The 57,671-nt window shown below is 41.4% G+C and carries 46 protein-coding genes (1 of these 46 running past the window's edge); 29 read left to right on the forward strand and 17 right to left on the reverse strand.

The genetic code is table 11. From position 1 onward, the window contains the following. Positions 1-32 precede the first annotated feature (32 nt). Complete coding sequence (glnE, locus tag CWC17_RS09840) at positions 33-2,873, reverse strand: bifunctional [glutamate--ammonia ligase]-adenylyl-L-tyrosine phosphorylase/[glutamate--ammonia-ligase] adenylyltransferase (RefSeq protein WP_138612736.1); 2,841 nt, start codon at positions 2,871-2,873, stop codon at positions 33-35. Between the two features lie 78 nt (positions 2,874-2,951). Here glnE and CWC17_RS09845 point away from each other — a divergent pair, with 78 nt between their 5' ends. From CWC17_RS09845 to ruvX, 6 genes are all read left to right on the forward strand, one after another. Beyond that, complete coding sequence (locus tag CWC17_RS09845) at positions 2,952-3,845, forward strand: DUF350 domain-containing protein (RefSeq protein WP_138612737.1); 894 nt, start codon at positions 2,952-2,954, stop codon at positions 3,843-3,845. Between the two features lie 81 nt (positions 3,846-3,926). Then, the gene (locus CWC17_RS09850) at positions 3,927-4,397 is read left to right on the forward strand and encodes a hypothetical protein (protein WP_055016825.1); all 471 of its coding nucleotides are present in this window, start codon (positions 3,927-3,929) and stop codon (positions 4,395-4,397) included. Between the two features lie 72 nt (positions 4,398-4,469). Continuing rightward, complete coding sequence (gene rsmE, locus CWC17_RS09855; protein WP_138612738.1) at positions 4,470-5,204, forward strand: 16S rRNA (uracil(1498)-N(3))-methyltransferase; 735 nt, start codon at positions 4,470-4,472, stop codon at positions 5,202-5,204. A 75-nt stretch (positions 5,205-5,279) separates the two neighbouring features. Beyond that, on the forward strand, positions 5,280-6,230 hold the full coding sequence (gene gshB, locus CWC17_RS09860) for a glutathione synthase (protein WP_138542113.1): 951 nt from the start codon (positions 5,280-5,282) through the stop codon (positions 6,228-6,230). Between the two features lie 124 nt (positions 6,231-6,354). Then, positions 6,355-6,912, forward strand: coding sequence for a YqgE/AlgH family protein (locus tag CWC17_RS09865; RefSeq protein ID WP_138612739.1), 558 nt, complete (start codon positions 6,355-6,357; stop codon positions 6,910-6,912). A gap of 9 nt (positions 6,913-6,921) precedes the next feature. Beyond that, positions 6,922-7,371, forward strand: a complete 450-nt coding sequence (gene ruvX / locus CWC17_RS09870; protein ID WP_055016821.1) for a Holliday junction resolvase RuvX — start codon at positions 6,922-6,924, stop codon at positions 7,369-7,371. Between the two features lie 59 nt (positions 7,372-7,430). On the opposite strand, the gene CWC17_RS09875 is transcribed toward ruvX, so the two are convergent. Together CWC17_RS09875 and CWC17_RS09880 are read right to left on the reverse strand one after the other, a co-directional pair. Beyond that, positions 7,431-8,564 carry a PilT/PilU family type 4a pilus ATPase gene (locus CWC17_RS09875; protein WP_055016820.1) on the reverse strand — a complete coding sequence of 378 codons (1,134 nt, stop codon included), beginning with the start codon at positions 8,562-8,564 and terminating at the stop codon, positions 7,431-7,433. Between the two features lie 9 nt (positions 8,565-8,573). Beyond that, positions 8,574-9,614 (reverse strand): type IV pilus twitching motility protein PilT, encoded by a 1,041-nt coding sequence (locus CWC17_RS09880; RefSeq protein ID WP_004586840.1) that lies wholly within the window; start codon positions 9,612-9,614, stop codon positions 8,574-8,576. 2 nt (positions 9,615-9,616) lie between these two features. Between CWC17_RS09880 and CWC17_RS09885 the strand changes: the two genes are divergently transcribed. From CWC17_RS09885 to CWC17_RS09920, 8 genes are all read left to right on the forward strand, one after another. Further along, entirely contained in the window at positions 9,617-10,330 is a 714-nt protein-coding gene (locus CWC17_RS09885; RefSeq protein WP_138612740.1) for a YggS family pyridoxal phosphate-dependent enzyme, read from the forward strand. A gap of 17 nt (positions 10,331-10,347) precedes the next feature. Further along, complete coding sequence (proC, locus tag CWC17_RS09890) at positions 10,348-11,169, forward strand: pyrroline-5-carboxylate reductase (protein ID WP_138612741.1); 822 nt, start codon at positions 10,348-10,350, stop codon at positions 11,167-11,169. 26 nt (positions 11,170-11,195) lie between these two features. After that, positions 11,196-11,729, forward strand: coding sequence for a YggT family protein (locus tag CWC17_RS09895; RefSeq protein WP_055016817.1), 534 nt, complete (start codon positions 11,196-11,198; stop codon positions 11,727-11,729). Positions 11,730-11,786: 57 nt separating this feature from the next. Continuing rightward, entirely contained in the window at positions 11,787-12,230 is a 444-nt protein-coding gene (locus CWC17_RS09900) for a DUF4426 domain-containing protein (protein ID WP_138612742.1), read from the forward strand. A 4-nt stretch (positions 12,231-12,234) separates the two neighbouring features. After that, positions 12,235-12,834, forward strand: coding sequence for an XTP/dITP diphosphatase (locus CWC17_RS09905; protein ID WP_138612743.1), 600 nt, complete (start codon positions 12,235-12,237; stop codon positions 12,832-12,834). Continuing rightward, positions 12,831-13,967 carry a radical SAM family heme chaperone HemW gene (gene hemW / locus CWC17_RS09910; protein ID WP_055018851.1) on the forward strand — a complete coding sequence of 379 codons (1,137 nt, stop codon included), beginning with the start codon at positions 12,831-12,833 and terminating at the stop codon, positions 13,965-13,967. The genes CWC17_RS09905 and hemW overlap by 4 nt, the downstream gene beginning before the upstream one ends. A gap of 87 nt (positions 13,968-14,054) precedes the next feature. Next, positions 14,055-15,887, forward strand: a complete 1,833-nt coding sequence (locus CWC17_RS09915; RefSeq protein ID WP_138542120.1) for a DUF885 domain-containing protein — start codon at positions 14,055-14,057, stop codon at positions 15,885-15,887. Positions 15,888-15,970: 83 nt separating this feature from the next. Beyond that, the gene (locus tag CWC17_RS09920) at positions 15,971-16,639 is read left to right on the forward strand and encodes a hypothetical protein (RefSeq protein WP_138612744.1); all 669 of its coding nucleotides are present in this window, start codon (positions 15,971-15,973) and stop codon (positions 16,637-16,639) included. Here the strand turns inward: CWC17_RS09920 and CWC17_RS09925 are convergent. After that, complete coding sequence (locus tag CWC17_RS09925; RefSeq protein WP_138612745.1) at positions 16,636-17,352, reverse strand: SIMPL domain-containing protein; 717 nt, start codon at positions 17,350-17,352, stop codon at positions 16,636-16,638. The genes CWC17_RS09920 and CWC17_RS09925 overlap by 4 nt on opposite strands. A 114-nt stretch (positions 17,353-17,466) precedes the next feature. Between CWC17_RS09925 and CWC17_RS09930 the strand changes: the two genes are divergently transcribed. Both CWC17_RS09930 and CWC17_RS09935 read left to right on the forward strand, forming a co-directional pair. Beyond that, the gene (locus tag CWC17_RS09930; RefSeq protein ID WP_138612746.1) at positions 17,467-20,139 is read left to right on the forward strand and encodes a bifunctional acetate--CoA ligase family protein/GNAT family N-acetyltransferase; all 2,673 of its coding nucleotides are present in this window, start codon (positions 17,467-17,469) and stop codon (positions 20,137-20,139) included. Further along, positions 20,136-21,083 carry an ion transporter gene (locus tag CWC17_RS09935; protein ID WP_138612747.1) on the forward strand — a complete coding sequence of 316 codons (948 nt, stop codon included), beginning with the start codon at positions 20,136-20,138 and terminating at the stop codon, positions 21,081-21,083. Before CWC17_RS09930 ends, CWC17_RS09935 begins: the two co-directional genes overlap by 4 nt. A gap of 11 nt (positions 21,084-21,094) precedes the next feature. Here CWC17_RS09935 and CWC17_RS09940 read toward each other — a convergent pair whose 3' ends face one another. Genes CWC17_RS09940 through CWC17_RS09950 form a run of 3 tightly spaced genes read right to left on the reverse strand, consistent with a single transcriptional unit; the run spans position 21,095 to position 26,224 of the window. Further along, positions 21,095-25,597 carry an EAL domain-containing protein gene (locus tag CWC17_RS09940; RefSeq protein ID WP_138612748.1) on the reverse strand — a complete coding sequence of 1,501 codons (4,503 nt, stop codon included), beginning with the start codon at positions 25,595-25,597 and terminating at the stop codon, positions 21,095-21,097. Positions 25,598-25,617: 20 nt separating this feature from the next. Continuing rightward, complete coding sequence (locus tag CWC17_RS09945; RefSeq protein ID WP_138542125.1) at positions 25,618-26,019, reverse strand: GNAT family N-acetyltransferase; 402 nt, start codon at positions 26,017-26,019, stop codon at positions 25,618-25,620. A gap of 1 nt (position 26,020) precedes the next feature. Continuing rightward, positions 26,021-26,224, reverse strand: a complete 204-nt coding sequence (locus tag CWC17_RS09950) for a DUF3283 family protein (RefSeq protein ID WP_055016422.1) — start codon at positions 26,222-26,224, stop codon at positions 26,021-26,023. Between the two features lie 157 nt (positions 26,225-26,381). On the opposite strand from CWC17_RS09950, the gene CWC17_RS09955 reads away from it, so the two are divergent. Further along, positions 26,382-27,080, forward strand: a complete 699-nt coding sequence (locus tag CWC17_RS09955) for a substrate-binding periplasmic protein (protein WP_138612749.1) — start codon at positions 26,382-26,384, stop codon at positions 27,078-27,080. 15 nt (positions 27,081-27,095) lie between these two features. On the opposite strand, the gene CWC17_RS09960 is transcribed toward CWC17_RS09955, so the two are convergent. Both CWC17_RS09960 and CWC17_RS09965 read right to left on the reverse strand, forming a co-directional pair. Then, positions 27,096-27,341 (reverse strand): DUF1289 domain-containing protein, encoded by a 246-nt coding sequence (locus CWC17_RS09960; protein ID WP_055016420.1) that lies wholly within the window; start codon positions 27,339-27,341, stop codon positions 27,096-27,098. Between the two features lie 102 nt (positions 27,342-27,443). After that, on the reverse strand, positions 27,444-28,583 hold the full coding sequence (locus tag CWC17_RS09965) for a 1-acyl-sn-glycerol-3-phosphate acyltransferase (RefSeq protein ID WP_138612750.1): 1,140 nt from the start codon (positions 28,581-28,583) through the stop codon (positions 27,444-27,446). A gap of 429 nt (positions 28,584-29,012) precedes the next feature. On the opposite strand from CWC17_RS09965, the gene CWC17_RS09970 reads away from it, so the two are divergent. Next, complete coding sequence (locus tag CWC17_RS09970; protein WP_055016419.1) at positions 29,013-29,957, forward strand: D-2-hydroxyacid dehydrogenase; 945 nt, start codon at positions 29,013-29,015, stop codon at positions 29,955-29,957. Positions 29,958-30,172: 215 nt separating this feature from the next. Beyond that, a complete protein-coding gene (locus tag CWC17_RS09975; protein WP_055016418.1) occupies positions 30,173-30,553 on the forward strand; it encodes a DUF3192 domain-containing protein in 381 nt (126 codons plus the stop codon). Between the two features lie 90 nt (positions 30,554-30,643). Here the strand turns inward: CWC17_RS09975 and CWC17_RS09980 are convergent, their stop codons facing one another. The 3 genes from CWC17_RS09980 to CWC17_RS09990 form a co-directional block, all read right to left on the reverse strand. Then, a complete protein-coding gene (locus CWC17_RS09980; RefSeq protein WP_138612751.1) occupies positions 30,644-31,549 on the reverse strand; it encodes a diguanylate cyclase in 906 nt (301 codons plus the stop codon). Further along, positions 31,533-35,324, reverse strand: coding sequence for a PAS domain-containing hybrid sensor histidine kinase/response regulator (locus tag CWC17_RS09985; RefSeq protein ID WP_138612752.1), 3,792 nt, complete (start codon positions 35,322-35,324; stop codon positions 31,533-31,535). Before CWC17_RS09985 ends, CWC17_RS09980 begins: the two co-directional genes overlap by 17 nt. 66 nt (positions 35,325-35,390) lie before the next feature. Then, positions 35,391-36,788 (reverse strand): PhoH family protein, encoded by a 1,398-nt coding sequence (locus tag CWC17_RS09990; RefSeq protein ID WP_138612753.1) that lies wholly within the window; start codon positions 36,786-36,788, stop codon positions 35,391-35,393. A 306-nt stretch (positions 36,789-37,094) separates the two neighbouring features. Between CWC17_RS09990 and rapA the strand changes: the two genes are divergently transcribed. From rapA to CWC17_RS10015, 3 genes are all read left to right on the forward strand, one after another. Further along, positions 37,095-39,989, forward strand: a complete 2,895-nt coding sequence (gene rapA, locus CWC17_RS09995) for an RNA polymerase-associated protein RapA (RefSeq protein WP_138612754.1) — start codon at positions 37,095-37,097, stop codon at positions 39,987-39,989. Positions 39,990-40,747: 758 nt separating this feature from the next. Continuing rightward, the gene (gene rluA / locus CWC17_RS10010; protein ID WP_138612755.1) at positions 40,748-41,401 is read left to right on the forward strand and encodes a bifunctional tRNA pseudouridine(32) synthase/23S rRNA pseudouridine(746) synthase RluA; all 654 of its coding nucleotides are present in this window, start codon (positions 40,748-40,750) and stop codon (positions 41,399-41,401) included. An 81-nt stretch (positions 41,402-41,482) separates the two neighbouring features. Then, positions 41,483-42,433: a DUF3530 family protein gene (locus CWC17_RS10015; RefSeq protein ID WP_249935915.1), complete on the forward strand. Its 951-nt coding sequence runs from the start codon at positions 41,483-41,485 to the stop codon at positions 42,431-42,433. Here CWC17_RS10015 and djlA read toward each other — a convergent pair. Genes djlA through CWC17_RS10030 form a run of 3 tightly spaced genes read right to left on the reverse strand, consistent with a single transcriptional unit; the run spans position 42,416 to position 44,954 of the window. After that, the gene (gene djlA, locus CWC17_RS10020; protein ID WP_138612756.1) at positions 42,416-43,276 is read right to left on the reverse strand and encodes a co-chaperone DjlA; all 861 of its coding nucleotides are present in this window, start codon (positions 43,274-43,276) and stop codon (positions 42,416-42,418) included. The two genes, CWC17_RS10015 and djlA, sit on opposite strands and share 18 nt — an antisense overlap. A 17-nt stretch (positions 43,277-43,293) precedes the next feature. Next, the gene (gene murU, locus CWC17_RS10025) at positions 43,294-43,956 is read right to left on the reverse strand and encodes an N-acetylmuramate alpha-1-phosphate uridylyltransferase MurU (protein WP_138612757.1); all 663 of its coding nucleotides are present in this window, start codon (positions 43,954-43,956) and stop codon (positions 43,294-43,296) included. Beyond that, positions 43,953-44,954: an aminoglycoside phosphotransferase family protein gene (locus CWC17_RS10030; protein ID WP_138612758.1), complete on the reverse strand. Its 1,002-nt coding sequence runs from the start codon at positions 44,952-44,954 to the stop codon at positions 43,953-43,955. Before CWC17_RS10030 ends, murU begins: the two co-directional genes overlap by 4 nt. A gap of 101 nt (positions 44,955-45,055) precedes the next feature. Here CWC17_RS10030 and lptD point away from each other — a divergent pair, with 101 nt between their 5' ends. From lptD to CWC17_RS10065, 7 genes are all read left to right on the forward strand, one after another. After that, positions 45,056-47,308 carry an LPS assembly protein LptD gene (lptD, locus tag CWC17_RS10035; RefSeq protein WP_138612759.1) on the forward strand — a complete coding sequence of 751 codons (2,253 nt, stop codon included), beginning with the start codon at positions 45,056-45,058 and terminating at the stop codon, positions 47,306-47,308. Between the two features lie 92 nt (positions 47,309-47,400). Next, the gene (surA, locus tag CWC17_RS10040) at positions 47,401-48,696 is read left to right on the forward strand and encodes a peptidylprolyl isomerase SurA (RefSeq protein WP_055016406.1); all 1,296 of its coding nucleotides are present in this window, start codon (positions 47,401-47,403) and stop codon (positions 48,694-48,696) included. A 2-nt stretch (positions 48,697-48,698) separates the two neighbouring features. Then, entirely contained in the window at positions 48,699-49,691 is a 993-nt protein-coding gene (pdxA, locus tag CWC17_RS10045; RefSeq protein ID WP_138612760.1) for a 4-hydroxythreonine-4-phosphate dehydrogenase PdxA, read from the forward strand. Continuing rightward, positions 49,688-50,494, forward strand: coding sequence for a 16S rRNA (adenine(1518)-N(6)/adenine(1519)-N(6))-dimethyltransferase RsmA (gene rsmA / locus CWC17_RS10050; protein ID WP_004585856.1), 807 nt, complete (start codon positions 49,688-49,690; stop codon positions 50,492-50,494). The genes pdxA and rsmA overlap by 4 nt, the downstream gene beginning before the upstream one ends. Further along, positions 50,478-50,867: a Co2+/Mg2+ efflux facilitator ApaG/CorD gene (apaG, locus tag CWC17_RS10055; RefSeq protein WP_055016404.1), complete on the forward strand. Its 390-nt coding sequence runs from the start codon at positions 50,478-50,480 to the stop codon at positions 50,865-50,867. Before rsmA ends, apaG begins: the two co-directional genes overlap by 17 nt. Before the next feature lie 11 nt (positions 50,868-50,878). Continuing rightward, entirely contained in the window at positions 50,879-51,697 is an 819-nt protein-coding gene (locus tag CWC17_RS10060; protein WP_138612761.1) for a symmetrical bis(5'-nucleosyl)-tetraphosphatase, read from the forward strand. A gap of 112 nt (positions 51,698-51,809) precedes the next feature. Beyond that, positions 51,810-53,825 carry a methyl-accepting chemotaxis protein gene (locus tag CWC17_RS10065; protein ID WP_138612762.1) on the forward strand — a complete coding sequence of 672 codons (2,016 nt, stop codon included), beginning with the start codon at positions 51,810-51,812 and terminating at the stop codon, positions 53,823-53,825. 79 nt (positions 53,826-53,904) lie between these two features. On the opposite strand, the gene CWC17_RS10070 is transcribed toward CWC17_RS10065, so the two are convergent. Further along, entirely contained in the window at positions 53,905-56,091 is a 2,187-nt protein-coding gene (locus CWC17_RS10070) for a YgiQ family radical SAM protein (protein ID WP_055016428.1), read from the reverse strand. 109 nt (positions 56,092-56,200) lie between these two features. Beyond that, a protein-coding gene (locus CWC17_RS10075) for a bifunctional diguanylate cyclase/phosphodiesterase (protein WP_138612763.1) crosses the window boundary here: on the reverse strand, positions 56,201-57,671 show its 3' portion. It continues 731 nt past the right edge of the window; the window shows 1,471 of its 2,202 coding nt (coding positions 732-2,202); the start codon falls outside the window, past its right edge — the gene reads right to left on this strand; the stop codon is at positions 56,201-56,203.

A 57,671-nucleotide genomic window follows, 5' to 3' on the forward strand; every position in this document is an offset into this window, starting at 1 on the left:
AGCCCACTAGGTTACAAACCTCGCGCCGCGATTTAATCGTCCCTAGATTGAACAAATTTCAATCCGCAAAGATCAACACGCCCTAGTTCAAATATTGTATTCCAGCATGCCGATACGCTTTCAATATCACTTTGGTAATCTTTACGTGACACCAAGCGCCCTTGCTGATTTAGGCTTAATACGTGGTAGCGCGAGCGATAATCAATATACGCTTGAATCAATTGCTGCTTTTGCGCTTTAGTGATACACCCAATCGCAGCAGCGTCTGTGAGTATTCTCACGTTATCAGAAAATTCCGTTAACTGGCTAAACTGAGGGGCGTTTTTAAGCACTAAATATTGAGTTATAAATTCAATGTCGGTCATGGCGCCTACATCTTGTTTTAAATCAAATTGCTCTGCGTTTCCCTTCGCTAAGTGGTTCCGCATTTTTTCGCGCATTTTAAGCACATCTTGCTTAAGTATATCTACATCGCGCGGAGCACATAATATCTCTTTACGAATTTGAGCAAAACGCGCTCTTAGCTCATCTTGACCTAATATTATGCGGGCGCGCACAAGCGCTTGATGCTCCCACGTCCACGCTTGGGTTTGCTGATAATGATTAAAGCTTTCTAAGTTAATAGCCAATAAACCAGAAGCACCTTCAGGGCGCAAGCGCGTATCAAGTTCATACAATATCCCCGAGGCAGTGCGGGTATTAAATAAATGCATTAAGCGCTGCGCAAGTTTTAAATAAAACTGGCGTGAAGTAATCGATTTATCGCCATTGGTACTGCTATTACCGTCGTGATTATGAACAAATACAAGATCTAAATCAGAGTCGTAGCCGACTTCAAAACCGCCTGTTTTGCCGTACGCAATAACCGCAAACCCTTTATGCTCGTCATCTGTATTTGGCGGCATACCAAAACGCTTAACCGTGTTATACCACGCTATATTAACTGCTTGGTCTACCACTGCTTCTGCAAGTGCAGTTAAGTGATCGCTTACTTTCATAACATCAATCACACCGGTTGCATCTGCAGCCGCAATACGTAATTGATGTGTTTGCTTAAACTGCCTAAGCGCTTCCATTTGCAGCTCTAGGTCGTCGTGTTCTATACGTAAAAAGTATTGGCGTATTTCATCTTTATAGGCGCTCAACGGCGTAGGTTTGTAAAGCGCAGCAGGGTCTATTAGCTCATCAAGCAAAATAGGATAACGAGAAATATGCTCCCCTATCCACTTACTGTGGCAGCACAATAATACCAACTGCTTAAGTGCGCCTTGGTTTTCGTACAGTAATTCAAGGTAAGCAGTACGCGATACAATTTTATTTAAAATTCGGCACACCATGGTAAATGTTTCACCGCTGGCATTAAAATCGCTCAGCTGTTTAAGTAATAAAGGCATGAGCTTATCGAGAATATCACGCCCACGATTACCTATATTTACCTTACTTAAACGTTGTTTAAAGTCATGAAGAGGCACTTGCCATTGCTCTTTTATATCGTTTAAAAAGCTTACATCACCATGATCCCACGCACTTATAAACGCACCTTCGCAGGTATCAAGAGGGACCGTTTCCTCCCCTATCACCAATAAAAATTCATCGTGAATTTTAGCCATAACCTGCTCAATGTGCGCCATAGTATGATTAAAGCTTTCAGATTCGAGCAAATAATTTAGCCGCGCTTGATTGAGCTCATCATCTGGCAGGGTTTGCGTTTGTTGATCGTCAAACATTTGTAAATATTGCTCAACCTTACGTAAGTGCAAGTAGTTATGCTTTAACTCATTTGCTTCTTGTTCATCGATCGCTTGGTTTAGAATTAACTGCTCTAGGGCATACAGTAGCGATTGAGTTTGTAAGTTTGCCTCTCGCCCACCGCGCACCATTTGCAAAGCCTGGACAATAAATTCAACCTCACGAATACCACCTGCTCCTAACTTTATATTATTAGTCAGGCGTTTACGTCGCACCTCTTGAGCTATCATTAGCTTCATTTTTCTCAGCGATTCGATCACCGAAAAATCTATATAACGGCGATAAACAAAGGGCTTTAAAAGCTGTATAAATTCATCCCAATACTGATTAGGTGTGCCTATTAAGCGCCCTTTTAACATGGCGTAGCGTTCCCAATCGCGGCCTTGTTCTTGATAGTAATCTTCTATGGCATGAAAGCTCATCACTAAAGGCCCACTTTCGCCAAATGGACGCAAGCGCATATCGACCCTAAATACTTGGCCATCACCGGTTACTTGATTAAGTGCATTAATCAGTTTTTGCGCTACTTTTGTGTAAAACACTTGCGCTTCAACAGGTTTACGCCCACCTTGAGTAGGTACATTGCGCGGATAGGCAAAAATTAAATCTATATCCGATGAGTAATTAAGTTCGTGACCGCCCAATTTACCCATGCCTAAAACCATTAAGGGCAAAGGGTTGCCTTGCTCATCGAGAGGCTCGCCTGCTGTTTTTGCAGTTTGTGCATGCGCCCACCTATTGGCGCTACTAATCAACATATCAGCCAATAGGCTTATGTATTTAATACTGTCACTAATTGGGTTATCGCAGCATAAATCGAGGTAGGCTACTTTTAGCCAGTATTTTTCTCGGTACTGGCGCAAAATTTTATTGCACTGGTTTTCATCTACCTGTAGCAGATCAAGGCCGTCGAATGGCGCGGGAACGTCTCGGCTAAATTGCTCGTCTGGGTTTATTAACCAGTCTTTTAATTGAGGTTGCGACTCTAAACTACGAAAAGCAAAGTCGCTCAGAGCACATAATTTTACAACTTCTTCTTGTATAGGTTGCTGCGGATAGAGCTGTGCAAAGCGGGCTGAGCCAAGTTTCTGTAATTGAATAGGAAGTTGCATTTTATTACTCATCAATCCTCTCTTTTATATATTTACTAACCATACTAGAATAACTAAAACCAAGAAAGGTTATCTCTACTTAGGATCAGCATGTCATATTTATCATTATCTAACACCAGTTTAATTGCGATTGCTATTAGTTTTGCGGTTATATGCATTACGATTTTTAGCCTGAGAATTGTTGCTCAAGTAAAAGCAAAACAAGCACTTAAAGATGAGCTAGCGCAACATGATAACTTTGCCATGGGTATAAGCTTCGCTTCAGAGATTACCGTGGTTATTGCCACCATGGCATTTTTATTTGATGAAATTAGTATGAGCGCAGCACAACATAATCCCTTAAAAGTGATTGTTTTAATTGTTCTGTTATTTACATTTATTAAAGCTGGCCATTTAATTCACAGAAAGTGGATTTTACACAGGTTTAATGAAGAAGAAGCCATACTAAAGCAAAATGTATGCGCTGCAATGGTGGATTCTGGCATGTTACTAGCCAACTGCATTATTACACTGGGGCTTTATACATGGACCCATGCACAAGGGTTTAGCAACTTACTCATTGCTTTTGTGAGCTTTTTTACGCTACAGGGGATGTTTGCACTAGATAGTAAGATACGTGAATACCGCTTTGCTAAAGCAAACCAAGGTGCCTCGCTGCAAAGCAACTTTAATTTAGAAAATACCTCTATAGGCATTAGATATGCAGGAAAATCAATAGGTTTAGCACTCGCTGTTTACGCAGGGCTATCAAGTGCTGCCTTTCAAAATGGAAAAATGGTCGAAAATATATTTACACTGGTAATGCATTGCGGTGTAATGTGGGTGTTATTATATTGTTTAAGTTTTGTAATAAAAGCGATTTCATTGCCCAATATTGATACTGCTTTAGAGGTAGACCATCAAGACAATATAGGCATAGCATGCATTGAGTTTGCTGTTTTTTGTGCTATAGGCTATTTACTTATTAGCATGTTTTCACTTTAACGCCACGCTATTAAATAAGTCGCCAAGCGCCCCGTATTTAGTTAACTGGCACAACACATTTGCATAAAGCAACGGGGCCCTATGTCATTTGAAGTAACTAACTATTTGTTAATTGATATAGACAACGAATTTAGTCGCACATTTGCCGAGTATTATTTTAAGCACGCCACACCCAATACACCCAGCACCTTAATAGTTGCAGGCAGTAACACCCGTAAGCTGGTTAAAATGATGTTTGACGAGCTTATTAAAGATTACTGTTATTGCGATTTAGAAAACGAAATTAGCGTATCTGAGTTGGCCACTTACCTGCATGAGCATCACGATATACAGGGGGTGTTATTTAATAACACCGACTACCTGCTAGCCGACGAAAAGCAACGTTTTATTTATAATTCTCTACATGAAAAACGCTATGTAGTCAGTGCTGATGATAGCGGCTATACATTTGATCGTATTACTGACGAAGGCTTTAAAAATCACTTATCGTGCGACACAGATATTGCTGAAACACCCAAAGATTTAGTCGCACTCGCCAAGACACTCAAATAAATAATTGCGTACAACGCCCTGCTTACTTACCATAGCGATATACACCTTTACGCTATACAATAAGTGATTCCCATGCGAGTACCTCATATTTATCAGGCATCGAGTATTGCCTTAAACACCCCGGTTTCTTTAAACGACGATGCAGCGGGCCATATTGGCCGCGTATTGCGCATGAAAGTCGGCGAACATGTGTCTATTTTTAATGGCGAAAGCGGTGAATACTTCAGTGAAATTATAGAGGTCACTAAAAAGTCAGTTGTTGTTATGCCACTGCGTTTTGATGAGCATAATGTCGAATCTGAGCTTAACATTCATTTAGGCCAATGCGTATCACGCGGCGACAAAATGGACTTTACCATTCAGAAATCTGTTGAGTTAGGTATTAACGAAATCACCCCTATTTTTAGCCAGCGCTGTGGCGTTAAACTCAGTGGCGACCGGTTAGAAAAAAAACACCAACAATGGCAAAAAATTGCAATTTCAGCCGCTGAACAATCGGGACGTAACTATGTGCCAGTTGTTCATCCACCGGTTGATTTAAAGCAATGGCTTGAGCAACATACAGACGAAATTAAGCTCACCTTGCATCCGCGAGCCGAGCACAGTATTAAAACAATAACCGTTCCAAGCGCCGGTGTACGCTTTTTAGTAGGCCCTGAAGGGGGCTTCACTGACGAAGAAATGGCGCAAACTAAACAGCAAGAATTTGTTGATATTCGTTTAGGGCCACGTGTTTTACGAACAGAAACAGCCGCTTTAACGGTCTTAAGTGCATTACAGTTACAATTTGGCGATTTAGCTAATTGAAATAGCTCAATGGCACCCTCATATTAAAACTATTAACACTCTAGTAGTAATTATAATTAGATTAAGGCACAGCGCATGGCGATAAAGTTAGGTATTATTTCTGATCCTATTAGTGGATTTAACATCAAAAAAGACACCGGTTTTGCAATGATGATGCAAGCGCAAGAACGTGGCTATGAAATTTATTACATGGAGATGGATGATTTATCACTTCGCCAAGGTAAGTCGTATGCAACCGCAGCAAAAGCGCAGGTATTTAATAACACGCAAAAGTGGTACGAACTTGAAGAGAAAACCACAATAGCACTTGCCGACCTTGACGTTATTTTAATGCGTAAAGATCCCCCGTTCGATACAGAGTACATTTACGCAACGTATATCTTAGAACGTGCAGAGCAAGAAGGTACGTTAATTATTAATAAACCACAAAGCCTGCGCGATGCTAACGAAAAGCTATTTACAGCGTGGTTTAGCGAGCATACGCCCGATACATTAGTAACACGCAGCCAAGCGCAAATACGCGCATTTTTATCTGACCATAAAGACATTATTTTAAAACCACTTGATGGCATGGGCGGCGCGTCTATTTTTCGTATCAAAGAAGATGATGCAAACATTGGTGTTATTTGTGAAACGCTCACTGAGCACGGTAGCCGCTTTGCTATGGTGCAAAATTACATTCCAGAGATCAAACAAGGCGACAAACGCGTATTGGTTGTTGATGGTGAAGTAATTCCGTATTGTTTAGCGCGTATTCCACAAAATGGTGAAACCCGCGGTAATTTGGCGGCAGGTGGTCGTGGTGAAGCCCGCCCACTTAGCGAGTCAGATCTTAAAATAGCGCAAGCAGTTGCCCCTACACTTAAAGAAAAAGGGCTAGTGTTTGTAGGCTTAGATATTATTGGCGACAAGCTCACCGAAATTAACGTAACTGCACCAACCTGTGTACGTGAAATTGAAGCCGCTTACGATATATCTATTACCGGTATTTTGTTTGATGCCATTGAGCGTAAGCTAGCTAAATAAATACCATTTAAGAGTCCATTAATTTAAGTATTTCATACAATTAATGGACTTTTTATACGCTACGTATATATCTATGCCATACTCAAAGTTCAATAAGTATTCATAAACTAAAAGGGTGAAATCTATGCAATCATTAGAAAATCATTTTTTAATCGCTACGCCGTCGATGCAAGACCCTTTTTTTAAACGTGCCGTTACCTATATTTGTGAGCATAATGAAGATGGGGCTATGGGATTGGTGATCAACCAGCCTATTGATGTAACCGTTGGTGAGCTTTTAGATAAAATAGAAATAGACAACGACAAAACTCAACAAGCTGCGCAAGTCTCTGTGTTTGCAGGTGGTCCGGTTAAAACCGACCGGGGTTTTGTACTTCATTCACCTCAGCCTGGTTATTCTGCAAGCCAAAAGCTCAGCAGTGATATAATGATCACCACATCAAAAGATGTACTTGCCAACCTGACCACCGCCCACGCACCTGAGCAATTTATTATTACGCTTGGTTATTCGGGATGGGAGCAAGGACAACTTGAGCAAGAGCTTTTAGATAACAGTTGGTTGATCATTAAAGCCGATCCGAAGATCATTTTTGATACGCCGGTTGAAAAACGCTGGGAAAAAGCAGTTTCAATGCTGGGCTTTGATGTTAGCCAGCTTTGCAGTGAAGCTGGACACGCTTAAAGAACCATAATGACTAAAAAGAACCTTAAACCTCAAGGCCAACGTACCGTAATGGGTTTCGACTTTGGCACAAAAAGTATTGGTATTGCTATAGGGCAAGAACTCACTGGCAGCGCCTCTAGCCTCAAGGCTGTAAAAGCGCAGGATGGAATACCCAACTGGGAGCATATTGCAGTTCAAGTTAAAGAATGGCAACCCGACTTAATGGTGGTTGGGTTACCGCTTAATATGGATGGCACTTCGCAAGAGGTAACCTTTAAAGCTAAAAAGTTTGCTAACCGCTTGCACAACCATTACGGCATACCGGTGCAAACACAAGACGAGCGACTCACAACTGCCGATGCAAAAGCGCGTTTATTTGAGCACGGTGGCTATAAAAATTTAGGAAAAGGAAATGTCGATAATATGTCGGCCGTGATTATTTTAGAGAGTTTTTTTGAAGCCAGTTATGGTGAATAAGTCATTTTATCCCTAAAAAAAGCGCCTACCGGCGCTTTTTTTATGGATAGAATGCAGTGTTAATTGCTGTTTTTATCATCGAGTCCATCAATGGTGACACCTTGTAAAAACCCTGCACCTTGTTGCTCGTTGTTGCGCAGTTTAATCATTAAGCGTAAATCATTTGGCGAGTCTGCATGATGCAGCGCATCGGCGTAGTTAATACGTTGCTGCTTGTATAGCTCAAATAAAGCTTGGTCAAAGGTTTGCATGCCCATTTCTTTAGATTTAGACATGGCCTCTTTAATGCCGCCAATATCGCCACTTTTTATTAGCTCAGCCACCATGGGGGAATTTAGTAAAATTTCTATCGCGGCAACACGCCCTTCCCCATCAGACGTTGGAATAAGCTGCTGCGCCACAATAGCGCGTAAGTTAAGCGCTAAATCGTACTTAAGCTTGTCGTGCTTTTCTTTGGGGACTAAGTGCATAATACGGTCAATGGCTTGGTTTGCGTTATTAGCATGTAGTGTAGCCACACATAAGTGGCCGGTTTCAGCAAAGCTCAGTGCGTATTCCATGGTTTCTTGCGAGCGTATTTCACCAATTAATATTACATCTGGAGCCTGACGTAGTGAGCTTTTAAGTGCCGATTCAAAGCTGTCGGTATCAAGCCCTACTTCGCGCTGAGTAATAATACTTTTACGGTGCTCGTGTACAAACTCAATCGGATCTTCAATGGTGAGTATATGACCACGCTGGTTGCGGTTTCTGTAACCGATTAAGGCAGCCAGTGAGGTTGATTTACCCGTACCAGTACCACCCACAAACAGCACTAACCCACGCTTTGACATAATTACATCGGTAAGTGTAGAGGGCAACCCTAAATCACTTACATCTGGTATTTGCGTTACAATGCGGCGAATAACCATGCCTGCTCTATCGCGTTGCCAAAAAGCCGATATACGAAAACGCCCTTCGTCTGTGGCTATTGCAAAATTACACTCTTTAGTTGAGTGAAACTCATTTTTTTGTTTATCACTCATTGCTGACTCTACTAGCGCAAGCGATTGCTCATCACTCAACTTATCGTCGCTAAGAGCGATAAGCTCACCATTAATTTTTGCGCTAACAGGTAACTGACTAGATACAAAAAGATCAGAGCCTTTTTTCTCGATCATAATTTGTAAAAAGTGATTTAAAGATAAATTCATAGTAAGTCCTTAGCCACCAAACTGTGTTTTGTCTTGGGCTTTTTCTTTCGCGGCTGCAGTAGTCACAATACCGTGATTAACTAAATTATTTAAACATTGATCCATGGTTTGCATGCCATGCGATGCACCCGTTTGGATAGACGAATACATTTGTGCAATTTTATCTTCACGAATTAGGTTACGAATCGCCGGCACACCAATCATAATTTCGTGAGCAGCCACTCGCCCACCGCCAATTTTTTTAAGTAGTGTTTGCGAAATAACGGCGCGCAGCGACTCAGAAAGCATTGAACGCACCATGTCTTTTTCTTCACCTGGGAATACATCAATAATACGGTCAATGGTTTTTGGTGCCGAGGTGGTATGTAGCGTACCAAATACTAAGTGACCGGTTTCTGCGGCGGTCATCGCAAGGCGAATAGTCTCTAAATCACGTAGCTCACCGACGAGGATTACATCCGGGTCTTCACGCAGCGCGCTGCGCAATGCATTAGAAAAGCTGTGCGTATCACGGTGCACTTCACGTTGGTTTATAAGGCTAAGTTTATTATCGTGTACAAATTCGATAGGATCTTCAATGGTGAGGATATGGTGATGTTTTGTTTGATTTATATAATCGACCATAGCCGCAAGGGTTGTTGATTTACCTGAACCCGTTGGGCCGGTAACCAATACTAAACCACGAGGGTTATCTGATATTGTTTTAAAAATATCTGGCGCACCTAAATCCTCAAGCGTCAGTACATCGCTAGGGATGGTACGAAACACCGCTGCAGGGCCGCGGTTTGAGTTAAATGCGTTAACACGAAAACGCGCAAGGTTAGGCACTTCAAACGAAAAATCCACTTCTAGGTTTTGTTCGTAGTCCTTGCGCTGATTATCGTTCATAATGTCGTAAACAAGACTGTTTACGTCTTTGTCTGCAAGTGCAGGTATATTAATGCGGCGAACATCACCATCTACGCGTATCATAGGTGAAACACCTGACGATAAGTGTAAATCAGATGCTTTGTGTTGCACACTAAACGCTAATAATTCGGTAATATCCATTTATGACTCCACAACTAACTGATAAATATATGGTTACAATAGCAGAACGACTCACATCCGCCTACGCTAGAATTGCCAGCGCGGCCAAAAATGCTAAACGTAGTAGTAATGAAATTACCCTACTAGCAGTATCAAAAACAAAACCATGCGACGATATTATTGCTGCTTACGAGCACGGCCAACGCCAATTTGGCGAGTCTTATGTTCAAGAGGCTGTAGATAAAATAGCTCAACTACACACATTTAGCGACATCATTTGGCATTTCATTGGCCCAATTCAATCAAATAAAAGCGCCCTTGTTGCCGCTAATTTTGACTGGGTACAAAGCGTAGATAGAATAAAAATAGCTAAGCGATTAAACACCCAACGCCCCACTGATAAAGCCCCTTTAAACGTGCTTATTCAGGTAAATATAAGCGCAGAGGAGGCAAAGTCGGGCTGTAGCATTGAGCAAATACCCGAGCTGGCTGAGTTTATTGACCAATGTGAACAGCTTACTTTACGCGGTTTAATGGCTATTCCAGCTAAAAGCGACGATCCGAGTGAACAAAGTCAATCTTTTGAGCAATTACACGCTTGCTTTGATAAACTAAAGGCCCAATATCCTCATATAGATACGTTGTCGATGGGGATGAGTAATGATGTTGAAGCCGCCATAAGCGCAGGCTCAACCATGGTGAGGATCGGCACAGATATTTTTGGAACGCGAACTTAAAAGGTGATAACAGACATATGTCAGATAAAACAATCGCATTTATAGGCACAGGTAACATGAGCTACGCCATTATTGGTGGCATGGTAAAAAACGGTTTTAATGCAAACAACATCATTGCGACAAACCGCAACCAAGAAAAGCTTGCCAAGGTAGCAGACGATTTCAAGGTGAAAACCACCAGCGACAATAACGAAGCCTTACGCGATGCTGATGTCATTGTATTGTCTGTTAAACCACAAATGATGGGCGATTTATGTAAATCGTTTCAAGATTCGGGTATCGACTTTAGTGATAAACTGTTTATTTCGGTAGCGGCGGGTTTAACCGTTAAGCGCCTGCGCGAAATGCTAGGCCAAAACGTTAAAATGGTACGTTGTATGCCAAACACCCCATCGTTACTTGGGCGTGGTGTATCGGGTTTATTTGGCGCAGATGAAACAGCCGAAGAGCACGACTTTGTACAAAAAGTGTTTGAGTGTACTGGTATTGTTGTGTGGGTTGAGCAAGAGTCACAAATCAACGATATAATAGCCGTAACAGGCTCATCGCCCGCTTACTTTTTCTTATTTATGGAAGCAATTGAAGAAAAAGCGAAAGCACTTGGTTTTAACGATGAAGATGCACGCCGCTTAGTGCAGCAAACGGCGCTGGGCGCAGCCGAAATGGCATTGAGCCAACCAGAGATAAGCATTTCGCAATTACGCGCTAATGTAACCTCTAAAGGCGGCACCACCCATGCTGCGGTTGAGCATTTAAAAAGCGAACGCCTAGTGCAAACAGTGAGCGATGCAATGGATGCATGTATAGCGCGTGCGATGCAAATGGAAAAAGAACTTTAAAACTACTTTTTATTGAAGGTTACACTATGAATGCCATGCAATTTTTGATCAGTACCCTGTTTGATTTGTTTTTAATGGTGGTGCTACTGCGTTTTTGGCTACAGTGGGCAAAAGCCGACTTTTACAACCCAATGAGCCAATTTGTGGTTAAAGCAACCTCGTTTGCGGTCAACCCTTTGCGTAAAATAATACCTGGCCTAGGCGGGCTCGATTTAGCCTCTCTATTGCTGGCATTTATAGTGGCTGTAGCCAAAATTAGTACTTTAATGCTGGTTATATATGGCGCATGGGCTGCACAACCTGTGTTTATACAAGCGCTTATTACCGTATTAAAAGAAGGCTTAAACTTAGTATTTTGGGTATTGATTATTCGCGCTATTTTAAGCTGGGTAAGTCAAGGTTATAACCCTATAGAAGCGGTTTTCCATCAGCTTACTGAGCCAATGCTCAAGCCACTTCGTAAAATTATTCCACCAATGGGTGGCTTAGACTTATCAGTGCTTGTACTAATTATTGGTATTCAGTTTTTACAAATGTTGCTGATGGACTTGTTAGCCTAAATTTTTTGTTATAAGCAAAAGAGGCCCATTGGCCTCTTTTTTATATAGGACACCACAATGAACCGTTTAATTAAGTTTTGCTTTATTAGTTTTTTAGCCTTTGCTTTTAATGCCCACAGTGAAGAGATGCAAGGTGCACAATACAAAGAGCTAGGGCCTTGGCAAGTGCATTATATTGCTTTTCCATCTACTTTTATTCAGCCACAAATAGCAAAAACCTATGGCCTTGAACGTAGTGGTTATAAAGGGGTTGTTAATATTTCAGTACTAAAAAATAACAGCGATAAAACCGCGCAAACTGTAAAGCTAAGCGGCACAGCAAAAAACCTACTTGGCAATAAACAAACCCTTACTTTTAAAGAAGTAAAAGAAGGTGACTCAATTTATTACCTTGCCCAGGTAAATTACACCAACGAAGAAATTTTACGTTTTGAAATTGAAATACAACAAAGTAGTCAATTTCAAAAATTACAATTTCAGCAAAAATTTTATGTAGATTAATATCATGACCAAAACATTAGTGCTTGCCACAGGCAACCCAGGTAAAGTAAATGAGCTGGCAAACATGCTCAGCCCGCTTAACATAAACGTCGTTCCTCAAAGCGATTTTAACGTAGGCGAAGTGGCCGAAACCGGCACCACCTTTGTAGAGAACGCGATAATTAAAGCCCGCCATGCAGCTAAAATTACCGGTATGCCAGCCATTGCAGATGACTCGGGCTTAGAGGTAGATGGCTTAAATGGCGCACCTGGGGTGTACTCAGCGCGTTTTGCCGGTGAAAACGCCAGCGATCAAGATAACATAGACAAACTGCTTAATGATTTAGGTAGCAACCCTAATCGTAAAGCGCGTTTTTGGTGTGTATTAGTATTAATGCGCCACGCCGATGACCCTACCCCGCTTATTTGTAGTGCAAGTTGGGAGGGCGAAATTACACAAACCCAAAATGGCGAAGGCGGGTTTGGTTACGATCCGGTATTTTTTATTGCTGAGCAAAACTGTACCAGCGCCGAGCTCACCAAAGCGCAAAAAAATGCAGTGAGCCACCGCGGCCAAGCACTTAAAAAGTTACTATTAGAGCTTAAAAACAAAGGCGGCCTGTGAACCTTCCACCACTGAGCTTATATGTACACGTACCTTGGTGCGTGCAAAAATGCCCCTATTGCGATTTTAATAGCCATGGGCAAAAAGGCGACATTCCTGAAGCTGAATATGTTCAGCATTTAATTGACGACTTAAAAGCCGATTTGCACTTGGTGCAAGGGCGTAAAATTCATAGTATTTTTATTGGCGGCGGTACACCAAGCTTATTAACGGGTGATGCTTATACCCGCTTATTAAGCGAAGTTGATAGCCTAATTGGCCTAAGCGACAACTGCGAAATAACCCTTGAGGCGAACCCAGGTACAGTAGAAACGAATCGCTTTAAAGAATACGTTAAAGCGGGTATTAACCGGATTTCTATTGGCGTGCAAAGCATGCAAAACGACAAGTTAAAAGCACTTGGCCGTATTCATGGTGCCGACGAAGCGCACTACGCTGCAGAGCAAGCTAAGCAAGCCGGATTAAATAGCTTTAATCTTGATTTAATGCATGGCTTACCGGGGCAAAGCCTTGACGATGCACTAAGCGATTTAAAAAAGATTATTGCTTTAAATCCGCCACATATATCTTGGTATCAGCTTACTATTGAGCCAAATACTCAATTTGCTTCAAAACCGCCTACTCTACCGCAAGATGAAACCTTATGGGATATTCAAGAGCAAGGCCAAGCACTCCTTGCTCAAGCAGGTTATATTCAATACGAAATATCCGGTTATGCAAAGCCTGGCTTTCAATGCCAACATAACTTGAATTATTGGCGTTTTGGCGATTATCTCGGTATTGGCTGTGGCGCTCATGGTAAGGTGACTGATGCAAAAACCGGTGTAATCACTCGCACCGAAAAGGTTAAACACCCACGTGGCTATATGGATATGTTAAAACCATATATGTACAAAAATTGGCAAGTAGAACAAGACGATTTAGCCTTTGAATTTTTTATGAATCGTTTTCGCTTAGTAGAGCCTTGCCCAGTTGAAGATTTCAGTGCGCTGACTAGTCAGCCGCTACAAAGCCAGCAAGCGGCTTTAACTAAAGCAATAAATGCAGGCTTGTTAATACAAGAAAACGGCCACTGGCAAGTAAGCCTTAAAGGCCATCGTTTTTTAAATGACCTGCTAGAATTGTTTGTGTAGTGGTTTTTGACCACGCGCGATAAACATAAAATACAAGCAAATAAATATAATACACCCTAATGGGTTTCTAACAACAAAGGGAAAACAATGCGTAAACTTACCTTTATTGCAGCTGCCGTGAGCGTTGCTATTTTAGCCGGCTGCCAACATGCACCACAACAAACAACGCCAGCACCTGCAGTGCAAGCGCAACCTGTGCAAAGCGAAATAGACAAAGCGAATGCGTTTTTTGAAGATACCTTTAACCGCGATGTAATGAGCAGCCCGGTTTACCAAACTTACATGGGTATCAAAAAAGACTACGATAAATGGGATGACGGCAGCGAAGAGCGCAAACTAAAAGACTTAGCACAAGCAAAAGCCGATTTAGTTGAACTAAAAGCCATTAATCGCGACCTGCTTGATGATGCCACTAAAGTAAGTTACGACTTAAAAAAACAAGACCTAGAGAGCTCAATTGCAGACTTTAAATGGCGATACCATAACTACCCAGTTAACCAAATGTTTGGTACGCACTCTATGGTGCCTGCGTTTTTAATTAACCAGCACTCAATTAGTAATGTTAAAGAAGCTAAAGATTACATTGCACGTTTAAACGGCGTACCTGCAGTATTTGATCAGCTTATTACTGATTTAGAAACCCGTGCTGATAAAGGTATTATCGCGCCTAAATTTGTGTTCCCACATGTGATAGATTCGAGCAAAAACATCATTCATGGCGCGCCGTTTGAAAAAGGCGAAGACTCTACACTTTTAGCCGACTTTAAACGTAAAGTAAGCGCGCTTGAAATTAGCCAAAATGAAAAAGATGCCTTAATCAATGATGCAACTGATGCATTAAAATCAGCCGTTAAGCCTTCTTACTCTAAGTTAATTAATTACTTAGCACAGCTAGAAAAACGCGCTGATAACCGCGATGGCGCATGGAAACTGCCTGACGGTGAAACGTTTTACAATAACGCACTTAAGCGCACCACCACCACTGACTTAACCGCTAAAGAAATTCATGCCATTGGCCTTGCTGAAGTAAAACGTATTCATGATGAAATGCGTGAAATTAAAGACAAAGTAGGCTTTAAAGGTGATTTAAAAGCGTTTATGCAGTTTATGAAAACGGATAAACAATTTTATTACGCCAATGACGAGCAAGGTAAACAACGTTATTTAGATGAAGCCACGGGCCTAATCAACACCATGAAAACTCGCCTAGATGAGTTATTTATTGTTAAGCCAAAGGCTGACCTTAAAGTTAAAGCCGTTGAAGCATTCCGCGAAAAAGCAGCGGGTAAAGCATTTTACCAACAACCTGCGCCAGATGGCTCACGCCCTGGTATTTACTACGCAAACCTTTACGACATGGAAGCAATGCCAACGTACCAAATGGAAGCATTAGCGTACCATGAGGGGATTCCGGGTCACCATATGCAAATTGCTATTTCACAAGAGCTTGAAGGTGTACCTAAGTTCCGTAAGTTTGGTGGCTACACAGCATATATTGAAGGTTGGGGTTTATACTCAGAGTACATTCCTAAAGAAATGGGCCTATACTCAGACCCTTACTCAGACTTTGGTCGCCTTTCGATGGAATTATGGCGTGCGTGTCGTTTAGTTGTTGATACCGGTATCCATGCAATGAAGTGGACTCGCCAAGAAGGTATTGATTACTACGTAAATAATACGCCTAACGCCACATCTGACGGTGTTAAAATGGTTGAGCGTCACATTGTAATGCCATCGCAAGCAACGGCTTACAAAGTGGGTATGCTTAAGATTTTAGAGCTGCGTGAAGATGCTAAAAAGCAACTAGGCGATAAGTTCGATATTCGTCAGTTCCACGACGTTATACTTAAAAATGGCCCTGTACCACTTAACGTACTAGAGAACTTTGTAAACGAGTGGGTAGCAAGTAAAAAAGCTTAATACTTGGTTATAAATAGAAAAAGGTCGCTGATGCGGCCTTTTTTGTTTTATAGTAATAAAAACGCTCAAAGGTAGAGTTAAGAATGGACTTAAGCATACAGTTACTTAATGCGCGCATTGCCAAGCATCAGCTAGACGAGCTTGATAACGACTTTAAACAGTTAACCCCTGCGCAACAAACATTGCAGCTAAACCACCTTTACGAAAGTGCTTTGCGAATGAGTATTAAATACGATTTTATGCAAAATGTGACAATACGTATTTTAACAACCAACACCTTACCAGCACCTTTTATAAACCAATTAACAACGACTGATGCATTAACGTTTTTTACACCGGCATTAAAAGAAAATAACGGCTTTTTAGCACAAGACAGCCGAGGAAATAATGTGCTGCACAGTGTATTTAAACACGCCCATGCTCAAAAGCTGCCTTTTAACTACGTACGCTCATTAATGTTATTCGAATCTAACGATGGGCTAGCAAAAGCCTTAGCACAAACCAATGCGAGCGGCCTTACTCCTGTTGCCTGTTATATTGCTTATGCTGATAAACCTAGCACGCCAGTAAAGCATGAGTTTTCAGCATTATTAGCGCTTATGGAAATAGAACAGAAACAAACCCCAACCGCTAAACAACAATTAGTAAATGTTTTAAAAGGCGTAAACATTAACGAAACCGGTATTTTACTTAGTGCAGCTTACCTACAACGTTCAACAGCACACATTGCCCACCTAGTGAGAGCGATTTAGTCACTTAAATAATACTCTACACTGGTGACCACCCTCACCTTTTTAATGTGAGGGGTATTAGAGTCGCGATTGCTAATACTAAATTGCCCTTGGCGCGCGGATTTTATTTTGCCAAGTGTTGAGTTCGAATCCTTAGCAAATTTGTTAGCGACTTCTCGGGCTTTTTCTGTAGCCTCTTGCACCATTGCAGGCTTGATATCGTTAAGGCCGGTAAATAAATATTCGACCCTGGTTTCGTAACTATCCTGTACTATTGCGATACCTTGCTTCGCCAGTTGGCTTACTTTGCCTAATGCATTTTGGACTTTGTCGGGCGCGTTAGAATAAACAATAATGTTAGCGCGGGCTAAATAACGAAATTTTTGATTATCGTTACCATATTCACGGGCCTGTTTATCAATAATTGACTGGCTGCCGGTACTTATTTCGTCATCATCAAAGCCATGTAACTTTAAAAAAGCAATCACTGTACTATTTTTTTGCTCAACTCGACTAACCAATTTTTCTAAGTTGTTGTCTGCATCAGTGTATTGCAAAGGCCAAATAACCGTATCGGCATTAACCTCACGCTCAGCTAACCCTTTTACCTGTACACTTCGGTCCATACTTTTTACATCAACGGCAGCACTTTTAATAATAAAGCCAAATAAAACTAAGCCTATACTTAAACAAATAGCAGCAAAAACAGTGTAAACATGGGGTGTTTTATTCACAAAAATCTCCTTGATTGATATCAATAATAAGCATTTACGCGCTCGAAATAACACAGCAAACAGGGTACATTGTGAGTATAAATAACGCAAAACATTATCAGCCAAGGATATAGCATGAGCCTAAAGCGTATTAGCCAATTTTTTAATCCGGCCTCGGTAGCTGTTATTGGCGCCTCGAATACCTCTACTCGCGCGGGGTTTGTGGTTATGCGCAATTTATTACAAGGCGGATTTAAAGGGCCAATTATGCCCGTCACCCCAACCCATAGTGCGGTACACGGAGTGCTTGCTTATCCTGATATTGCAGCGCTGCCTAAGGTGCCCGACTTAGCCGTTATTTGTACTAATAAAAATACCTTACTAAGCATTATTGAGCAGTTAGGTCAGCTAGGCTGTAAAAGTGCGATTGTGATTGCCGATGGACTTTCATTGAGCCAAAAAACGGCCTTGAAACATGCAGCTAATCACCATAACGTTACCTTGCTTGGACCTAACTGTTTAGGGCTACTTATCCCGCATATTGGTCTCAATGCCAGCTTTTCACACACCGTAGCAGCACCGGGAAAACTGGCATTTATATCGCAATCTGCAGCGGTGTGCTCCACTATTTTAGATTGGGCTAAAAATAAAGAAATTGGCTTTTCGTATTTTGTATCTGTGGGTGATTGCCTAGATATTGATTTTGACGAGCTACTCGACTTTTTAGGCCGTGATGCAAAAACCAAAGCGATTCTGCTCTACATAGATAATATAGAGGATATCCGCGGGTTTATCTCAGCAGCACGCGCGGCTGCATTTAGCAAACCCGTCATAGCCATTAAAACGGGTAAAACTGGCGCAGGCGCACTGGCCGCCGAAATCCATACCGGTGGCAAACAAAGTTCAGATGCAGTGTACGATGCGCTTTTTCAACGTGCTGGTATGCTTCGGGTGAGTGATTTGCGCGAACTTTTTGCAGCCACTCAAACACTCGCCATTCACCCAAAACTGTTAAAAGTTGAGCAGTTAACCATTTTAACTAACGGCGGCGGACCGGGTGTCATGGCGGTTGATGAGCTGATTTTAAATTCCGGTAAGCTTGCCCAGCTAAGCGAGCAAACCCGAGCGGCACTAAATAAAGTGATCCCCCAGTCGGATACTACATCTAACCCTGTTGATATTTTTGGCGACTCTGCACCAGCCCGTTACAGGCAAGCATTGGAGATTTTACTACGCGCCGAAGAAGTTAAAAACTTACTTATTATTCATACTCCCTCAGCTCTTGCACCGAGTGAAGACTACGCCGATATGATAGTGCAAACCTTACAAAAAATACCAAAGATGGCGCGCCCTTATGTCATGACCAACTTTATGGGGGAAGATGCAGCTTATGCCGCTAGGCGTGTTTGCTCTAACCATACTATTCCAACCTATCGCACGCCTGAGGGTGCCGTTGGCGCATTTATGCATTTGGTCAGCTATCGTCGTAACCAAAAGCATTTAACACAAACTCCGGAATCAAACACTGACGATGCCAAAATAAATAAAACTGCGGCCACTTCACTCATTAATGAATTTTTAGAAGAAGATCAAAGCTACTTGCCCACGCATCAAGCAAGCCAAATCCTTAGTCATTATGGTGTTGAGTGTATTAAAACAGAAGTGGCCTACACGCCCACAGAAGCGCGTGAGCAAGCAATTGAATTAGGCTTTCCCGTAGCATTAAAGTTGATTAGCCCAAGTATTGCCTCTAAATCAGAAGTCGGTGGTGTGGTACTCAATCTCAACGATGCAAACGAAGTTGAACAAACTGCCTTTGCCATGCTGATACGCATTAAAAATACCTACCCAGATGCGGTTATTGAAGGGTTTTCACTACAAAAAATGGCGCCCCGTGCTGGTGCTAATGAGCTGCGAATCGCCATTAAAACCGAGCCTAATTTTGGCCCCGTTATACTACTTGGCGAAGCAGGTAATGGGTTAGAGTATGCCCAAGCAGCCGTTGCTTTGCCGCCGCTTAATATGAACTTAGCTAAATACCTCATTGCAGCAGCAAACGATAAAGGCGTATTAAAAGATCGTATCCTGCCAGAAAAAGTCGATAAATACCGCCTGTGCGCCCTGCTCACACGTATATCTCAACTTGTTGTCGATCAACCTGACATAAGTGCCATGGAGCTAAATCCTATTTTAGCCAGTAACGGCCAATTTTTAGTGCTTGATGCCACCATTACTGTTAACCGTTATCAGACACGTGGCGATCGTAAACGTTTATGTATACGCCCTTACCCTATTGACCTTGTAGAAGAAGTAACCCTTAAAAATAATACACGTGCTACATTAAGGCCTATTCGTCCAGAAGATGAAAAAGCCCACCAAGAGTTTGATCAATCCCTTAATAAAGAAGATCGCTACAAACGCTTTTTTGGCGAACTCCCCCAGTTTAATCACGATCAACTCGCAAAAATGACACAAATAGATTACGACCGAGAAATGGCCTTTATTGTTTGTCAACGCTTTGAAGGTAAAAGCCGCACACTCGGTGTAGCGCGGGTTATTATGGACCCTGATAATTTACATGCGGAGTTTGCCACAGTGGTTCGCTCTGACTACCAAGGTTTAGGTCTTGGCAGGTTACTGATGAGTGCTGCAATAAATCACTGTAAGCGCCAAGGCGTAGAAGTCATTGAAGGCATAACACTACCAGAGAACACCGGCATGATAGAACTAGCCCGTAAGTTAGGCTTTACTATCAGTCGTGATTTTGAAGAAGGCAGTATTAATATGCTGTTAAAGCTAAAAAAATGAAAAACACAGCACGGAAAACTTTAGCGCAGGTATTTGAAGGAACCGGTGATTACCGAACAGCAGGGCATATACTCGATACTGCGCTAATTGCTTTAATTATGCTTAACGTTGTTGCCATAGTGCTGGAATCAGTACCAAGTATAAATAAGCTTTATTACCCGCAATTTTTACTATTAGAAGTAATTTCAGTGGCTATTTTTAGCCTTGAATACCTCGCAAGACTTTGGGCCTGTGTCGATAAAAGCAAATACGCAGCTATAAAAGGTTCAAACGTAAAACGTCGGCTGCATTATTTTTTATCACCCTTAGCTCTTATTGATTTAATAGCCATTTTACCGAGTCTATTAATGTTCATGTTTCCTCTCGATTTACGTTTTTTACGGGTATTAAGGCTGCTAAGAGTATTTAAACTTACTCGCTACTCTCGTGCAATGCAGTTGCTATTACAAGCATTTAAAGATGAAGGCAGCTCATTACTGGCCGCATTTTTTATAATGTCGGTGGTGCTTATACTCGCCTCGTGTGGCATTTATTTATTAGAGCACGATATACAACCCGATAAATTTGGCTCTATCCCTGCGGCTATGTGGTGGGCTATGGCCACGCTTACCACGGTAGGTTACGGTGATGTTGTGCCCATTACTCCTGTAGGTAAGCTATTTGGTGGGGTGATCACCTTAGTGAGCATGGGAATGGTGGCAATCCCTACAGGTTTGCTTGCTTCAAGTTTTTCAGAGCAAATACGTAAACGTCGTCAGTTTTTTGAAGACGCCGTACATGAACAAATCCATGACGGCAGCCTAGATGACTCACAGCGCATGCACTTAGAAGAACTTCGCTATAAACTGGGTTTGAGTAAACTTGAGGCCAATAAAGCAATTAAAACTCAGCTTAATCAGCGTAACAGCCATTTATTTTGCCGTCACTGTGGTAAACGCCAATAAGCTTATTTTTACTAATTAAATATGTTACTCCAATCTTGTTTTATCAGTGCGGGAACAGCTTCTTTAGGTACTGGCTTACTAAATAAATAGCCCTGAAAATGCCTACAGCCTAACTGATTTAAAAACTGTAGCTGTTGTGTATTTTCAATGCCTTCAGCCACACACTCTTTACCTAGGCTATGCGCTAAGGTGAGCGTTGATTGAATAATCGCTTCATCATCAGAGTCCACACCAATATCTTGCACAAAGCTTCTATCTATTTTCAATACATCAATAGGAAAACGTTTTAAATACGTGAGTGAGGCATAGCCTGTACCAAAGTCATCCATGTAGAGTTTACAGCCAAGTTTTTTCAGCATTTCCATACTATGTAGTGCTCGTTTTGAGTCGCGCATTAAAATAGACTCAGTGATTTCAAACACTATCGCGTCTGAAGGTACATCAGCCTTTGTAAGTGCCTTATGGATTTCAGTTACCAGCTCTTCGTATTCAAAATCAAGCGCAGAGAGGTTAATCGACAAGTACAATTGTGGCGATATTTCTCGCCATTGTTTAAGCGCTTGTAACGCACGGGTAAAGGTCTGCAGCATTATTTTTGTTATTAAGCCAATGCTCTCAGCCGCTAAAGAAAATTCTTGCGTTGGCACTAACGTGTTTTCAGGCCAGCGTAATAACACTTCAAAGCCTTCGGTTTGCTGAGTGCGCGCATTCACTATGGGCTGATAATAATTACAAAACTGTTCTTCTTGGTATGCTTTAGTGAGCAACGACTCTAAATGCAGCGCTTTTTGTACATGCTGGTTCATCTCCTGCTTGTAAAACTTATAACTGCTTTCAAGGGACTCTTTTGCATGATACAGCGCGATACTCGCAGCTTTTAAAAGCGCAGCGTGATCGAGAGCGTCATCAGGTGCTATTGCAACACCTATGCTTAAATTAACGTTTACCACCTGGCCATTAAATTCCATATTTTGGCTGACAGAGTCTATCAATTTAGAGCAAATAAGTAGCACTTCTTCAATTTGTTGCACATCTTCCACCAGAACAACAAATTCATCGCCGCCAAAGCGGGCCACACTGGCTGATGGGCGTAATGCGCGTTTAATGCGCTTAGCCACTTGCTTTATTAGCTCATCCGCCGCTTCACGTCCAAATGAATCATTAAAGTATTTAAACCGCTTAATATTTACATGCAGCATAGCGACTTTGCATTGATGATTTTGTGCTTGCTCAATAGCATGCTCAACCCTGTCGTTAAACAGCATGCGATTAGGTAAACCGGTTAAGGAATCGTAATTAGCTAAAATATGTAGCTCATTTTCGGCTAATTTTTGTGCATGAATATCGGTTAAAATAATAACGTAACTGCTTAAGCGCTGCTCTGTGTCGGCAACCGCGCTAATTTTAACCAATACGTGGCGCTGCTCGCCATCGGCAAGTGTAACTAAATCTTCACACGAGAAATGCTCGCCAACGCTGAGCTTTTGCATAATACGTAAATAATCAAACTGACTACTACGTGAAATACCTAAATTTAAGGCGCGGCTAGAGCGTGGCTCACTCGGAAAGTTAAAGGCCGTTTGCAACGATTTGTTAGAGGCGCGAACCGTAAAGTTTTTATCAAGAATAAACACCCAATCACGGGTTTGCTCAAACGCAGCGGTAAATAAGCGGGCATGCTCTTCAAACACCATTTCGCGGGTCATATTGGTGTAAGTACCCGCTACTTTTTTAGGAGTCTGACCGCTCCATTCCACCACTTTGCCAAAGTCTTTATACCAACGCCAATAGCCTTTAGCGTGGCGTAAACGATAAGTGCAATTAAAGTAGCCTTTATCGGTTGATAGAAACTCTAACCATTCTAATCTGAAAAGCGCTTTATCTTGCGGGTGAATTTTAGCTAGGTAATCATCTAGGCTCACGCTTTCTTGATCATATCCCAGTTCATTACATAAGCGCGGCTGGTAAATACTACTGGATGTTGACTGCCAATCCCACATGCCCGACTCACTGCCCTCTAAGGCTAGTTTTAATCGCGCTTCACTTTCTTTACTTTCTTTATTAGCGGCCAGTAATATGCGCTGAATTTTGTTGCGGCGCATTACCCAAAAAGCAATAAATGCTATAAACCAAATAGCATAAAGCACTATAAAATACGGTGCTCGCCACAGTGGATACTTAACACGAATTTTTAATACTGCAGGCGGAGTATACTCGCCTGTAAGCGGGTCTTTAGCCCATACCTTTAGTTGGTAATTACCTGGGTTTAATTTTGGAAATAACACCCGATTATTATTCCGCGTGTACGTTTTTTGCCCATCATCAAGCTGATACTCATAAATTATGCGCTCTTGATAGCTAAACGCCATTGCTGAAAACGCCACTTCTAAACCGATATCATCATGATTGAGTACTATTTCATTGAGTGGCTGTTTTAAATCGATAGATAAATCACGCGACATTAAATCAACCCGAGTGATATTTACGTGGTCAATTAATGAATGGTAATTTTGATTTTCCATTGGATGAAAATAAGTAATGCCCTTTAAGCTACCATAGGCAATTCGGCCATCTTTTAAGTGCGCCATAGCACTGCTGTTAAACTCAGCTGAAAGCAGTCCTTCTGATGTAGAAAACTGCTGAAAATGAAGTGTTTCTGGGTTTAGTCGCCATATACCTTTATGACTACTCATCCAAATCATACCATCATCATCCAGCACCATGTCGTAAAGTAAGGTACCTAGCTTGTTTTTTTCTAAATCAACGGTGTGCACTAACTCATAGCTTTTAGCATCAAGTCCTATCAAGCCAAAGTTAGAAAGCGAAATCCATAAAATACCATTGTTATCTACCACGTAAGAAAGCACATTAATAGCCACATTGTCGTGTTGTTTTGGCACTTTATAAATGGTGTTTAACGTTAATGTAGTTGGATTTACTTGGTATAAAATACCCGCATTAAAAAACAGTGGCATATCGGGCTTGGTTGCCAGCGCTGGCGAAAAACCATGCGCCAAAAACGGTTCTATTTTGCTAAAAGCCCCTTCTAATCGGGTGACTTTCTGGGTGTCGATATTGTATCTAAACATGCCATGATCTGAGTGCACATAGTATAAATCACCGTTTGGCATTAAAGTGACACCATGCACCCAACCCTGTATAAAATCTCTATTGCTAGGGTTACTTAAGGTTGGCTCGTTAATTTGATGGGTTACAGGGTCAAACTCAAATAACCCTCTGTTTGTATGTAACCATAACTTATCTTTGTAGGGAATAGCTTCATAAATGCTAAATTCAGTAGTCAATAAGTCGACTTTAAAGTCTTTTAAGTAAACCTTGCTGGTGTTAGTACTTAAGTCAATTTCAGTTAAGCCATTGTGTGTTGCAAGCCACAGGCTATTATCGTACTCCGTAATGCCCCAAACCGAAGGATGAGAAAGGCCATCCCCCCCCAGTTGGCTACCATCTATATTGCTAAAGTGGTAGGTATTATTAGACAGATAAAATGCACCATCGGTTTTTGTAGCTAGCCAATAGCCACCCGATTTATCTTTAACCATGTCTATCATACTGGTATCAGATAGGCTGTATTTACTTTGCGTTATACGGGTGTTTTTTACTAACTCTTTCGTATTTAAATTAAATCTAAAGAGCCCTTTATTGGTCGCCAGATCTAGCTCTTCACCTTCGTTAATAATGCGCCATACATTTAAATCGGCAATAATGGCTTTGTTTTTAAATGCTAAGTCGGGGCGTTCAAACATGCCCGGCAAATCGCTAATATCAACTTGATATAACCCCTTGACGGTACCTACTAGCAACTGGTTGTTTTCTATTACAGAGAACGACTTTACGTTGTTTTGGTAAATATGTTCAGCCTTGCTCTTTAAATGCTGCAACGCTCTAATTTGCTCAGAAGCAATATCAAATACAAACGCACCATGGCTAGTACCTATAAAAATATACCCATTATGATGAAAAAGCTCTCTTACTAAGGTGTTTTCGTATTCTTTAGGCAACTCAAATAAGCTCGTTATTTTACCTGTTTCGATGTCTAATTTAGCAAAATCGCGACCACGCCCAATCCACAAAGTCTTGTCATCAACAGCGACCATACTAAATACCGATTGGCTTAAAATTTGTTTTTCGCTGGTAGGCTGGGAAATAAACTGCTGGTAGGTATCAGTAGTGGGGTCATATTTGAATAAACCAGCGAGTAAAGAAGCTATCCAAATATTGCCCGCGGGGTCTTGATAAACACAATCAATAATAGCTTCTTCAAGTTCGCCATTAGGGCCGTTAATTGAAACAACTTGGTAGCCATCGTAACGATTTAACCCCCCTTCCGTAGAGAGCCATAAATAACCGTTATTATCAAGCAGCATAGTATTCACATAGCTTTGCGAAAGGCCCTCGCTGGGAGATAAACGCTTTACTTGTGCGCCCACTTGGCAACTAAATATAGCAATTAAAGCTATGAAGCAACTAATGATCCCGTTAACGCCTTTACTCATGGCTTGGTCCGTTGTTTTTGTTATAGGTATTCGAGAGCAACTATATTTCGATGAGCATAAATATCAAAAAGTGCTTTTAAACCAGGAGTATATGTTAATACCTGGTTAAAACCAAGGCCCATATATAAAGCTGTAATACTTTTATAAGCAAAGGTGTAAAGTGGTAGGGGCTGGTGTTTTACTGCAGCACTTAAAAGTCGTGTCGCCAGCCCTTTACTACGATGCTGAGGGGCAACAAATACGGTCGATAAAAATAAGAAGTCGTGTTTATTTTGAATCCGACACGCCGCAACTATGTACATTCCTTTGTAAACAACCCAAACCTGATCTTGCTTATTGGCACGCCCTCTTACGCTATACTGTGCATAAAACTTATTAACTAATGGAGTTTTAAGTGCGTCTAATATTTGTACTGTGTACATACTAGCTTAGCATTAACGCCAAATACTGCTCAAACTGTTGCTTTAAAAATGCTTGCTCAGCCACCGGGCGGCTATGAATGGTGTTGTAAACTTGTTCACGTGTTTTTTTATTACGTTTAATTTGATAAGCCCAAAATGATGCCTCGTAATCTAATTGAATCTGGTATTTTTGCTCTCGAGGTAAAGCACATAAATTAAAACTCACAACCACTCCTAAGTACGGTTAATTATCCGCATTTATTATACGTATATTTGATACTATTTACTGTTTAAAAAGCAACAAACATGGGCAAAAAGCAGACTATTTTGTTATTATTTGCGGCGATCATTTGTCCCTATCCCCATTTTAAACGGAAGTAATCTTGCAGATACAACCCAATACTTTGTTTTTATTAGTCGTTTTATTTTTTAGTAAAATCACACTCGCCAATCACAATAGCGTTATATTTAACCGCCCCGCCGACTCAGCTCAAGCAAGCTATGCGCTCGCTTTACTCACATTAGCCTATAAAGAACTTAACTACGAAGTACACATAATTGATTTTAATCGCCAAAATGCATTATTAGCAGCCAATAATGGGGTGTTAGACGGCCAACTTGGGCGTGACATAAGCATAGAAGCAGATAATCAGAACCTAATTAGAATTAACTACCCGCTGTTTGACTATAAGCTTTTGCTATTTAAAAACTGCCAACCCAATACTCTCGATAAACTCAATAGTATTGCGGTTTTGTCGGGTTATCCGGTTCAACACCATTATTTGAAAGAGCAAAAATTTAACGGCAATATTATTGAAGTAAAAAATATTACAACCCAACTTAACCTACTAGCCCAACATAAAGTTGAGGGGGTAATTATGCTCGATTTTGTACTTAAAGCCGATAACTTTGCCCTGCCTGAGACGTGCATGCAAACCCAGCTGCTAAGTACGTTTTCGCTCTATCATTATGTACATAAAAAGCACACGGCTTTGGTAAGTAAATTATTGAATACTTTATATAAATTGCACAATAACGGGACTACTCGCGCGTTGCGTGCAAAGTATAATTTAAAATATTAATAAGTCACACTAGGTTTAAAATTCAAAGCCTTGTTGTTTGTCCAAAGTAGTTTGAGATTGGGCTGCTTGGCGCTTTTGCAAATACCGTTTGTAGCGCTGCTGGCATAAGCTAAGTACTTTCTTTTTTTGCGCGTTGGTTAATGTGTTCCAATTAAAGCGCTCATCCCGGCTTCGGTAGCAACCTTTACAATAGCCTCGGTTATTTACTTGGCAAATACTTTTACAGGGGCTTGGAATATCAAATATTTCAATTTGTTGCATTGTGCCCCCTAAGTAGATTAATTACTTTGTACGAGTATAGCGTTATTTATGTACAAAAAAAAAGCAGCGTTTACGCTGCTTTTTTTACGCCAACGAAGCTGCCTAATGGCTTTCCTCACATGCTTTGTTTGTGATTTCAGCTTTACGTTGAAATGGCTTTGCATACATGGCTAAAACAAGTGGCTTTAGCTCTTCTGGCACCAAGGCTAAACGCTGCTCAAAGGTAGCGGTATCCGGCTCATTAATTACTGCTTGCTTGCAACCGCCGGCAATGTAATTGCCTGGGTGTAAGTAAAAAGACTCAACAATGTGCTTATCAATTGTTTGCGCTAGCTCATCTGCATCATCGCAGCCGCTTTGCACGGGCTCTCCAAAAGCTAAGTGTACATGCCCTTTGGCAGAGCTAAACCCTTCAACAATACTTGCAATGTCTTCGCCAGCTGATTTTACGTATTCACCATGTTGCTGTTTATGGTAAAGCTCTTTTGCTTTAGAAATTGCACAAGGCTCATACTGGTAAGAAATAGACACCGGAACAATTTTTAACTCTTTAATGTACTCGCCAAACTCTTTCTTTTGTTTACGGCCATTAAGTTGCAGCATTTTTAAAAGCGCAGGATCTGTTTGATCAAATCCATCTTTTGCACGGCCTTCTTTTTGGGCAATCCAAATAGAGTTTCCTGCCGTTAACGAGTCATAAATATATGATGATAACTGCGTAAGCGCCTTAAGCATCTCTTTAGGTGCTTTGGCTGAGCGCTTAACGATAAAGCTTTTATTTAAACGCATCAGCTCGGTGATATAGGGTATTTGCAATAAATTATCGCCAATTGCTATGCGCACCGTCTTCATATTGTGCTGATACAACCCCCAGTTCACTAGTGCAGGGTCCAGCACTATGTCGCGATGGTTTGATATAAATAAATACGCCTGCTGTGGGTCTAATTTATCTAAACCCGAAAAGGTGACTTTTGAGGTAGTGCGTTTTATAAGTTTATCTAAATACTCTGCAACTTCGTTTTGCACATCTTCAACGCTCGTAAATTTACCCCATTTTTTTCGTAACTGGCTTCTCACCAGTGCGCGAGCAATAAAAGGTATAGCCGATATAAAGCGCGGCAAGTTGTACTTTGCTATTACATCAATAAACGCATTATCGTTAATTAAACGCGCTAGCGAGGCCGCAACTTCGTCGTCGTTGTAAGGTCTTATGTCTGCGTACTTATCTTCTAATTCACTCATTACTGCATCTACAATGTTAAAAAACGGCACGCAAAACGTACCGTTTATATATAATTTTGATTATAACTCAGCCACTCTTAAATAAGAAATAGCCAATTAGTTATGCTTATTTGCGAGCCATTTCAGTTTATGACCACGCAAAAAGAGGTTGGTGCATTGTTTTTTAATCTTATCAACTTTAATAAGGCTTGCTGACCTTTCATGGGTAAGTAAGTTCAACCTCAAAAGAAAAACAGGCCCCAGCGATATAGCCCGCTAAAATATCATGTTATTTATATTTGAGTGGGCAGACCAGCCAATTTAGACTTTTATCAATAGCCTGACTTTTTGTACTAAGCATTTGGTAGTAATAGCATTAACATAAGTGTGTATTCGTAGTACCTTAAACACTCTTGCCATTTTACGGTACGCATTTAGATAGGACACACAATGAAAATCACCATTCTCGATAACGCTACTTTAGCTAAAACCTCGTTAACTTGCATTGAAGAACTAGGTGAGCTAACGACTTACGAACTTACCTCACCTGAGCAAGTTGTTGCTCACAGCCAAGGCGCGGACGTCCTTATTACCAACAAGGTTGTGCTAAATCGCGATACGATAAGCCAACTTAAAACACTTAAGCTTATATGCGTAAGTGCAACAGGCACTAATAATGTTGATTTAAACGCCGCTGAAGAATTTGGTATTGCCGTTACCAATGTAGCAGGCTACTCGACCCCTTCGGTTGTACAGCACACGTTTTCGTTGGTAACTAATTTATTAGGTAATACACATCGCTATCAACGCGATTGTCAGCAAGGTGCATGGCAAAAAAGCGAGATGTTTTGCAGATTAGACTACAGCTTTAATGATTTACAAGGTAAAACATTTGCCATTATAGGTGGCGGCACGCTGGGTAAAGGGGTAGCCACAGTAGCACAAGCATTTGGCGCAAATGTAGTGGTGGCAGAGCGTAAAGGTGCGCCTTGTAGGAAAGACCGCACACCTTTCGAAGAAGTATTAAAAACCGCTGATATAATTAGCGTGCACTGCCCGCTGACTGATGAGACACGCGATTTAATTTCGTTAGATGAGCTAAAAATGATGAAACCTAGCAGTATTATTATTAATACCGCCCGCGGAGGCATTATAAACGAAGCCGACCTAGTAACAGCGCTTGAGCAAAATTTAATTGCTGGAGCAGGCGTTGATGTACTAACAAAAGAGCCGGCAGAGCTCACCAACCCACTAGCAAATTACACAGGCGAAAACTTGCTGCTTACCCCTCACATAGCCTGGGCAAGCACAGAGTCAATCGTACGCTTAATTAATGAGGTGAGCTTAAACATAGCAGCCTTTACTAACGGTGAATCTCGTAATCGTTTAGTGTAACGTATTTTGGCTATACTATATTTAATTGACCTAAATTAGCCTAATCGTTAAAAAAACTAAAAAGTGGCTGTTTTTACTAATGATTTTTATAATTCATCATTTAAAAATAGTCACAAAATCATAAGCTATTGAATTTTAAATCTTTGTTATATTGGCCCATTACTTGCTCCATGAAGAGTAAATAATTAAATTAAAATTCATCAAGGACTATAACAATGAAAAAATCACTTTTAGCTGCAGCACTTATTGCCCCGTTTCTAACCGGTTGTGTTATTGCCGTATCAGATGGCGAAGCAGAAACGCACTGGGCAGGGAATGACTCATCAAGTTGGCAACAGCATCATAAAAAAAACCGCGAAGCAATTGCCGATCTAAAAATGGATAGCAGCTACCAATCTGTTTTAGCGCAATTAAAAACGCCAAGCTTCACCGAGCTGTTAAAAAAAGACGGTGATGTGTATCAGGTACTTTATTACATGACGCATAGTATTCACTCTGATGGAAAAACAACAAAAGATGAGTGCACACCGTTGGTGTTTAAAAATGATAAATTGGTGGGTATTGGTGAAAGCGCGCTGGGTATGATCACCAAATAACAACGTGCTAGTAAAATATAGTTGCCCCGCTCGGTAATAACATAATGTGTGGGGCCGATTTAAACAAGGCTTTGTGAAAACACAGCCATATTACAAGTTAAGCGCAACCACCTGATCACGACCTGCATCTTTTGCGGCATATAGCCCTAGGTCAGCTTGTTCAAGTAAAGCCTGCTCGGCACTGGCGTTGCCGTTTTCCATACTCGCAATACCTATACTGATTGTAATATGATCTGCATTTAAAGATGCTTTGTGCTCTATATTTAAACTGTTTACCGCTTTTCTTAGCTTTTGTGCAAAGGCTAATGCTTGTTGTTTATTAACATCGGGTAAGACCGCTGCAAACTCTTCCCCCCCGTAACGCGCTATAAAGTCAGTACTACGCTCACATTGCGCCGCTAAGGCTTGCGCAACCTGCTTTAAACACTCATCACCAGCACGATGTCCATAGCAGTCGTTATAGCGCTTAAAGTGATCGATATCCATTAATAAAACAGATAAGCATGAGCCATTACGTTTGCTTCTGCGCCATTCACGAGAGAGGTTTTCGTCTAAATAACGCCTGTTAGGTATTTCTGTTAAGCCATCAATGGAGGCAAGCATCTCAAGCAAATCATTTTTTTGCTTAATAAGTAATTGATTACGTACTCTCACTTTTACTATAGATGCATTAAAGGGCTTAGTGATGTAATCCATTGCACCTAACTCAAGGCCTTTGGCTTCATCGGTGTGGCTATTATTAGCCGATATAAACACGATAGGGATAGATTGCGTAATAGGGTTTTCTTTAAGCTGCACAAGCACTTCGTAACCATCAATGCCTGGCATTACCACATCTAAAATAATTAAATCGACCTGATTTAATTTAATAAAGGTGAGCGCTTTTTCGCCGCTTTCGACTAAAAATACGTCATGCTCCGTGCCCAGTGTTTTTTCAAGCACAAGCCGATTAAGAGGATCATCATCCACAATCAGTATTTTAGCTTTTTTCGGCATCCCGTCCCCCTAAGGTTTCAATAAATATAATCACTTGTTTTAGCTGTGTGATCAGCTCTTTTAAACTTTGCTGAACAGGCTCGTTAGTTGTTTTTAGGTGCGTTTCACATTGTTTTGCACACAGTGAAAGCCTAATAAACCCTAAGTTACCCGCAACCCCTTTTATGCTATGCACTAAGCGTACCACTTCATCCCGCTGGGTATTTTCCTCAATTTGCTGTAATTGGGTGTCACATAACTTTGCAAACTTCCCGACCATAGTTGCCAATAAATTTTCATCAAAATTAAACTGGGTAAGCGCAAAGTTTTGGTCGTAAAACTTAGGTTTTGTAAAGTCTACGTCTCTAATTGCATCTATCAAAACCTTGGCTACCACAGGTTTTGTTAAATGCTTATTCATTCCACTATTAAGAGAGCGCTCAACATCTGCAGGCTCACAATGTGCTGTTAAAGCAAAAATAGGCAGTTGGCGTGCGTCAAACTGTTGGCGAATTAATTGTGTTGCTTGGCAACCGTCAATATGCGGCATTTGCACATCCATCAAAATTAAATCCGGCTTTAATATTTGTAGCAGCTCTATTGCCTCGGGGGCATTGGTGACTGTAACTACATTAACTTGGGCTTGCTTTAATACACTGCTAATAATGTCTAAGTTAAGTGGGTTATCATCAACCGCCATGATAAGTAAACCCGATATATCTTTTTTTACCGCTTCATGATTACTGGCTGATGCAACGTGTTCATCCCCCGCTTTCGCGTTTAAGCTCATTAATCGTTGTGCTAACGCTGAGGCTTTAACATGCTGTGCGTTGATTTGGGTAGTACAAGGCAATGCTAATGTGTGCTCATGATTAACGACAACGACAGGGTATGCGTTGGCGCTGAGCGTTTCGTTTATAGATTCAACATTTAATAAATCGTTCAACGTACTTTCATCAATAATCAGTTGCTGGGCATCAGCAAGCTTTATTGGGTAGCGTATTGCCTCTTCTAAGTGAATAGCAGCTACTTGTGAGTAAGCATTAACAACCTCGTTTAGTTGTGCTGTCTCATCGCCCACAACAGCTAATGTATCAGGCATAAATACACTATTTTTAGCCGTATCTACTGCAAGCGATAAAGTAAAGTAAAACTCACAGCCATGGCCTTTATCACTATTAATAGCAATTTCACCGCCCATCAATGCAACGCCATGCTTTACTATAGCCAAACCAAGTCCTACTCCTTGGTGGATGCGTGTAGATGATTCATCCCCTTGAGTAAACGCATCAAACAGTCGCAGTTGGTCTGCTTTGGCAATCCCCACCCCACTGTCTATGACATGAAAAGATATACGCTGCCTATCTAAAGCATCATTTTCTTCAAGCACCAATTTTAAGGTAATACTGCCTTTATTAGTAAACTTAACGGCATTAGTGAGTAAGTTACCTAATATTTGCTGTAAACGGATCGAGTCACCAACGAGCGCGGGAGTTATGAGCGGGTCTACTTCAATATTAAAGCTTAACCCTTTATTTTCACACAGTGGCGCTGTTAAGCTCTCACAAATATCAATCAGTTCAACTAAACAAAAAGGCACCGGTTTAATTTGTGCTTGCGAACTCTCAACACGGGCAAAATCAAGCATCCGGTTTAGCATTAACAATAAGCTTTGCGCCGCGTTTTTAGCTTGCTTAGTTTGTTGCAATTGCTTATTTGTTAATCCCTGTTCCACTATCATATCTAATAGCCCTAACACAGCGTTTAGAGGCGTGCGTATCTCATGGCTTAAGTTAGCGATAAAGCGGCTTTTGGCTATTGTTGCACGCTCTGCATCATGCTTTGCTTTAGTCAGCGCACTGACATCTTGAATATGAATAACGTAATAAGAAGGGTCCCGATTTTCATCCCACACCAACGACACACTTAGCTGCAGCCAATTTGTTAGCTTTCCTTGCGAGAGCGTTAAATGGTAGACCCGCTTTTTATCATCTAATAAATGGCAAAGCGCATTTTTTATTTCTTGCCACTGCGCTTCATCGAACAACATTTTTAGTGGCTCACCAGTTAAAATATCTTGCTGTGAAAACAACTTACGAGCCGCTTTATTAACCTGCAATATGGTGTGTTCAAGCGAGAGTAGCACCACGCTGTTTGCTGCAAATTCTATCGCGCTTCTAAACTTAGATTCTGATGCTTTTAAAGCCGACAAAGTTTGTTGCTGTTCAGTAATGTCTCGCCCAATCCCCATAGTGCCCAATAAATGTTGGTGCTCGTTATAAAATGGCGCAATCGTTAATTGATAAGATTTGTCGGTGCTATCTATGCGTTGTTCAATGCTACTTTTTGTTTGCAAAACTTGCTTTTCAAGTAGGCTTAACTGTAAATCGTCACTCTCTAAATCTTCAATACGTTTACCGACTAAAATTGCTTGCTCTTTTCCTACATAGGCTTCAAAAGCTTTATTACAGCCTAAAAAAGATCCATCAATATTTTTAAAATAAATCAGATCAGGCACACTATTTAGCATGGTATTTAATAATGCCAAATGCCGCTCTTTTGCTTCATAACTGCGTTTTAACTTTTGTGATTGCAGCTGTAATTGCTCATCGAGCTCTTTATTAGCCTCTTGTAACGACTCGACTAACTGTGCATTTTTATCAAATACATATTTAACCCGTGAAAACCAAGGCTGCCAATTTAAAGGAATGGGATAATTAGAAAGGGCAGCTTTAGGGGCATCATTTTGCTCAAAATATTGCATTAAATGCGTCATTGGCCTTACAAAAATACGCTGGCTTAGCCAAAAAAACACAGCAAACATTAAGCTTAAAAATAACGTTAAAAATACAAACTCCAAAAGTACCTCATACCTAATTGGGGTGATGACGTTTATTTGCGGCTCATAAAAGGCGGCATGAATGGGCAAATTCCCCATTGCTTGCATAAAAAACTGTGCGCGTGTGTTATTGGCTAAGTGTATTTTTTCATTATCATGAGCAAGTTCAGGCCAGTAGTCTTTTAATGCTGTGGCTTCGTTTAATTGCTTTACGGAGCTGGCTATAACTTGATGCGACTGGTTCATAAATACATATTCGCCTTCGCTTGGTGCTACTTTTTTAAGCCAGTCAGACATGGCTTCTAAATCATAAATTAAAATGATGTAGCTGGACGAGTTAGGCTGCTTTTTGCGGCCAATAGCAAAGTAGGCGCTATCGCGTATTTTTACTATGGGGCTGGAGGCAAGCTGATCAGGTGAAAATGCGGGCTTAAAACTACCATTTAAAATTTTATTAAGCATGGTGCTTTGGCTTTTATTACGTCTCACAACATACGCAAACCCCGCTTCATCAACATAGGCAACGGCTGATAAGGATTGCATAAGTGATAAGGCAGTATTAAAAGTCGGGCTTAGGGTTGTAGCTTGCTGCCACTGAATCAACGCACGGTTAGAAAAAGCAAACTGCCCTTTACCCACTATTTCTCCTCGGCGTTCGCTAAAATGGCGGTAGTAGTAATTGTCGTATTGATTTATACCTTCAAGTAAGTTTCGATTAAATTGCTCAACACCCGGTTGTTGATACGATATAAAGGCATTGTCGAAAAAGTCATTTACCGAGCTCATGATATGACTAACTTGAGCTGACACTTGCTCAAAGTCGGCTTGGCGTTTTTCTATGGCGCGATCAACTTTTATATTATACAAATGCAAGCACAATAAAAATGCCACAAATAAGGGAACAAACAACGCTACAGATAAAGAGCGGTAATAGTCTTTTAGAGGTAAAAATTTCAACGTTTTGCCTAAGTTTTGGCCCGATAGTCAGCCACTAGACTATCGAGCCAAATTGTTCTGCGCAAGTTATAAATTTTCTTCTGCAAAGGAGGCCAAACGGCTGCGCACTACGCCATTTAAATTCACCGTTGCACTGCCTTCAAAGTCTTTAAAGCGTTCCACAATATAAGTAAGACCGGAGGTCACAGGGGTTAAATAATTGCTGTCTATTTGTGCTAAATTACCGCTACAGATTAGTTTAGTTCCTTCACCACAACGGGTAATAATGGTTTTAAGCTGAGATGCTGTTAAATTTTGGCTTTCATCCAAAATCACCACTGCATTTTGAATACTACGGCCACGCATAAAGTTAACCGACTTAAACTGCACATTAGCTTTTTCCATTATGTAGTTACGGCTAGAAATTGGGTTTTCATCGCCTTTGTGTAACACCTCAAGCGTATCGGTAATTGCCGCTAACCATGGCGCCATTTTCTCTTCTTCGGTTCCTGGTAAAAAACCGATAGACTCCGCTATTTCTGGGGTATTTCGCGTAACGATAACCTTGTCATAAATCCCACGTTCAATCACCATTTCAAGCGCACTGGCCAGTGCCAGTAATGTTTTACCGCACCCTGCTGGGCCGGTTAAAATAACCAGCTCAATGCTGGGGTCTAATAAGGCGTCGAGTGCCATACCTTGGTAAATATTTTTAGGTTTAACCCCCCACGCTTGCTGGTGCATTAGACGCTCAACACTAATATCTTTTAATTTAATACGTTCGTTATCGTACGATTTGACCCGCGCAGCAAAGTGCTCACTGCCATCAAGTATATACTCATTGCAAAACACATCTGGGATTAAGTTTTTAGCCACATAATGAAAGGTATCTCGGCCATGCTGCTGAGTTTCGCATTGCCCTACATGCTGCCAAAAGTCTCCTTCTATTTTTTTATAGCCACTGGTTAATAAAGCAATATCATCAATGAGCTGGTCGGTACGGTAATCTTCAACATATTTAAGGCCTGCCCCCTTGGCTTTAAGGCGCATGTTTATATCTTTTGTCACCAATACAATTTTTGAATCGCTGTGCTGCTTTTGTAAATACACGGCACAGTTAATAATGCGGTGGTCGTTTTCATCCCCCGGTAAACCAGAAATAGAATCTGCAAAAAGGTGGTCATTTACAATAATGAGCGTGCCGGTTGAATCAGCCTTGGCCTTTTTATTACTAGGCAACGCAACACCCTGCAACATTTGCTCTGGTGTGGCATTTTTTAATACCTCATCTAAACCGCGAATAGCCACTCGTGCATCGCGGCTTACGTCGTGTTTTCTATCTTTAATGTGGTCAAGCTCTTCTAAGACAGTCATGGGAATAACAACGTTATGTTCTTGGAAAGACAAATAAGCGAGGGGTTCGTGGAGTAATACATTGGTGTCTAGCACATACATTTTACTTTCAAGGTTCGAAGCTTTTTCCATAGCACTTTCCTTACGTTTTAAGATTTTTATGCTATACCAAAATAACTAAGTAAAACGGGCCTTAATTCAAACCTGCAATACTTAATTGCTAAGGCATAATCTAAGTTTAGTCTATTTGTCATAAAAGTCCGTTTTATTACAAACACAATATAGTTTTCATTTACCTAAAAAAGAGCCATTTGTTAGCACTGTTAATGGGATTAATTCGCACTTATAAAATTAATTAAAAGTGAGCCAAATAGCGCCTTGCAGTGGTGTTATGTAACAGGTAACATAGCCGCCTTTTTCTTCATAGACGAGACATACATGAATTTTTCCTTAGGTCAGCGTTGGATCAGTGATACAGAGTCAGATTTAGGATTAGGCACCGTAGTTGCCATTGAAGGCCGCCAGGTCAGCATTTTATTTCCTGCCAGTGGTGAAAACCGTGTTTATTCTACAGCAGAAGCACCGGTTACCCGTGTAGCATTTAATCCTGGTGATGTGATCAAAAGCGTTGAAGAATGGGAATTAGAAGTAGAGTCTATTGAAGTGCAAGGTGAACTACTTTGTTACGTGGGTACGCGCGTTGATACCGGCGAAGAAGCAAAGCTAAAAGAGACCTTTTTAGATCATTTTATTAAGTTTAATAAGCCACAAGATCGTTTATTTGCAGGCCAAGTAGATCGTTTTGATCGCTACACCTTACGTTACCAAACTTGGCAACACCAATTTGAACGCCAGCAATCGCCTATAAAGGGCTTAATTGGCCAGCGTGCTAACCTTATTCCGCATCAGCTTTATATTGCACAAGAAGTAGGTAAACGTTTTGCCCCACGTGTACTACTTTCAGATGAAGTAGGTCTTGGTAAAACCATTGAAGCGGGCATGATACTACACCAACAAATCATTAGCGGCAGAGCAAGCCGTGTACTTATTGTGGTGCCAGAAAACCTGCAACACCAATGGTTAGTAGAAATGCTACGCCGCTTTAATTTACGTTTTTCTATTTTTGACGAAGAGCGTTGCGATGAAGCCTTTGCAGACTCGCCAAACGTATTTGATACCGAGCAGCTAGTGCTTACCAGCCTTGAGTTTTTAACCAAGAAAAAACGCTGGTTTGAACAAGCCACATTGGCTGATTGGGATTTACTCGTTGTTGATGAAGCGCACCACTTAAGCATTAATAACGGAAAACCAAGTACTGAATATCAACGCATGGCTGAACTTAGCCAAGATATTCCGGGGCTTATTTTATTAACAGCAACGCCTGACCAACTTGGCCACCGTAGCCACTTTGCCCGCTTACAATTGCTCGACCCAGATAGATTTTACGACTACGACGTATTCAAAGAAGAAGAAGCAAACTATAAAGACGTTGCCGAAGCGGCTAATCAGCTACTGCAAGCGCAGGCCCTTAATGATGCAGCCAAAGCCACACTCATTGAGCTATTAAAAGAAACCGATATTACCGATGTGCTTGAAAAAGCGCAGCAAGGTGATTTACCGGCGCGTAAAGAAATACTTAACATGCTGCTTGACCGTCACGGCACAGGTCGTATTTTATTTAGAAACAGCCGCAGCGGAATTGATGGCTACCCTAGCCGTAAATTACATGCTTACCCTATGGCACTGCCAAAGCAGTACAGAACAGCTATGTCGGTTCTTGGCAGCATGAGCGGTATACAAAGTGCAGAGCTAAGTGCACAGCGTGCTTTATTCCCTGAAAAAATCTTTCAAGAGTTTGAAGGTGAAAGTGCAAGCTGGGGTGCATTTGATCCACGTGTAGATTGGTTAATCGACACACTTAAGACTCTAAAGCACGAAAAAGTACTGCTTATTTGTGCCAAAGCCGAAACCGCTATCAGCCTTGAGCAAATTTTGCGTGAGCGTGAAGCAATAAAAGCATCTGTGTTCCATGAGGGTATGTCGATTATAGAGCGCGACCGCGCGGCAGCCTTTTTTGCTGATGAATACGACAACGCACAAATACTGCTGTGTTCAGAGATTGGTTCAGAAGGTCGTAACTTTCAGTTTTCGCATCATTTAGTGTTATTTGATTTACCACTTAACCCTGACTTACTTGAACAACGTATCGGTCGATTAGACCGTATTGGGCAAACAAAGGATGTTAATATTCATGTGCCGTATTTTGAAAATACAGCGCAAGAAGTATTACTGCGTTGGTACAACGAAGGCCTTGATGCATTTGAAAGCACATCAACCACTGGCCAGTTATTGTATAAAGAATTTAGCGAAGACTTACTTGAGTACATTGCTGCACATAATTGTGATGAAGAAGAGCTCGACCCACTACTTGAGCAAGTAGCCAAGCAAAATGCCGTGTTGCGCAAGCAAATGGAAAGTGGCCGTGACCGCCTATTAGAGCTACATTCATCTGGTCAAGGTGCTGCTGATTCATTGGTAGAAGAAATTGAAGCACTTGATAACCAATTTGAGTTACCAAGTTACATGATCAACGTATTCGACACATTTGGCGTAAGCCAAGAAGACAAAGGCGAAAACACCATTATTTTAAAGCCAACAGAGCATATGCTAAGTGCATCGTTCCCAAGCTTAAAAGATGATGGCATGACGGTGACATTTGACCGCGACACCGCCCTTTCGCAAGAAGATGTGCACTTTATTAGCTGGGATCACCCTATGGTGCAGGGCACCATGGATATGATTTGTGATGATGACTTTGGTAGCGCATCGGTTGCACTGCTTAAAAATAAAAAATTACCACCAGGTACCTTTTTTGTTGAGCTAATATTTGTAGCCGAAGCAATGGCACCAAAAGCCCTGCAAGTAGGTCGCTTTTTACCGCCAACGCCTATTCGCATATTGCTTGATAAAGCCAGTAATAACCTTGGCGAAAATGTGGCATTTGATAGCTTTAACCAACAGCTTTCAGCCGTAGGGCGCCAAACGGCCAGTAAATTAGCGGGTGCTTTACAAGGTGCCGTTCACCCAATGATCAACACCGCAAAAGACATGGCTCAACAACAGCTAGAAGTTATACGCAGTGCATCACTTGAAAAAATGCAAAGCACCTTAGGTGAAGAGCAAGCTCGCCTTGAAGCGCTTAAACAAATTAACCCTAATATTCGTCAAGAAGAAATTACCTTCTTCGATAAGCAGCGCAGCGAACTGACAACGCATATCGAAAAAGCCCAATTAAAACTTGATGCGATACGCTTAATTGTAGTTTCGCACTAAGGGTTTTTGAGCTTTCAGTTTATAGCTGTTAGTCGTTAGTTAGATCAGGCGTAGCTAAACTACAATTTTAAAAGCACGGTTTACAGGCCGTGCTTTTTACATTCACCTCTACAACCACTCCTCAGTATCTTGGCCACCTAATATAGCCATTATTTCAACATCAGTTTGTGTAATTCTGTAATAAATGCTGTCTGAGCCACAAACGGCACGTCGATAGCCTGTGCGTATATGGTCAACTGATTGGTAGGAATAAAGATTTGCTGCTAGTTTTTCAAACATATAGAAGAAACTATAAAAGTAATTATCCGCTCGCTGTTATGAAAACACGTAACAGTCATATTGATAAATCTGACGTAAGTCCTCTTTGGCATCATTTGAAAGTTTAAATGTGCGCACTACTTAATGACTGATTTAAATTCAGCTAACATTTGATCAGCAGATTGAGCGCTAAAACCGCTTTTTTTCTGAGTGAGCAAGTTTACCATTTATTGCTTCAGCTCTTCTTACACGGCGAATTAAATCGTTCACCAATTCACTTTTATTTGCGTAATCCCCCACGCTTTCAACGTGATTACGAAGCCATAAATCATTCTGTTCAGTTAGTGAAATACTTTACCTGCCATAATATGTTCCCATAACTTTAGGTTGGTGTAATTTCACACCAGATTAAAAAGCATGCAATTAAACTTTTATCTTTTTCTTGAGGCTTTGCTCTCGCTCCCCTAAAATAGCGCCCTGCAAAATTACTGAGGTCGGCCGTGTTAGTTAATTACAATCCCCCAATGAGTCCGTATTTAACAATACTGCACCAAGATGACGACTTGCTCATCGTTAATAAACCCAGCGAACTTTTAACCGTCCCAGGTAAAGATCCAAAACATGCCGATAGCTTAATTAGCCGCGTTAACCGTGTTTTTCCTACAGCTAAAATAGTGCACCGCCTAGATATGGCAACCTCAGGCATACTTTGCCTTGCTATGAACAAGGCTTCGCATCGGCATTTAAGTATGCAATTTCAAGAGCGTGAAACGGCAAAACGCTATATTGCACGTGTTTACGGCCAACTTGAGCAAGATACTGGGTCGGTTGATTTACCCCTTATATGTGATTGGCCTAATCGCCCTAAGCAAATGGTTGATCATGAAAACGGTAAGCCCTCGCTCACTCACTTTAAAATACTGGCAAAAGAAGCGCACGCAACACGTGTAGAGCTCACGCCAATTACAGGGCGCTCACACCAATTACGCGTGCACATGCTAAGCCTTGGCCACCCAATACTGGGTGATAGACTTTATGCCCATAAAGATGCCCTAGCCGCGGCGCCACGTTTACAACTACATGCGCAAATGTTGCAGCTAAAACATCCCGTGACCGAGCAAGTAATGACCTTTGAGGTAGAGCCCGATTTTTAATAGGTAAAGCTCACAAAGTTAGTACTAAACTTTTACCTTAGCGCGCCGATACTTAGTTATTACTTATGTTTTGGGCTTACTATGATATTTGCGCGGCTAATCAAAAAAACACTACAAAGTGTATGTTGTTGCTCGGCGTTATGCTTAAGCGCCTATGCCAGTGCTGCAGAGCATATAGCACCGCCTGCTTTATCAAGTATCGAAAATAGCGATATAAAACGCCTACTACCCAATGATGAAATTAAACCCATACTTGCTGGTGATACAGAGTTTTTAAGCTTGTATAGCGAATACATGAGCCGCGAGTTTAGAGGCATTGTATTACTCATTCCTGATTGGAACTCGACCCCCACCAGCAATGCTGGCATGAGTTACCTGCGAAAAGCGCTTACTAATTTAGGTTACACAACCTACGCCATGACAGTACCTGATATAGATTGGCAAGCAAGTAACATGGCTGTGCCTGCACAAGCAGCGGCCCAATCAACTAAGCCCGCGCAAAATGAAGCCCCTACAGAAACGGCGCAAAATAACAGCGACGATGCAGCCACAGCAGCCCAAGAGCCACATTTTGTTAATGCCATTGATTTGGTGAGTGATGAGGTACTAAGTAACTACAAAACGAATTTAATAATGCGTTATGAGGCGCTCTATCAAAACGCGATGAGCGAGCCAAATAATATTGTCGTTATAGCACAAGGTACCAGTGCGGGAGTATTGCTAGAATACTATGCAAACTTTCCTGACTCGCGAATAGATGCCTTTATAAGTTTAAGTAGTTATTTACCCAATACACAGCGCAATAAAGGTTTAGCGCAAACGTCATCCCTAGTAACCCCTGCCTTGCTTGATATTTACTATGCAAATGACAATACAGATATACTTATGAGCCTTAAAAACCGTCAGCGCTGGGTAAATCGAAATGCTAAATTTGATTACCGCCAGCGCCAACTTTTTGGCCTGCGTGATGCGCCAGAGCAGCATGCCCGCTTAAGCAAAATAATAGACGGTTTTTTACGCCGCCTTTTTTAAATACTCGTAAGCCGCTTGAATATCTTGGCTTTTTTTAACGGCTACTTCCATCATGTGCTTAGGCAGCCCTTGAGAAACTAATTTATCAGGATGATGCTGCGCCATTAATTTACGATACGCGACTTTAATATCTCGTTGCGTTGCGTCGCTACTTAACCCTAATAAAGCCAAGGCCTGGGAGCGGTTCATGCTGTTATTAGGGGGCACATGATGGCCAGCCCCTTCACGGTAACCGCTACTTTGACCTTGCTGCTGTTGCCTATACTGTTGTTGTTGCTGTCTAAAACTAAATTCAGCTTGGTAGCGCTTAAGAATAAAAGCAAAATGGGTTTTAGAAATACCTAATTGTTTACTTACCTCTTGTAACAGCTGTTTTTCTTGCTCTGCGAGCACACCATCTGAAAACGCCATTTGAATTTGAATTTCTAAGAACAGTTGCAGTAAGTCGTAACGTTTTGCAAAGCGTTCTTTAAAGTCATGTACCGTTTCTTTAATCGAAAAGTCGCTGTCTTTACCTGATTGAAATGCATGCTGAGCTTCGCGACGTTCGTCGCCTTTTAGCCCCATTTCATCCATAAACATACTTGCCGCTTTTATGTGCACTTCGCTTACGCGACCGTTCGACTTTGCTATATGCCCCATAACTGCAAAACAGCTCGAAAAAAACAACGCCTGACGCTCATTCACATCATCACCCTTAAACAAACCTGAAAAGCCCCCGGCTTTATCAAAATCGTTTTTTAAGCTTTTATCAAATAAATGGCCGAGGTATAAACCTAAAATGGCGCCAAAAATCTTGCCAAACATAAAGCCAAAACAAAAACCGAGTATTTTTCCCCACATCTAATTAACTGCCTCTATTAAAGTGTGTTTTGTATGCGCTCGTTGAGCTGCGCGAGTCGCTGTGGTGTGCCGATATCGTCCCATTGACCTATATAAAGCTCAGTTGAGATAACATGTTGAGCGAGTTTTTCCCGCAATATTGGTCCAAGTGGGCGCACACCTGGCGCTAGCCCTTTGAAAAAATCTGCCTGGTAACGGCTGATTCCCGAAAATGTATACTTTTGACTTTCAGCCGATAAGTGGCTTAGCGCAAAATCCCCTTTTTCGTTATGAGGTGGGTTTTCGACTAACACGATGTGGGCCTCGCCGTCTTGCAGGTGCAATTTTGCAAGCGCACTCACATCGTAATCTGTGTATACATCACCATTAATTACAATAAATTGCTCGCCAAGTAGTGGCAGGGCCTGAATAATCCCTCCTGCGGTTTCAAGTCCGCCCTCAGTCTCTTGGCTATATTCAATACTTACACCAAACTCAGCGCCATTTCTAAAGTAGCTTTTTATTTTATCCCCTTGCCAAGCTAGGTTTATAACAATATCTGTAATGCCAGCAGCTTTAAGGTTATTAATATGGTGCTCAATCAGCGGTTTACCCGCCACTTTTAGCATAGGTTTAGGCATAGCTTGAGTAAGCGGCATCATTCGCTTGCCGCGCCCGGCAGCTAAAATCATGGCTTTCATGTACGTTCCTTTGCAAGTTTTAATATCACATTTGGTATTACAGTGCTACTTACCCATTCACTTAATGCTGCAAGCTCAGGGTAGCACTTGGCAATATCAACAATGTAATCCAACGTCGGTAAAATATTATCAAGGTAACCGGTTTTTCCATCGCGTAAATAGAGGCGGCAAAATATTCCCGCAGCCTTTAAATGACGCTGAATACCCGTTAAATCAAACCACTGTTTAAACTGCTCAAAAGAAGTATCTGTTATTAATTTTTGCGCTGTAAATTCTTCATACCCGTACTCAAGCAGCTGATTAAGCTGTGCTTGTGGCAACTTAAAGTAGCAATCGCGTAGCAGCGACACTAAGTCATAACACAACGGGCCGCGCACGGCATCTTGGTAATCTATAATTGCCCACTGCTCATTGCTATACATAATATTACGGCTATGGTAATCGCGATGAACCGTGACCGTAGGCTGCGCTAGCATAGCGTTCGTTAATAGCTCACAGCTTTGCTGCCAAATTGCTTGCTGCTCTGCACTGAGTGTTAAGCCTATAAAATCTGTCACCAGCCATTGGCTAAAAATATTCAGCTCAAGATGAATAAATTCTTTATTATAATTTTGCATAGCTGCTGATTCAGGCGTTTTGGCCCAGCTTGCCGCTAAACAAATTAATTGCTTGTAATATTCATCTCTATTTGGCTCATCGAGCTTATCGGCTAAGTGTGTATTTCCTAAGTCACTTAACACAAAAAAGCCTTGCTCTTCATCGCTTGCAATTATTTCAGGCAATAAAAAGCCGTTGTCGGTGAATACTTTATTTAAAGTGATATACGGCGCGTTATTTACTTTTTGTGGGTCGGAGTCCATCACAATAAACGCTTTTCCAGCACAGCTTAAACGATAATAACGGCGAAAGCTGGCATCCCCAGTAATGGCTACTAAGGAGTGTGGTTTAGCATCAAAGTGCGTATTTATAAATAGTTGTAAATTATCAAAGCGTGTCATTATATAAGATGTCTATTTTTATAGGTCAATTACTGTATTTGCCATTGTTTTCCTTTATTATGTCTAGCTTATAATAAACCAAAGAGCATTAAGGTCGATAAATGAGCAAAACCTGGGGCATATTGATGCTAGGCGTAATTAGCGCACCATCGCTTGCCGAAACTGAACTGGCACACAACTTATGTGGCATTTCAATGCAAACCAGAGCTTGGCAACCTCTACCAAACTTAGCGGTAGGATCGGTTGATATACAAGCTGACGATGTAGAGCTCCTAGGCACTCAAAGCGCTGAATTTACCGGCAATGTTGATATTAACACCCTTGATATGAGTTTGTCCGCACAAACTGCGCTTATAGATAAACAGCGCGGTTTACTCAATGCAACAGGCCCAATTACATACCAAGACCGCGTAAGCCAAGTAAACAGCTCAGGTTTAAATGCCGATTTAAATAATTCTCAAATAAGTCTACTCGGTGCCGATTACAGTTTAACCGCGCAACAAGGCAAAGGTGGCGCTGAAAAACTCACTGTTAATGAGTCTGGCTTATTGTTAATGAATGCAAGCTTTACTACCTGCCCTAGTGATAAACCGGTTTGGGAAATAGAAGCCGATGAAATTAACCTCTCTCGCGAAGAAGGCTGGGGCGAAACCTATAACGCCGTGTTACGTATCCTTGATACCCCTGTTTTATATTTGCCTTATTTCACATTTCCGCTGGATGAGCGACGCAAGTCGGGCTTATTAACACCGAGTATTTCAAGCTCCGACCGTTATGGCCTTGAAACTGTTACCCCCTATTATTGGAACATTGCGCCTAATTTTGACGCCACCATTACGCCACGTTATATGTCGCGCAAAGGCTTACAGTTGCAAACTGAGTTTAGATACCTGAGCGAGCAGCATGAAGGGTTAGTCGGTATTGAATATTTAGATAGTGATGATTCGGAGCCAAGCCTTGATGAGCGTTACATGTTTCATTGGCAACAACAAAGCTACTTAAGTGAAGACTGGCGAGCCAATGTGGACGTCACCAACGTCAGTGATGATAACTACATCACCGATTTAAGCTCTAACTACGCCAATAAAACCGATACTCAACTTTATCGTACCGGGTCGGTGACTCACCTTGGTGACACATGGCGTACCGATATTAAGTTTCAAAACTTCGAAGTACTAGGTGATCACTTAGAGTCGTATGCCGCAGTTCCACAAATTAGCTTTACGCAGACCGCACCTTGGCGCTTTGATCACTTTGACTTTAGTTTGTCTGGTGAAGTAAGCCACTTTACTAACGACTCTTCAGAAATTGCCATAGACAGTGCTACCCGCGTACATGTAGAGCCAAAAGCGCGATTTAATTACGCAACGCATGCGTGGTCGTTTCTCTCAGAAGTGAGTTTATTACAAACAAACTACAAACAAAGCGGTGATTTAACGGGTACGCAATACAGTGATAGCGTTTCGCGTACTTTACCAAAAGTACGCTTGTATTCGCAGCTTAACTTTGAACGCGACACCTCATATTTTTTTGAAGATGGCATTCAAACCCTTGAGCCACAAATACAATATTTATACACACCGAATAAGGACCAATCAGAAATTGGTCTGTTTGATACGACTCGCTTACAAGATGACTTTTTTGGCCTATTTAGGGATACACGTTTTTCAGGCGTGGACCGTATAGCTGCAGCTAACCAATTTACGCTAGGTGCAACAACCCGATTATTTGATAGCAAACAAGAAGAAGTATTTAACTTTAGCGCGGGTCAAATCTTTTACCTAAATGATTCGGCTAAACCTACTGAGCAAGGTTTAGACTCGCAAACCAACTACAACGCGCTGTTTGCCGCACAAACAATGTTACATTGGCATCGCCGTTGGTATTTATCTGCGGGTATGCAATACGACACGGATGGCAAGCAAATGATTCAGTCAAATGTCACTCTTGATTACAAAGGTGACAATAATGAGCTAGTTCAGTTGAACCATCGCTATGCAAATGATGTCTCAGGAAATACAATCGAGCAAACGGGTGTATTTACAAGTATCCCAATTAGTGAACAGTGGCAATTTATTGCAAGCTATCATCGGGACCTTGAAAATAACCGAAGCATCGAATTTTTAAGCGGATTACAGTATGAGTCGTGCTGTTGGGCAATCCAAATTACTGGCCACCGTCAGATTGAAACCGATTTAAATCAATCTATTGGGCAGCAACAAGCCACTTTTGATTCAGGTATTAGTCTAAACTTTGTATTAAAAGGGCTGGGCAGTAAGAGCCGTTACGATGCACAAAAATTATTGCAACAAGGTATTTTTGGCTACCGTAGACCGTATTTTCTTAATAATTAAGGCAAACGAGCAATTAAGGTGATACTTTAAAGCCCTAAAATGCAGTACGCCCTGTTTTAAAGCAGTACTATTAGAAGAGTAGTAAAAAGAATATGAATTTAAAAAAACTATTATCAACAGCTATTTTAAGCTTAAGCTTATGCCATGGCGCATTTGCCGCCCCACAGGAAATCGACAGAGTAATTGGCGTTGTAAACCAAGGCGTTATTTTAAAAAGTGAAGTAGACACCATAATCAACCGTGTTAAAAAGCAAGCCGCAGAACAAGGCCAGCAGCTTCCTAAAGACGAAACGCTTCGAATACAAGCAGTAGAACGTTTAGTTAACCAAACGCTTATGATGCAAATGGCTGAGCGTATGGGCCTTGAAATTTCAGACAGCCAGTTAGACCAAACTTTAGCTAATATGGCAAAAGATCAAGGCGGCACGATTGCCGATCTTCGTCGTACAATTGAAGCCGCAGGCGAAAGTTTTCAGGCTTACCGAGAAGAAATTCGTAAAGAGATCACCACACAGCAAGTGACTCGCGCCAATGTAGACCGCCGTATCTATATTAGCCAACAAGAAGTAGATAACCTGTTAAAAATAATGGAAAGCCAAGGTCAAAATGCTGAAGAGTACGATATTGGTCATATCCTTATTGATATTCCCAACGATGCAACGCCCGATGAAATTACCAGCGCAAAAACCCGTGCAGACAAAGTTATTGAGCTATTAAACGATGGTCAAGAGTTTAAACGCATTGCGATTTCCTCATCTGGCGGTTCAAAAGCACTCGAAGGCGGACAACTAGGGTACATGGGTATCAACGAAATGCCTTCATTATTTGCTGAGGCTGTAAAAGGCCAAAAGAAAGGCGCGATTGTTGGCCCTCTTCGCTCTGGTGCTGGCTTTCACATAATTAAAGTGCAAGATGTACGTGGTCGCCAATTAGTAGAAACCACTGAAGTTCGCTCTCGTCATATTCTTATCAAACCTTCAATTATTTTAAGTGAAGAAAAAGCGCGCAGCATGCTTGCAGGGTTTGCCAAAGATTTACGCGCAGGAAAAGCTGACTTTGCAGAACTTGCCAAAGAATACTCAGAAGATCCAGGCTCTGCCCTTAAAGGCGGTGAGTATGATTGGACTGACCCTACAACGTATGTACCCGCGTTTAAAGATACTTTGTTATCACTTGATAAAAATCAAATTAGTGAACCATTTAGAACACAATTTGGTTGGCACATAGTACAACTTTTAGATAAACGTGTAGCAGATAAAACTGAGCTAGCTAAACGTAACCGTGCGCACGGCATGTTGTTTAATCGTAAATTTAAAGAAGAAAGTTTTAACTGGCAGCAAGAAATGCGCGAACAAGCCCATGTTGAAATTTTCCCTATAGACGAGTAATTATGACATTACGAATTGCAATTACCCCGGGGGAACCTGCGGGGATTGGCCCTGATTTATTGCTGCGATTAGCGCAGCAACCATGGCAAGCTCAACTGGTCGCTATCGCCGACAAACAGTTATTAAAAGAACGCGCTCAACACTTAGGCCTTAATATTGAACTAATTGATTTTGATGAAAATGCCCCTGCAGCCATTGCGCCTGCAGGTAGCATTTATATTCACCAAGTTGATTTAGGCACTGAGGTTAAGCTAGGTGAACTAGACGACTTAAACGGCCAATACGTACTTGATACCTTACGTATTGCTAGCGAAAAAAACATGGACGGTACCTTTGATGCTGTTGTCACCGGCCCTGTTCACAAAGGGATTATTAATAAAGCCGGTATTTCGTTTAGTGGTCACACTGAGTACTTTGCTCAGCAATCTGGCACCTCAGATGTTGTCATGATGCTAGCGACCGAAGGTTTACGTGTTGCCCTTGTAACAACACATATACCGCTGGCTTATGTATCGCGTGCGATTACCCAAGAGCGCCTAACCAAAGTGATTAGTATTTTAAATCATGACTTACAAACGAAATTTGGTATTGAACAACCAAAAATTTTGGTCTGTGGATTAAACCCCCATGCTGGCGAAGACGGTCATTTAGGTACAGAAGAAATAGAAACGATTTCACCTACGCTTGCGCTTTTAAACAGCCAAGGTATGAACTTAATTGGACCGCTTCCTGCCGATACCCTATTTCAAGATAAATACCTTTCTCAAGCCGATGCCGTGCTTGCTATGTATCACGATCAGGGTTTACCTGTGCTAAAATACAAGGGATTTGGTAACTCGGTAAATATAACCTTAGGTTTACCATTTATCCGCACTTCGGTTGATCACGGTACTGCGCTTGATTTAGCAGGCACTGGTGACGCTGAGGTTGGCAGTTTTGAATTAGCGATCCGCGAAGCAATTAAGCTCGCCCATGAAAAAGCACAAAATCAATGACCGATAAAGTACATTTAGGACACCGCGCCCGTAAACGTTTTGGGCAAAACTTTTTATTTGATGAATCTATCATTGATAAAATAGTCACTGCAATCGATCCTAAGCCACAAGACAACCTAGTAGAGATTGGCCCAGGTTTAGGCGCAATTACAGAGCCTGTTGCCGATTTAAGCGGCCAACTTACCGTTGTAGAGCTAGATAAAGACTTAGCCCAGCGCTTAATTGAGCACCCATTTTTAGGGCCTAAATTAAACGTAAACCAAGGCGATGCAATGAAGTTTGACTTTGCAAGCCTTGTACGCGATGACAAAAAATTAAAAGTGTTTGGTAACCTGCCTTACAATATTTCTACGCCATTACTGTTTCATCTTTTTGAGTTTGCTGATCATATTGAGCACATGCACTTTATGCTGCAAAAAGAAGTTGTAAAACGTATGGTTGCAGGTCCAGGCAGCAAAACATTTGGCCGCTTAAGTGTGATGACGCAATATTACTGCCACGCAATGCCTGTGGTTGAAGTTCCGCCAGAATGTTTTAAACCAGCTCCTAAAGTAGACTCAGCAGTTATTCGTCTTATTCCCAAAAAAGCCGAACAACGAACCGCTAAAAGCGTGAAAATTTTAAACACCGTGTGTTTAGAAGCGTTTAATCAGCGCCGTAAAACACTGCGTAACAGCTTAGGCAATTTACTCACCGCTGATGAGCTTACTAGCATTGGTATAGATATTACCTTGCGCGCTGAAAGCCTAACATTACAACAATTTATTGATATAGCTAATTGGATTTATGACAACAAGCAGTAATATTGGCTCTCCTGTAAAGGTCTCTGTAGAGACTTTTTATGTTGAAGGGCAATCTCAGCCTGAGCTAGATAAATATGTTTTTGCCTACTCAGTGACAATTAAAAACCACAGCCTTTGCAGTGCAACGCTTTTAAGCCGCTATTGGTTAATTACCGATGCCAACGGCAAAGAAGTTGAAGTGGAGGGCGAAGGCGTTGTGGGCGAAACCCCTGTGATAGGTCCTGGCGAAACCTATAAATACACCAGTGGCGCAATATTAGACACCCCCGTAGGTACAATGCAGGGGCACTACACATTGCGCAATGAGTTTGGCTCTGAGTTTGAGGCACCTATAAACGTATTCCGTTTAGCGTGTCCTAATATTTTACATTAGTAAAAAGCGCCATGGCTGATTACGCAATTGGTGATTTACAAGGCTGCTTTAAAGAGTTTAGTCGCTTACTAAAACGGGTTGATTTTAACCCAAGTAAAGATCACCTTTATTTAGTTGGCGACATAGTCGCACGTGGCCCTGACTCGCTGGCTTGCCTAGATTACATTTACCGCCATCAAGACAGTATAAGTGTAACGTTAGGCAATCATGATTTACACATGATTGCTTGCCATTACCTTAATAAGCCGATAAACCCAAAAGACAAACTCGATGCTATTTTTAATAGTAAAAAACTGTCTCACTATATCGCCTATTTGCAAACCCAACCGCTTGCACTTTATTTAGCGCAACACCGCAGCTTTATATCGCATGCAGGATTAAACCCTAACTGGTCTATAAAAACCGCACTTAAACATGCACAGTTTGCTAAGCGTTGTTATCAATCAGCTAATGCAGCCCACTTTTTTAAAAAAATGTATCAGCCACACCCTGCTCTGTGGGATGACGATTTAAACGACTTTGATAAGTTTAGGTACATAGTTAACTATTTTACCCGTATGCGCTTTTTAACCAGTAACAACACGTTAGAGCTTAATGCGAAAGGTGCAATTAACGACAATAAATCGTTAACAGCTTGGTTTGATAACCCTAATATAAAAGCATTAGAAAAAAACTTAATTTTTGGCCATTGGGCCGCTCTTGAAGGGGTTACTCAGCTGAGTCATGTGCATGCGCTTGATACTGGATGCGTATGGGGCGGGGCTTTAACAATGATGGACTTACAAACTAAGCAAAAAATAGTAGAAAAACCTGCGCATTTACCTAAATAAACTGTAAAAACCCACTACATATGTTAAATTTAAATTAATAGAAATTAATTGCTTAACTTATTGGTTAAAAAGCCGATAAGATGTGATTGAAGTACTTTAATTGGAAATCCGTATGAATCTGACAGTAAGCCAACGTATTTGGTGTGGTTTTATATTTATCACCTTATTACTCATAATCATTGGTGGTAACTCTTTAATAAAAATTGCGAGCATTGACCGCTCTACTCAGCAGGTAAACCAGTTATCACTTCCTGCGCTAAATAAAAGCTCAGAGCTACAAGCTGAATTTATTTTAATGAGTAAAGCAGCTCAAGCCAGTTTTTATACCACCTCAAGCGCACAGCTCACCCCTATAAAACAAAAAGTACTTGAGCAAAAAGACAAATTTGATTCACTTCATGCTGAACTGCAACGCGTAGTAAAAAACGATGCATCACTGAGCCAAAAAAGCCAAGCAGTAGAAAAAACCTACCTAAGCTTTTTAAGTACAGTAGAAAACTTATTAGCTGATAAAGACAAGCAACTAGCACTAAATAAAACCCTTATAGCACAACTAGAAACAATAGAGATTGCTGCGGAAGATGCTAATTCAGTTGTGCTCGATATTACTGACATTGATAACTTTGAGCAAAATCACCCCCGCGCTTATCAAGCTGCTAATAACCTAGAAAACAATTTTATGTCGGTAGTTAGCAACAGTACCGATATGCTTACTGTAAAAACAACGAACACTTTAGATATTGTTAAAAATGAACAGGCCTATTACCTTGAAGAGGTCATTCGTACTTTAGCTTTAATAAAGCCTGCTATAGAGCAAGACAACAACGATTTATATAGTGATTTACAAGAATACGTTGATACGTTAGTAGAAAATATAAGTGGAAATAATAGCCTAGCAGCTAACAAGCAACGTCTTATTGACGCCATTGCACTAACCGAAAAAGAACTTGCGCAGTCAGAGCAGGCAACCACAATGGCCCTGTCGCAAATTGACGATTTAGTCACGCAGACAAGTGCTGTCGCTTACAAATTACAAGAAGGCGTCCGTGAGGATGTTGATTCAGCTACTTTGTGGACGTGGGCAGGAATGATCATCGCGACGTTGATTGCAATTGCAATAGCGATTCTTACCGTTAATAGAATTACCAAGCCACTGGCTGAGGTAAATCGAATTTTAGATATTGTGGCCAGCGGCGATATGACCCAACGCTTAGATGACTCTGCCAAAGATGAATTCGGCGAACTATCAAGAAGCTGCAACACCTTAATAGATAGCCTACGAAGCTTAATTAAGGGTATTATTTCACGCTCAACTCAATTAGCAGCAGCCTCTGAGCAAACATCGGCTATTACCGGTGAATCAAGCCAAGCTATCCGAAATCAACAAGCCCAAGTAGAGCAAGCGGCAACTGCCACAACAGAAATGAGCAGCACGTCACAAACAGTTAGTAATAGCGCACAACAAGCCCTTGATGAAATTAAAAATGCTGACAAAGAAGCTGAGCGCGTAAAAGGTATTTCTCATCAAAACAAAGCCACTATTGAGCAACTTGCTCACGAAGTGGATGATGCCGCCAGTGTTATTAACAAACTACATCAAGATAGCGCTTCGATAGGCAGTATTTTAGATGTTATACGCGGTATTGCTGAGCAAACCAACCTATTAGCACTTAACGCTGCAATTGAAGCGGCACGTGCCGGTGAATATGGCCGAGGTTTTGCGGTAGTAGCCGATGAGGTACGCTCACTAGCTAGTAAAACGCAAGAGTCGACCCAAGAGATACAATCGATGATTGAGTCACTTCAAAGTGGCGCAGAAGCAGCTGTAACAGCAATGGATAAAGGTAAGCAGCAAGCGGTATCGTGTGTTGAGCAGAGCGATTTAGCAAGCAGCGCATTAGACTCAATTACGCTTGCCGTATCGCAAGCACATGACGTTAGCGAGGAAATATCGACTGCAGCACAAGAGCAGCAACAAGTATCACAAGAAATTAGTGAACGTTTAGAATCAATTGTTGCTATTGCAGAGCAAACTGCTGAAGGCGCAAATCAAACCAACATTTCAAGCTCAGAAGTGGCCAAACTCGCTGAAGAGTTAAGAATCTCGGTAGAAAACTTTAAGGTATAATACCAATCGTATTACGCCAAAATCAAAGCAATAAAAAACCCGATACTGAGTAACAGTATCGGGTTTTTTATTTTAACGCTTACCTAGCAGCACGTTGGCGGTTCCCGCCCACTTTAGGTTTAGTGTTAGCCTTTTTAAATTGGCTAAAGCCAGTATGGCGCGTTAAGGCTGGGCGCCCTCCCCTACCTTTACCTGCGCCTTTGTGTGCTTTTTCATCGCGGCCTTCTTCTGGCACCAAGCAATTTGGGCCTTTACCAATTAAATTGGCTTTCCCCATACTACGCAATGCCTCGCGGATCATTGGCCAACCCGATGGATCGTGATAGCGCAGTATTGCTTTATGCAAGCGACGCTGACGAGCCCCCTTTGGTACAGGCACTTGCTCTTTGTTATTTTTAATATTACGCAGTGAGTTCATTTCTGTATGATAAATAGTGGTCGCATTAGCCATAGGTGATGGATAAAAGTTTTGTACTTGGTCTAACTTAAAGTCATTAGATTTAAGCCACAGTGCCATGTTAACCATGTCTTCATCTTTGGTACCTGGGTGAGCAGAAATAAAATACGGGATTAAATACTGCTTTTTACCTGCCTCTTTTGAGTACTTATCAAATAGTTCTTTAAATTGATCGTAAGCACCCATGCCCGGCTTCATCATTTTAGACAAAGGGCCATCTTCTGTGTGCTCAGGGGCAATTTTTAAATAGCCACCCACATGATGTGTCACCAACTCTTTTACATAGCGAGGGTCTTGTACGGCTAAATCGTAACGAACGCCTGAGGCTATTAAAATCTTTTTAATACCTTTCACTTCACGGGCTTTTTTATACAAATCGATAGTAGGTGTATGGTCTGTATCCATGTGTTTACAAATATCAGGATAAACACATGAAAGCCGCCTACAGGTGCTTTCTGCTTTTTTACTCGTACAGCGCAGCTTATACATATTTGCTGTTGGGCCGCCTAAGTCAGAAATAACCCCGGTAAAACCAGGCACTTTATCTCTAATCTGTTCTATTTCATCAATAATCGACTCTTGCGAACGACTTTGAATAATACGCCCTTCATGCTCGGTAATAGAGCAGAACGAACAACCGCCAAAACAACCACGCATAATATTAACTGACGTTTTAATCATATCGTAAGCGGGTATTTTTGCATCCCCATAACTTGGGTGCGGTATACGCTGATAAGGTAAGCCAAATACATCATCCATTTCATGGGTTTCGAGCGGAAATGCAGGCGGGTTTACCCAAATATAGCGATCGCCATGGCGCTGAAATAATGCCCGGGCACAGCCCGGGTTTGTCTCTTGGTGCAAAATTCGTGATGCGTGGGCATACAAAGGTTTATTAACACTGACTTGCTCAAATGCAGGCAGTTTAACGTAGGTTTTTTCCCACGGTTTAGGGCGCGCTGGCTGAATAGTAATAGGTTTAGCAGCCTCAGCTTTTAAATCAATACCGGCTTGTTTAAACTCTGATTTACTACACCCTACATCATCAGCGCCATAAGGATTAGGGATTGGATCTATTTTGCCTATTTTATCAATCGCAGTTGAATCACTGCCACGCCAACCCGGTATTGGCTCTTTACGAATAACGGCTGTGCCACGAATATCCTGAATTGTATCCATAGTTTCGCCAGCGGCTATACGGTGGGCCACTTCTACAAGCGGGCGCTCTGCATTACCATAAATAAGGATATCGGCTTTAGAGTCAAATAAAATACTACGACGCACTTTTTCTTGCCAATAGTCGTAATGAGCAATACGACGTAGGCTTGCTTCAATACCACCAATCACAATGGGCACGCCTTTGTAAGCTTCACGTAAACGCTGAGAGTAAATCATCACCGCACGGTCAGGGCGCTTGCCACCTACATTACCTGGCGTGTAGGCGTCGTCATGGCGCATGCGTTTTTCAGCCGTGTAACGGTTGATCATCGAATCCATATTACCGGCGGTTACACCAAAAAATAGATTCGGCTTGCCAAGTGCCATAAAGGCATCTTTTGATTGCCAGTCTGGCTGAGCAATAATACCGACTCTAAAGCCTTGTGCTTCAAGTACACGGCCAATCACTGCCATGCCAAAACTAGGATGATCCACATAAGCATCACCGCTGATTATAATAATATCGCAGCTATCCCAGCCGAGTGCGTCCATTTCTTCGCGAGTTGTAGGTAAAAATGGTGCAGTGCCATAACACTCTGCCCAATACTTTGGGTATGAGAATAGCGCGCGTTCAGCTTTAAGAGAGCTCATAATTTTGGCCATTGAATAACAAAAGGCGCGAATTATATCCTAATACATTGCTTATTTATACAACATTACCTGCGTATATCGCGCCTTGTTAGTATGTGTCCTGTTTATATTAGTCTTTTTTATTTCGCTCTTTTATAAACTCTAACAGTTCGTGTTCAGGCATGGGCTTAGCATACATAAAGCCTTGTACTTCATCGCACCCTAAGTTTTTTAAAAACTCTGCCTGTTGCTGTGTTTCTACACCTTCAGCAATTGTTTTCAGACCTAATTTAGCGCCAAGCGACACCACCAAAGCAGCAATTGCGCCGGTGTCGTTATCGGGCAAGTCTTTTACAAAAGCGCGGTCAATTTTAAGTCTATCAAGTGGTAAGCTTTGTAAGTAACTCAACGAAGAAAAGCCCGTTCCAAAGTCATCAATCGCTACCTCAACGCCTAACTCTTTTAACTCTTTTAAGGTATTGATTACGGTTTCTAGTTCATCCATCACCACACTTTCAGTGACTTCTAATTCTATATTACAAGGTTTAACGTCATACTTTTGTAAAGTGTTTTTTACTGTTGTCGCGTAGCCCTTTACCTTAAATTGCGGCACAGATACGTTTACAGCAATGCAAATTTCTTCACCCAACGCTTCTAAACGTTTTTGCTGCTGACATGCTTGCTCTAACACCCATTGGCCAATATCAACAATTAAACCGGCGTCCTCTGCTAATGGCACAAACACAGCTGGCGATATAAACGAGCCATCTTCTGATGGCCAACGCAGTAAGGCTTCGCAACCAATTAACGATAAATTATCGAGGGAAAGTTGCGGCTGATACCAAACCTGTAACTTTTCTCTGGCAAAGTCATGGCGTAACTGCCTAATAATACCTAAGCGCCAGGCCATTTTATCTTGCATATCAACTTCGTAGTAAACCCCTTCTTTGCATTTAAGCTTTTTAGCTTGATTAAGCGCAATATAAGCAACTTTGAGTGTGTCTAAACCTGTGCTTTGAAAGTCTTGCTGCTGACATAAACCAATTCTAAAATCGATGGGCAAAATATGCTCACCAGCTTTAAAAGGTACATTCAGTACATCGTTAAAGTGTTCGAGATTAAACTCTGTTTGGCGAATAATAAAGCCGAAAACATCCGCACCAATACGTGATAGTAGCTTTGCGTCGGGGTAAGCGTCTTTAAGCCTTTTTACGATTTCAATGAGTAAATAGTTGCCAATTTCTTGCCCTAAGCCATTATTGATATCTGCAAAACCAATTATATCAATTAATACAAAAACGTAGTCATTCACATGTGGTTTTTGATAACGCTCCACCCGCTCTATAAAATTAGTACGGTTAGAAATACCTGTGAGTACATCTTTGTAGGCTGCATCTCTAAGCTTTACAAACAGCCTAACGTTATCAAGGGCTACACTCACATTAGTAAGAAAAATCTCTGCAAATTGTAGCTGTGCTTCACTTGGTTTATGCTCACACGCTAAATAAATGGCAGCCTGACGATGCTTACTTTTTACAATAAAGGTCATGCTCGAGTCGCTTTGAGTATGCTTTGCAGTTTCAAAACATTGCTCAACTTGC

This window comes from Pseudoalteromonas sp. S3785 (assembly GCF_005887365.1).
Taxonomy (GTDB): Bacteria; Pseudomonadota; Gammaproteobacteria; order Enterobacterales; family Alteromonadaceae; genus Pseudoalteromonas.

Coding starts and splice junctions, on each gene's coding strand:
- glnE (WP_138612736.1), bottom strand. CDS start 2,873: ATGAGTAATAAAATGCAACTTCCTATTCAATTACAGAAACTTGGCTCA.
- CWC17_RS09845 (WP_138612737.1), top strand. CDS start 2,952: ATGTCATATTTATCATTATCTAACACCAGTTTAATTGCGATTGCTATT.
- CWC17_RS09850 (WP_055016825.1), top strand. CDS start 3,927: ATGTCATTTGAAGTAACTAACTATTTGTTAATTGATATAGACAACGAA.
- rsmE (WP_138612738.1), top strand. CDS start 4,470: ATGCGAGTACCTCATATTTATCAGGCATCGAGTATTGCCTTAAACACC.
- gshB (WP_138542113.1), top strand. CDS start 5,280: ATGGCGATAAAGTTAGGTATTATTTCTGATCCTATTAGTGGATTTAAC.
- CWC17_RS09865 (WP_138612739.1), top strand. CDS start 6,355: ATGCAATCATTAGAAAATCATTTTTTAATCGCTACGCCGTCGATGCAA.
- ruvX (WP_055016821.1), top strand. CDS start 6,922: ATGACTAAAAAGAACCTTAAACCTCAAGGCCAACGTACCGTAATGGGT.
- CWC17_RS09875 (WP_055016820.1), bottom strand. CDS start 8,564: ATGAATTTATCTTTAAATCACTTTTTACAAATTATGATCGAGAAAAAA.
- CWC17_RS09880 (WP_004586840.1), bottom strand. CDS start 9,614: ATGGATATTACCGAATTATTAGCGTTTAGTGTGCAACACAAAGCATCT.
- CWC17_RS09885 (WP_138612740.1), top strand. CDS start 9,617: ATGACTCCACAACTAACTGATAAATATATGGTTACAATAGCAGAACGA.
- proC (WP_138612741.1), top strand. CDS start 10,348: ATGTCAGATAAAACAATCGCATTTATAGGCACAGGTAACATGAGCTAC.
- CWC17_RS09895 (WP_055016817.1), top strand. CDS start 11,196: ATGAATGCCATGCAATTTTTGATCAGTACCCTGTTTGATTTGTTTTTA.
- CWC17_RS09900 (WP_138612742.1), top strand. CDS start 11,787: ATGAACCGTTTAATTAAGTTTTGCTTTATTAGTTTTTTAGCCTTTGCT.
- CWC17_RS09905 (WP_138612743.1), top strand. CDS start 12,235: ATGACCAAAACATTAGTGCTTGCCACAGGCAACCCAGGTAAAGTAAAT.
- CWC17_RS09915 (WP_138542120.1), top strand. CDS start 14,055: ATGCGTAAACTTACCTTTATTGCAGCTGCCGTGAGCGTTGCTATTTTA.
- CWC17_RS09920 (WP_138612744.1), top strand. CDS start 15,971: ATGGACTTAAGCATACAGTTACTTAATGCGCGCATTGCCAAGCATCAG.
- CWC17_RS09930 (WP_138612746.1), top strand. CDS start 17,467: ATGAGCCTAAAGCGTATTAGCCAATTTTTTAATCCGGCCTCGGTAGCT.
- CWC17_RS09935 (WP_138612747.1), top strand. CDS start 20,136: ATGAAAAACACAGCACGGAAAACTTTAGCGCAGGTATTTGAAGGAACC.
- CWC17_RS09940 (WP_138612748.1), bottom strand. CDS start 25,597: ATGAGTAAAGGCGTTAACGGGATCATTAGTTGCTTCATAGCTTTAATT.
- CWC17_RS09945 (WP_138542125.1), bottom strand. CDS start 26,019: ATGTACACAGTACAAATATTAGACGCACTTAAAACTCCATTAGTTAAT.
- CWC17_RS09960 (WP_055016420.1), bottom strand. CDS start 27,341: ATGCAACAAATTGAAATATTTGATATTCCAAGCCCCTGTAAAAGTATT.
- CWC17_RS09965 (WP_138612750.1), bottom strand. CDS start 28,583: ATGAGTGAATTAGAAGATAAGTACGCAGACATAAGACCTTACAACGAC.
- CWC17_RS09970 (WP_055016419.1), top strand. CDS start 29,013: ATGAAAATCACCATTCTCGATAACGCTACTTTAGCTAAAACCTCGTTA.
- CWC17_RS09975 (WP_055016418.1), top strand. CDS start 30,173: ATGAAAAAATCACTTTTAGCTGCAGCACTTATTGCCCCGTTTCTAACC.
- CWC17_RS09980 (WP_138612751.1), bottom strand. CDS start 31,549: ATGCCGAAAAAAGCTAAAATACTGATTGTGGATGATGATCCTCTTAAT.
- CWC17_RS09990 (WP_138612753.1), bottom strand. CDS start 36,788: ATGGAAAAAGCTTCGAACCTTGAAAGTAAAATGTATGTGCTAGACACC.
- rapA (WP_138612754.1), top strand. CDS start 37,095: ATGAATTTTTCCTTAGGTCAGCGTTGGATCAGTGATACAGAGTCAGAT.
- CWC17_RS10015 (WP_249935915.1), top strand. CDS start 41,483: ATGATATTTGCGCGGCTAATCAAAAAAACACTACAAAGTGTATGTTGT.
- djlA (WP_138612756.1), bottom strand. CDS start 43,276: ATGTGGGGAAAAATACTCGGTTTTTGTTTTGGCTTTATGTTTGGCAAG.
- murU (WP_138612757.1), bottom strand. CDS start 43,956: ATGAAAGCCATGATTTTAGCTGCCGGGCGCGGCAAGCGAATGATGCCG.
- CWC17_RS10030 (WP_138612758.1), bottom strand. CDS start 44,954: ATGACACGCTTTGATAATTTACAACTATTTATAAATACGCACTTTGAT.
- lptD (WP_138612759.1), top strand. CDS start 45,056: ATGAGCAAAACCTGGGGCATATTGATGCTAGGCGTAATTAGCGCACCA.
- surA (WP_055016406.1), top strand. CDS start 47,401: ATGAATTTAAAAAAACTATTATCAACAGCTATTTTAAGCTTAAGCTTA.
- pdxA (WP_138612760.1), top strand. CDS start 48,699: ATGACATTACGAATTGCAATTACCCCGGGGGAACCTGCGGGGATTGGC.
- rsmA (WP_004585856.1), top strand. CDS start 49,688: ATGACCGATAAAGTACATTTAGGACACCGCGCCCGTAAACGTTTTGGG.
- apaG (WP_055016404.1), top strand. CDS start 50,478: ATGACAACAAGCAGTAATATTGGCTCTCCTGTAAAGGTCTCTGTAGAG.
- CWC17_RS10060 (WP_138612761.1), top strand. CDS start 50,879: ATGGCTGATTACGCAATTGGTGATTTACAAGGCTGCTTTAAAGAGTTT.
- CWC17_RS10065 (WP_138612762.1), top strand. CDS start 51,810: ATGAATCTGACAGTAAGCCAACGTATTTGGTGTGGTTTTATATTTATC.
- CWC17_RS10070 (WP_055016428.1), bottom strand. CDS start 56,091: ATGAGCTCTCTTAAAGCTGAACGCGCGCTATTCTCATACCCAAAGTAT.